Raw genomic sequence first — 52,316 nt, 5'->3', positions numbered from 1 at the left:
TGGACGAGGGTCTGCGCTTTGCCATTCGCGAGGGCGGCCACACCGTTGGTGCCGGGGTCGTCATCAAGGTCATCGAATAGGGTAAGCCCAAAAGAAGATAACGGTGGACGCATCACGCAAAGGTTCAGACGGCTGCTATCAGTATGACGAAGACGAACTCTTGGTTCCGTTCGCCATTTGACAGTCCGAGAGGCCGGCGTCGGTTTCGGAGAGAACGAATTGACGGGATTTAGGAGTGTAGCTCAACTGGTAGAGCACCGGTCTCCAAAACCGGGGGCTGGGGGTTCGAGTCCCTCCACTCCTGCCATGGGAGGGGCCTCTGTTTTTGCGGTAGTGCCACCATGGAAAGCAACCACGATGGAATTGGTGTAACGGATGGCAGAGAAGACAAACCCGGCACAGTTTATTCGCCAGGTCCGTCAGGAAGTCGCGAAGGTTACGTGGCCAACGCGAAGGGAGACGGGTGTTTCGACGGTGATGGTATTTATAATGGTGGTTTTGGCGGCGGTTTTCTTTTTCCTTGTGGATCAGGTTCTGTCGCTTGGGGTGCGTTTGATCTTTGGGTTTGGGGGTTAAGAATGGCGTCTCGATGGTACGTCGTGCACGTCTATTCCGGTTTTGAACGCAAGGTCGCGCAGTCCATTCGCGAGCAGGCGGTGCTAAAAGGCATGGATGACCTGATGGAGGAAGTCCTGGTGCCGATCGAGGAGGTGGTTGAGTTGCGGAAAGGCACAAAAGTGAGTGCCGAGCGCAAATTCTTTCCCGGCTACGTCCTTGTGAAAATGCAGTTGACGGACGAAACGTGGCACCTTGTGACGGATACCTTGAAGGTCACCGGATTTTTGGGGGCGAGAGGGAAGCCGGTTCCTCTTAGCGAAGAGGAAGTGAACCGGATTCTCCATCAAGTGAAGGAAGGAATTGAGCGGCCGAAACCGTCCGTAACCTTTGAGATTGGCGAGGAGGTTCGCGTCTGCGACGGTCCCTTCACGTCCTTTAGCGGCCTGGTTGAAGAGGTCGATGAGGAAAAAGCCAGAATCAAGGTCACGGTATCGATTTTTGGTCGGGGGACACCTGTCGAATTGGAATATTCGCAGGTGGAAAAGGTTTAATCGGCGTAGGGCCGTGGGGCCATTCGATTCATCGCGCGGGAGGCCAGCCATGGCCCAACCGCGCACCTTGAACAACTGAGGACGCAAATGGCAAAAGAGATTAGCGGTTACATCAAATTGCAAATTCCGGCAGGGAAGGCAAACCCATCCCCTCCGATTGGTCCGGCCTTGGGCCAACGAGGCGTCAACATCATGGAATTTTGCAAGGCTTTCAATGCCGAGACGAAAGAGCTTGAGTCCGGCATGCCGATACCAACAACGATCACGGTCTATGCCGATCGCAGTTTTACCTTTATCACCAAGTCACCGCCGGCCAGTTTTTTTCTGAAGAAGGCGGCAAAAATCAACAAAGGTGCGAAAACGACCGGTCGGGAAACGGTTGGCAAGGTAACGATGACCCAAATTCGCGAAATCGCCGAGAAGAAGATGGTGGATCTAAACGCGAATGATCTGGACGCGGCGGCACAGATGATTGTCGGTTCGGCCCGTTCGATGGGTCTTGAGGTGAAGGAGTAAAGCGATGGCGGGGAAAAATGGAAAGCGGATGCGCCAGGCGCTTGAGGGTGTCAATCGGGATGAATCCTATCCGATTTTGGAGGCGGTCAGGCTGATTCGCAAGGGCGCGACGGCGAAGTTTGATGAAACCATTGAAATTGCTTTAAACCTTGGTGTAGACCCGCGCCATTCGGATCAGATGGTGCGTGGCGTCGTTGATTTGCCGAACGGGACGGGGCGGACAATCCGCGTCGCCGTCTTCGCAAAAGGGGAACAAGCGGAAGAGGCGGAAGCCGCTGGTGCCGATCTTGTTGGAGCCGAAGAGCTTGCGAAAAAAGTTCAGGGTGGCGAGATCAACTTTGATCGCTGCATCGCCACGCCGCAGATGATGAGCATTGTTGGCAAGCTCGGAAAAGTTCTGGGGCCGCGCGGTCTGATGCCAAACCCGAAGGTGGGGACGGTAACGGATGAAATTGCAAAGGCAGTAAAGGCGGTAAAGGCGGGCCAGGTTGAATTTCGAACCGAAAAGAATGGGATTATCCATGCCGGCGTTGGCAAGGCCAGCTTTTCCGAGGATGCCCTGGTGCAGAATGTGCAGGCCTTTTTTGATGCGATTTTGCGCGCAAAACCAAGCGGCGCGAAAGGCAGCTATATAAAAAAGGTCACCCTGACGTCAACCATGGGGCCGGGGATTCGGTTGGATGTTTTAAGCCTGAGGCGGACATGATCCGTTCTGGGCGAAGCTATTTTTCGTATCCGGCGCGGCCGGGACGACGAATCGAAGGGGCGGCGGTGCCGTGCCTTCGTATCTGTCCAAGACTGCAGGCGCCGTCGCGGTTGGCGCGATGGTTTAAGGGGCAACCACCTGCACAGACAGAAGGTAAACCGATTTGGACGTCTTTTCGCGAAGGCGTTTTAAACGGCTTGAACTTCTGGGACAGGACGAGCGGATCTGTCGATTTTCGGCAGTTCCAGAAGCGTAGCGCGGACCGGCTGTTTTTTGGCCGTTCCGTTCAATGGTTGGAGGCGTAAGGTGAACCGATCAGAAAAAGAGCAGTTGGTTGCTTCGCTTCACGACGTCTTTAATGCGGCTGCACTCGTGGTTGTTGTGCATCAAAGCGGCATGACGGTGGCGGAATCCACCAGTTTGAGACGGCAAGTACGTGAGGTTGGGGCGAACTTCAAAGTGACGAAGAACCGGCTCACCCGCATCGCCCTCAAGGGCACCCCCTACGAAGCTCTGAATGATTACTTCAGCGGCCCTACTGCGATTGCTTATTCGGAAGACCCTGTGTCTGCCGCGAAGGTGGTCGTTAATTTTTCCAAGAAGAACGAGAAAATCGTTGTTCTTGGTGGTGGGTTCGGAACGGAAGTGTTGGATAAGGATGCTGTGAAGACGTTGGCTTCACTGCCGTCCCTCGATGAATCGCGCGCGAATATTGTCGGCATAGTGAGTGCGCCGGCAACGCGGATTGCGGGTGTGCTGCAAGCACCGGCAGGACAAGTTGCGCGAGTTATTGGCGCTTATGGGGCAAAGGATGCGGCTTAGCCCGCCCAGAAAAATACAGTTCAAGTCTAGGAGAAATTAAAATGGCGAATTTGGAAAAGATTGTTGACGACCTGTCGCAGCTCACCGTGATTGAGGCGGCGGAGCTGAGTAAACTTCTTGAGGAAAAATGGGGCGTTTCTGCGGCGGCACCGGTTGCGGTTGCAGCGGCCGGCGCGGCCGGCGGCGAAGCGGCAGCCGAAGAGCAGGACGCGTTCACGGTGGTTCTCGTGGCTTTCGGTGAGAAAAAAATCAATGTCATTAAGGAAGTCCGTACGATCACGGGCCTTGGCCTGAAAGAGGCGAAAGACTTGGTTGAATCCGCGCCGAAGCCGGTAAAAGAAGGCCTCAAGAAGGAAGAGGCAGAAGAGATGAAGAAGAAGCTCGAAGGTGCGGGCGCGACGGTTGAACTCAAGTAACAGTGGCTGTTTTGGCCATCTGTAAATGGAGACGGGGCGTTCTTGGTTTGCTGCCCCGTCTCGTTGTTGTGGAGACGCGACTCGGCCTGGCAGTCTCCAGGCTTGGTCGGCCCGGCAGTTCCATGTCGGGACGGCGTTCTCTTGCAACACGCGCTGGCCGCGCCGGCTGTTTCTGCCCGTTTGGAGAAGCGGGCGCTTCCATGCAACCTGCAAGGGTTTAAGAGGAAAGTATGGCTACGTCCTTTACTGTTCGGAAACGCATTCGCAAAAACTTTGGTCGGATTAAAACGGTTGCGGCATTGCCGAACCTGATTGAGGTGCAGCGAAGCTCCTACGAAAAATTTTTACAGGCGGAGATTCTGCCTCAGGACCGGGAAGACAACGGTCTGCAGGGTGTCTTTAAAATCGTTTTTCCGATTTCTGATTTTTCGGGGCACTCGACTCTCGAATTTGTCGCCTATGCGTTTGAGCCACCGAAATATGACGAGGAAGAATGCAGGCAACGCGGCATGACCTTTGCCGCGCCTCTTAAGGTGACGCTGCGGCTGATTGTGTGGGATATCGATGAAGAGACCGGGCTGCGGTCGATTCGCGACATTAAAGAGCAGGACGTTTACATGGGCGATATGCCGCTCATGACGGGTACGGGGACGTTTATTGTCAATGGAACGGAGCGCGTGATCGTTTCCCAGATGCACCGTTCTCCCGGTGTCTTCTTTGATCACGACAAGGGAAAAACCCATTCTTCTGGAAAATTCCTGTTTGCAGCTCGGATTATTCCCTATCGCGGTTCGTGGCTCGACTTTGAATTCGACGCAAAGGATATTGCTCATGTGCGCATAGACCGGCGCAGAAAGCTGCCGGTCACGACTCTTTTGCTGGCGTTGTCAGATCCGGAGAGTGAGGAAAAGAAGGACAGCAAGGACAGCAAGGGCAAGAAGGGCGCGGCCAAAGAGGTCAGCGGCATGACGGCCGGAGAGATCCTCAACTATTTCTACGACACCCAAATTTTCAAGCAGGCCAAACGGGGCTGGCGCACGGATTTCAATCCGGAGTGGACGCGTGGCGTCAAACTTACCCATGACCTTGTGAACGCAAAAACCGGCAAGGTGGCGGTCGAAGCGGGCGAGAAAATTACGCCACGGTTGATTAAGCGGCTTCGCGATGGCGGCCTGAAGGAACAGCTTGTCTCGCCGGAAGAGCTGATTGGACGTTACGTAGCCAGCGATCTTCTCAATGAGAAGACGGGTGAAATTTTTGCCGAAGCCTGTGACGAGATTACCGAAGAGACTCTGGAAGCATTTGAGGAAGCCGGCATCACGGAAATCCCCATTCTTGCGATCGATCATATAAATGTAGGGGCACATATCCGCAACACGCTGGCGATCGACAAAAACCGGACACGCGATGAGGCACTCGTCGACATCTACCGGGTTATGCGGCCGGGTGAACCGCCGACCATCGAAGCGGCAAAGACTCTGTTTCAGGGCCTTTTCTTTGATTCAGAGCGCTACGACCTTTCTGCTGTCGGTCGGGTCAAGATGAATTCCAGGCTTGGTTTCCAAACGGAAGACAATGTTCGCGTCCTGCGCAAGGAAGACATTCTGAAGGTTGTGAAAATTTTAGTCGACCTGAAGGATGGGAAGGGCGACATCGACGACATCGATCATCTTGGCAACCGGCGCGTCCGTTCCGTTGGCGAACTGATGGAAAACCAGTACCGGATGGGGCTGCTCAGGATGGAAAGGGCCGTTCGCGAGCGGATGAGCTCTGTCGAGATCGATACCGTCATGCCCCACGACCTGATCAATGCAAAACCGGTTGCGGCGACGGTTCGCGAGTTTTTTGGATCCTCTCAGCTTTCCCAATTCATGGACCAGACGAATCCTCTGTCGGAAGTTACGCATAAAAGGCGCCTGTCGGCATTGGGGCCGGGCGGGCTGACGCGTGAACGTGCGGGCTTCGAAGTGCGGGACGTGCATCCCACCCATTACGGTCGGATATGTCCCATTGAGACTCCGGAAGGGCCAAATATTGGCTTGATCAATTCTCTGGCAACTTACGCCAAGGTTAACAAATACGGCTTTATTGAAACGCCCTACCAGAAAGTCAGCAAAGGTAAAGTGACGGACGAGGTCGTGTACCTTTCGGCGATGGACGAGGCGGGCCATATTGTTGCCCAGGCGAATTCGCCGCTCGACAAACAGGGGCGCCTTGTTGAGGACTTCGTCAGTTGCCGGATGTCCGGCGAGTTCCACATGGCGTTGCCAGAAACCGTCGATCTGATGGATGTCTCACCAAAACAGCTTGTTTCGGTGGCTGCGTCTCTCATTCCTTTCCTTGAGAACGATGATGCAAACCGCGCGCTTATGGGCTCGAACATGCAGCGTCAGGCAGTTCCCCTCATTAAAACCGAGGCACCGCTTGTCGGCACTGGCATGGAAGGTATTGTTGCGCGGGATTCAGGGGTTGCTGTCTCCGCGCGTCGCTCGGGGATTGTTGACCAGGTCGATGCCACGCGCATCGTCGTGCGCGCCACGGAAGAAGCATCCTCCAGCGCGGTGGCTGCCGTCGACATCTATAATCTCATGAAATTCCAGAGGTCGAATCAGAACACCTGCATCAACCAGCGTCCGCTCGTAAAGGTGGGGGATGTCGTTGCCAAGGGCGATATCATTGCCGATGGGCCGTCTACAGATATCGGCGACCTGGCGCTTGGGCGTAACGTTCTCGTCGCGTTCATGCCGTGGAATGGCTACAACTTTGAGGATTCGATCCTCATCTCCGAGCGAATCGTACGCGATGATACGTTTACGTCGATCCATATCGATGAATTTGAAATGATGGCGCGTGATACCAAGCTTGGACAGGAAGACATCACGCGTGACATTCCAACCGTTGGTGAAGAAGCGCTTCGTCACCTTGATGAAGCCGGCATCGTTTATATTGGTGCCGAAGTGAAGGCTGGCGACATTCTTGTCGGCAAAGTGACGCCGAAGGGTGAGTCGCCGGTGACGCCGGAAGAAAAGCTGCTTCGGGCAATTTTCGGTGAAAAAGCTTCGGATGTTCGTGACACCTCTCTACGTGTTCCGCCGGGCGTTTCTGGAACTGTCGTCGAAGTGCGTGTCTTCTCGCGTCGTGGTGTCGATAAAGACGAACGTGTGTTGACGATCGAGCGGGAGGAAATCGAACGCCTCGCAAAAGACCGCGATGCTGAAAAGGCCATTCTTGAGCGCGGCTACTATGGCCGACTTAAGGAAATGCTGCTCAACAAGGTCGCAAGCCGTGGGCTTCGGAGTCTGAAGGAGGGCACGAAAATTACGGACGCGGTGCTTGAGGAGTTTACCCCGGGACAATGGCGTCAGATCAATCTGAAAAACGAGAGCGAGATGTCTAAGATCGAGGCGCTTGGCAAGCAATTCGACGAGAGCATTGCGCGTCTTGAAGCACGCTTTCAGAACAAGGTTGAAAAGCTGCAGCGGGGGGACGATCTTCAGCCGGGCGTAATGAAGATGGTGAAAGTCTTCGTCGCCGTGAAACGGAAATTACAGCCGGGTGACAAGATGGCCGGCCGACATGGCAACAAAGGCGTGATCTCACGAATTATGCCGATTGAGGACATGCCATCTCTGGAGGATGGGACGCCTGTGGACATCGTTCTTAATCCGTTGGGCGTGCCTTCGCGCATGAATGTCGGCCAGATTTTCGAGACCCATCTTGGTTGGGCTTCGGCAGGCCTGGGCAAGCAATTGGGAAAAATGCTGGACAGGGTTCGTCAGGATGGCAAGTACCAGGAACTTCGCAAAGAGCTTATCGATATCTATGGCGAGGATCAGAAGCAGGACATCACCGATCTTTCGGACAAGGAACTGGACGAGCTTGTCGAAAACTTGCGGCCAGGCGTTCCTATGGCGACGCCGGTGTTCGATGGCGCGCGCGAGGAAAATATCGTCGAGATGTTGGAGCGTGCGGGTCTAGGTGCATCGGGCCAGGTGACTTTGGTCGATGGGCGAACGGGCGAGGAATTCAAGCGCAAGGTAACCGTCGGCTATATCTATATGCTGAAGCTGCATCACTTGGTGGATGACAAAATCCATGCGCGCTCCATTGGGCCATACAGCCTGGTGACTCAGCAGCCGCTTGGCGGTAAGGCGCAATTCGGAGGCCAACGGTTTGGCGAGATGGAAGTGTGGGCCCTTGAGGCGTACGGGGCTGCCTATACGCTTCAGGAAATGCTGACCGTCAAGTCCGATGATGTGTCGGGCCGAACAAAAGTCTACGAGGCGATCGTCAGGGGCGACAATACGTTTGAAACGGGTATTCCCGAATCCTTCAACGTGCTTGTGAAAGAAATACGATCGCTTTGCTTGAACGTCGAGTTAATACGGAAAGATCATTGACCAGTCTGACCGGGAAATCGGGGACGTCTAGGAGACCCTTATGAATGAATTGATGAAAGTTTTTAGTCAGACGAGCAGCTCGGAGAGCTTCGATCAGATTCGAGTCTCGATCGCAAGCCCAGAGCGCATTCGCTCCTGGTCATATGGTGAAATTCGTAAGCCGGAAACCATCAACTACCGCACGTTTAAGCCAGAGCGGGATGGGTTGTTTTGCGCGCGTATCTTCGGACCCGTAAAGGACTACGAGTGCCTTTGTGGAAAATACCGGCGGATGAAATACCGCGGCATCATCTGTGAAAAATGTGGTGTCGAGGTGACCTTGCAGAAGGTTCGCCGCGAACGGATGGCACATATCGAGCTTGCGTCCCCGGTTGCCCACATCTGGTTTTTGAAATCCTTGCCGAGCCGGATTGGTCTTCTCCTTGATGTGATGCTCAAGCATATCGAGCGGGTCCTGTATTTCGAAAATTACGTCGTCATCGAACCGGGTTTAACACCGCTTAAATTGCATCAATTGCTGACGGATGAAGAATATCTTGAGGCGAAAGAGGAATATGGCCCGGACTCCTTTACGGCATCCATCGGGGCGGAAGCTATTCGCACGATGTTGGCGGCAATCGATCTTGCGGAAACGCGCGAGACGCTGAAAGTAGATCTTAAGGAGACAAATTCCGAGACCAAGCGGAAGAAATATGTGAAACGCCTCAAGCTCGTAGAGGCCTTCCTGGAATCGGGTTCGCGACCGGAGTGGATGATCCTTGAGGTGGTTCCCGTTATTCCACCGGAGCTTCGCCCCCTCGTGCCGCTTGATGGCGGACGCTTTGCGACGTCGGACCTCAACGATCTTTACCGTCGTGTGATCAACCGGAACAACCGCTTGAAACGGTTAATTGAATTGCGTGCCCCGGACATTATTGCGCGCAATGAAAAGCGGATGTTGCAGGAAGCTGTGGACGCGCTTTTTGACAATGGACGGCGCAGCCGCCCGCTTGCCGGGGCCAGCAAACGACCGTTGAAATCGCTCTCGGATATGCTGAAAGGCAAGCAGGGGCGCTTTCGCCAGAACCTGCTGGGCAAGCGTGTCGATTATTCCGGGCGTTCCGTCATCGTTGTTGGGCCGGAACTGTTGCTGCATCAATGCGGCCTGCCGAAGAAAATGGCGCTCGAACTGTTCAAGCCGTTTATTTATTCCAAACTTGAACTTTATGGCATGGCGACGACCATCAAGGCCGCAAAGCGAATGGTGGAAAAGGAACGTCCTGAAGTATGGGATATTCTGGAAGAGGTCATCCGCGAACATCCGGTGCTTTTGAACCGTGCGCCAACGCTGCATCGTCTTGGTGTGCAGGCATTTGAGCCGGTTCTCATCGAGGGAAAGGCGATCCAGCTTCACCCGCTCGTCTGTACAGCCTTTAACGCCGATTTCGACGGCGACCAGATGGCAGTGCATGTGCCGCTTTCCCTGGAAGCACAGATTGAAGCGCGCGTTTTGATGATGTCGACGAACAACATTCTTAGCCCTGCGAACGGCAAGCCGATCATCGTGCCGTCCCAAGACATTATCTTGGGGCTTTACTATCTGACGATGGAAGCCAAAGGCCAGCCGGGTGAAGGCATGATTTTCGCAAATACGGCCGAAATTCAACAGGCCCTGGATGCGGAAGCGATCACGCTGCACAGCCGCATTAAGTCGCGCTACAAAACTGTAGACAGCAATGGCGATTCGATTGCGATGATCGTTGATACGACGCCGGGTCGCATGCTGCTCTCGGAAATTCTTCCTCGCCACCCGGAAGTGAAATTCGATCTGATCAACCGTTTGCTGACGAAGCGCGAAGTAAGCCATGTCATCGACATGGTCTATCGGCATAGCGGGCAGAAGAAACTGGTTGTCTTTACCGATCGTCTTATGCAATTGGGCTTCAGCCATGCGTGTAAGGCAGGGATTTCCTTCGGAAAAGACGATCTTGTGATTCCAAAATCAAAAGAGCGGTTCGTTGAGGAGGCCAATGAAAAGGTCAAGGAGCACGAGCAGCAATATCTTGATGGCCTTATCACCCAGGGTGAGAAGTACAATAAGGTGATTGATGTTTGGTCCCGCTGCACGGACATGGTCTCGGATGCGATGATGCAGGGGATTGCCTCCAGCGCGAACAGCGTGTCGGTGAATTCCGTTTATATGATGGCCGATTCCGGCGCGCGTGGTTCTACGGCGCAGATGAAGCAGCTTGCTGGTATGCGTGGTTTGATGGCGAAGCCATCAGGGGAAATCATCGAAACGCCGATCATCTCGAACTTTAAGGAGGGGTTGACCGTTCTTGAATATTTCAACTCCACCCATGGTGCGCGGAAGGGGCTTGCGGATACGGCCTTGAAAACGGCAAATTCGGGTTATCTGACCCGGCGTTTGGTTGATGTTGCCCAGGATTGCATTATCGTTGATCAAGATTGCGGCTCGACGGATGGGCTGACCATACGCGCGGTCGTCGAAGGCGGAAATACGATTGTGTCGCTTGGTGACCGGGTTTTGGGCAGGGTTTCCGCAGAAGACGTGGTTGATCCGGTGAGCGGCAAAGTCGTTTATACGGCCAATGAAATAATCGATGAAGCCGCAGTCGAGGTGATCGACCGTGCCGGCGTCGAATCCATCAAAATTCGTTCCGTTTTGACATGCAGGTTTCATGGCGGGGTTTGTGTGAAGTGTTATGGGCGCGACCTTGCGCGGGGAACCACTGTTAATATCGGCGAGGCGGTTGGCGTCATTGCGGCGCAGTCGATTGGCGAGCCGGGAACGCAGTTGACGATGCGGACCTTTCATATTGGTGGTGCCGCGCAACGTGGTGCGGAAAAATCCTCTATCGAGATGGTCTATGACGGAACCGTTAAGATCAAGAACCAGAACGTCGTGATCGATAGTGGGGGGCTGCCGGTCGTCATGGGGCGTAACACGGAATTTCTTTTTCTTGATGCGGCAGGCGTAGAATTGGGAAGTTCGCGCGTGCCGTATGGTGCCAAGATTCTGGTAAAGGATGGGGCCAAGGCTAAAAAGGGTGCCAAGCTTGCGGAGTGGGATCCTTATACGATTCCGATTATTACGGAAAAGGAAGGGACCGTAACTTACGTCGACCTCGTCGAAGGAATTTCGATGCGCGAAGTGCTCGACGACGCGACCGGTATTGCCAGCACGGTGGTGACGGAATGGAAGCAGCAGCCGCGTGGCTCGGATTTGAAACCGCGGATCACGCTTCGCGATAAGAACGGCGATATCGTCACCTTGGCGAATGGCAAGGAGGCTCGTTACTTCATGTCCGTCGATGCAATTTTGAACGTCGAACATGGGGCGGAAGTGCATGCGGGTGATGTCCTGGCCAGGATTCCGCGGGAATCTGCAAAAACCCGCGACATCACCGGTGGGTTGCCACGGGTTGCCGAACTCTTCGAGGCGCGTAAGCCAAAGGAATACGCGATTATCGCTGGCATGGACGGCATCGTTGAGTTCGGAAAGGACTACAAATCGAAACGCCGGGTCATCATTGTGCCGGAGGATGGCGCCGGCGAGCCATCGGAATATCTGATCCCGAAGGGCAAGCACATTACCGTTCAGGAAGGGGATTACATACGAAGGGGCGATCCGTTGATGGATGGCAATCCTGTGCCCCATGATATTTTGAAGGTCATGGGTATGGAGGCATTGGCGGCCTATCTGGTGGACGAAATCCAAGAGGTTTACCGGCTGCAGGGGGTGCGGATTGATGACAAGCACATCGAAGTGATCGTTCGCCAGATGCTACAAAAGCTGGAAATCGAGGACGCCGGGGATACGACAATGCTGATCGGCGAACAAATTGATCGCGTGGAATTTGCCGACGAGAACGCCCGCATTGAGGCAGAAGGGGGCAAGCCCGCAAAGGCAAACCCGGTTCTTCAGGGAATCACGAAGGCGTCCCTGCAGACGAGCTCCTTCATTTCAGCGGCTTCCTTCCAGGAAACGACACGTGTGCTGACCGAGGCAGCCGTCTCAGGACGGGTTGACAATCTGTTGGGCCTTAAGGAGAACGTCATCGTTGGACGGCTGATTCCGGCGGGCACGGGCAGTGTGATTAATCGCATGAAGGCGCTGGCTTCCGAGCGTGACCTGGAAGTGACGGCGGCGGCGGCGGCGGCGGAAATAACGAAAGCTGCAGAAATAACGAAGGCTGCAGAAATGGCGGAAGCGGCGGAAAAGGAGGAGATTTCGGCCTCGCCGGAGGGTTAGAACGGCATTTTTCCAGCCCTGATTAATCAGGGCCGGGTCCTTTCCAGGGGCGCGCGCCGCAATGTGTGGAAAAGGGCGGAAAACTACGGAATTTCCCTTGACGTCAAGGGGCTTCCGCTCATAAACTGCGCGCTCTTTTGCGGCTGGTGGTAGGGTTTCCACCTTAGACGCAGTCGCGTGTGTGCTTAGGTTATAACGATCTCAGGCCGATCGGGTCGGCGAAAAGAACCCGGAGGGGGCAAAGCGCCTCGATTTGTTGCGCTTGTCCCCGTGTTTTCTTGTGCGCCCAAGGCGGCGAAAGAATAAGGATTTTGACGGATGCCTACGATTAACCAGTTGGTCCGCAAGTCGCGCGCGGCGGCAGTTGTCCGCAACAAAGTGCCGGCGCTGCAGGCGTGCCCGCAAAAACGTGGCGTTTGCACGCGCGTCTACACGACAACGCCAAAGAAGCCGAATTCCGCGCTTCGGAAGGTAGCTCGCGTGCGACTGACAAACGGTTTCGAGGTGACCACCTACATTCCTGGCGAGGGCCATAACCTTCAGGAGCATTCCGTTGTTCTGCTGCGCGGTGGGCGCGTGAAGGATTTGCCTGGTGTGCGCTACCACGTTATTCGCGGCACCCTTGATACCCAGGGCATAACGGATCGTCGTCAGCGCCGTTCGAAATACGGTGCCAAGCGTCCAAAATAGACCCGAAACAGACCCGAAACAGCAAGAGTAAGAGCGCCTCATGTCACGACGTCACGCCGCAGAACACCGCGAGATTTTACCAGACGCAAAATATGGCGATCAGGTGGTGATGAAATTCATCAATTCGCTCATGCGTGCGGGCAAAAAGTCCATTGCAGAAGCAATCGTTTATGGGGCCTTTGACCGTATTTCCGAGCGTGGTGGCAAGGACTCTCTTCAGACATTTCATGATGCGCTCAACAACGTGAAGCCGTCGCTTGAAGTGCGTTCCCGGCGAGTTGGCGGGGCCACCTATCAGGTGCCAGTCGAGGTGCGGGTGGAGCGCCGTCAGGCCCTGGCGATCCGTTGGCTGATCGAAGCTAGCCGCAAGCGCAACGAGACGACAATGATCGAACGGCTTTCAAGGGAGATCCTGGACGCTTCTGAAAATCGCGGGACGGCGATCAAGAAGCGGGAAGACGTGCATCGCATGGCTGAGGCAAACAAGGCCTTTGCGCATTACCGTTGGTAATGTTCAAAAGGATATCTTGAAATGGCACGTGCAACTCCTCTCGAACGCTACCGCAATATCGGCATCATGGCCCATATTGACGCCGGTAAGACGACAACGACTGAGCGGATCCTCTATTACACCGGGCGATCTTATAAGATCGGCGAGGTCCATGATGGAACGGCCGTTATGGACTGGATGGAGCAGGAGCAGGAGCGTGGCATTACGATCACCTCTGCGGCAACGACCTGCTTCTGGAAAGACCACCGCATCAACATTATCGACACGCCCGGCCACGTTGATTTCACGATTGAAGTTGAAAGAAGCTTGCGTGTTCTTGATGGAGCCGTCGCCGTTTTTGATAGCGTCGCCGGGGTCGAGCCGCAGTCCGAAACGGTCTGGCGGCAGGCAGATAAATATAAGGTTCCCCGGATTTGCTTTATCAACAAGATGGACCGTATCGGCGCTGATTTTTTCCGCTGCGTTGACATGATCGTCGATCGGCTTGGTGACGTGCCGTTGGTGGTGCAGCTTCCCTTTGGGGCGGAGGCGGAATATGTCGGGCTGATCGATCTGCTGACGATGAAGGCGCTGCGCTGGAAAGACGAAACCCTCGGTGCCGAATTCGTGGAAGAGGAAATCCCGGAAAATCTGATGGCCCAGGCGGAAGAATATCGCGCAAAACTCGTCGAAACCGTCCTTGAGCAGGACGATGCTGCCCTTGAGGCTTATCTTGATGGAACAGAGCCCAATATCGATACGCTGAAAAAATGCATCCGCAAGGGGACCATCAATCTTGATTTCGTGCCGGTATTTAACGGTTCTGCCTTTAAAAACAAGGGGGTGCAGAACCTTCTTGATGCGGTGATTGACTACCTGCCTGCGCCGACGGAAGTCGCGGCCATTAAAGGCCACAATCTGGATGGCGAGGAGGAAATCGAACGCCACAATTCGGATGACGAACCGTTTTCCGCTCTTGCCTTTAAGATCATGACCGACCCTTACGTCGGTACCCTCACCTATATCCGCGTTTATTCGGGCGTTCTTACGAACGGCACCCATGTTCTCAATAGCGTGAAGAGAAAGAAAGAGCGTATTGGGCGTATGCTTGAAATGCATGCAAACACCCGCGAGGATGTGCAGGAAGCAAGGGCCGGGGACATCGTTGCGCTTGTCGGCCTTAAGGATACGACAACAGGTGACACGCTCTGCTTCCCTGAGAATCCGATTGTCCTGGAGCGGATGGAATTCCCGGAGCCGGTTATCGAGGTGGCGGTCGAGCCAAAGACAAAGGCCGATCAAGAGAAAATGGGAACGGCTCTCGTCCGCCTCGCAGCGGAAGATCCGTCCTTTCGGGTCACGTCCGATGAGGAAAGCGGCCAGACGATCATCAAGGGGATGGGCGAACTTCATCTCGAAGTGCTCGTTGATCGCATGCGGCGTGAATTCAATGTGGACGCGAATGTTGGCGCGCCGCAGGTGGCGTATCGGGAAACTCTCACGAGGGCGGTCGATACGGATTACACTCACAAGAAGCAGACGGGCGGCTCCGGCCAGTTTGCCCGCGTCAAAATTCGTTTCGAGCCCCTTGAGGCAGGTTCCGGCTTTGTTTTTGAGAACGCCATCGTTCGCGGTTCTGTTCCAAGGGAATATGTGCCAGGCGTGAAGAAGGGGCTGGAAACGGCCATGCAGTCCGGTGTCGTGGCGGGGTACCCGTTCATTGATTTCAAGGCGACGTTGGTGGATGGCGCTTCCCATGACGTTGATTCAAGTGTGCTGGCTTTCGAGATTGCTGCTCGTGCTGCCTTTCGCGAAGGTATGCGGAGTGCTGCGCCGAAATTGCTGGAGCCGGTCATGCAAGTCGAAGTTGTGACGCCTGAAGAATATATGGGCGACGTTATCGGGGATTTGAGTGGACGCCGTGGACAGGTTAGTGGCATGGATGCCCGGGGTAACGCACGGGTGGTGTTGGCAACGGTTCCGCTCGCAAACATGTTTGGCTACGTGAACTCGTTGCGCTCGATGACGCAAGGTCGTGCGCAGTTCACAATGCATTTTGCTCACTACGAGCAAGTTCCGCAGACAATCTCAGATGAAATTCAGGCAAAAACGGCCTAGACGGTCCAAGGAAACCTAGACGATGGCGAAAGAAAAGTTTGAGCGGACGAAGCCGCATTGCAACGTAGGCACGATCGGTCACGTTGATCACGGGAAGACGTCGCTGACGGCGGCAATCACGAAGGTTCTTGCGGAATCTGGGGGCGCGGAGTTTACGGCGTATGACCAGATTGACAAGGCGCCTGAGGAACGGGCACGCGGGATCACGATTGCGACGGCGCATGTTGAGTATGAGACGGAGAAGCGTCACTACGCACATGTGGACTGTCCGGGTCATGCGGATTACGTGAAGAACATGATCACGGGCGCGGCGCAGATGGACGGGGCAATTTTGGTTGTTTCGGCGGCGGACGGTCCGATGCCGCAGACTCGGGAGCATATTTTGCTGGCGCGCCAGGTTGGTGTTCCGGCGATCGTGGTTTACCTGAACAAGGTTGACCAGGTGGACGATGCGGAGCTTTTGGAGCTGGTTGAGCTTGAGGTCCGGGAATTGCTTAGTTCCTATGACTATCCCGGCGACGACATCCCGATTGTGAAGGGTTCGGCGCTGTGCACGCTTGAAGGTAAGAACGATGCGATTGGGAAGGATTCGATTCTTGAGCTGATGGMGGCGGTTGACASYTAYATTCCGCAGCCGGAGCGTCCGAAAGAGAAGCCCTTTCTGATGCCGATTGAGGATGTGTTTTCGATTTCGGGCCGTGGCACGGTTGTGACGGGTCGGATTGAGCAGGGCATCGTGCACGTTGGGGACGAGATTGAGATTGTCGGTCTGAAGGATACGACGACGACGACGGTTACGGGCGTCGAGATGTTCCGGAAACTTCTGGACACGGGCGAGGCTGGCGACAATGTGGGCTGCCTTCTTCGCGGCACGAAGCGTGAGGACGTGGAGCGCGGCCAGGTTCTGGCGAAGCCAGGATCGATTACGCCACACACGAAGTTCACCTGCGAGGCCTATATCCTGACGAAGGAAGAAGGCGGTCGTCATACGCCATTTTTCTCGAATTACCGTCCGCAGTTTTACTTCCGTACGACGGATGTGACGGGCTCGATTGAGCTTCCGGAGGGGACGGAGATGGTGATGCCCGGGGATAATGTGACGATGACGGCGACGCTGATTGTGCCGATTGCCATGGACGAGGGTCTGCGCTTTGCCATTCGCGAGGGCGGCCACACCGTTGGTGCCGGGGTCGTCATCAAGGTCATCGAATAGGGTAAGCCCAAAAGAAGATTAGGAAACGGTAATGGATAGTCAAAACATACGCATCCGCCTGAAGGCGTTCGATCACMGGSTGYTSGAYCAGTCGRYSARKGARATCGTCRSYACRGCRMAGMGRACGGGRGCRMRSGTGCGTGGTCCRATTCCRTTGCCGACSMGWATYGARAARTTCACSGTWTTGCGTTCGCCSCATATCGAYAARAARTCKCGCGARCAGTTTGAAATYCGYACCCAYAAGCGRSTGYTGGACATYGTTGAWCCGACSMMRCAGACSGTMGAYGCGYTGATGAAGCTCGAYCTKSCGGCCGGCGTCGACGTKGARATCAAGMTYTARGGKSGRSAGGATGCGAACGGGCCTTCTTGCAGAAAAACTCGGCATGACCCGCCTTTTGACGGAAGGGGGTGAGCACATCCCTGTTACCGTTCTGAAGGTGGACAGGTGTGAGGTGATCGCCACAAAAACCAAGGAAAGGGACGGCTATTCAGCCGTGCAGATTGGGATTGGAAAGGCGAAGGTAAAGAACGTCACGAAGGCGGTTCGTGGACATTATGCGAAGGCGAAGGTTGAGCCGAAGCGTAAGCTTGCTGAATTTCGGGTAAGTGCGGATGCGCTTTTGGAAATTGGTGTCGAGATTACTGTTGATCATTTTGTCTCGGGGCAATATGTCGATGTTAGCGGCACGTCGATCGGTAAGGGATTCGCTGGCGCTATGAAACGTCATAATTTTAGTGGCCTCGAGGCCAGTCACGGCATTTCGGTTTCTCATCGTTCCCATGGTTCGACGGGCCAATGCCAAGACCCGGGGCGGGTTTTCAAGGGCAAGAAGATGGCGGGTCACATGGGTGCCGAGCGGGTGACGACGCAGAACCTAAGAATCGTATCGACGGATGTGGCGGCTGGCCTTCTTTTCGTGCGCGGTGCCGTGCCGGGGTCGCAAGGGGGGTACGTGATGATCCGCGATGCCGTGAAGAAGGCGCGCCCTGAGGCAGCACCTTTTCCGGCGGCTCTTCGCGGGGCAGGCAACGCCGAGGTGAGTGAAACGGACGTCGCAGCCGAGCCCGCGGGCGAGGATGTTTCGGAAGCGAGTAAATCCCCGGAAGAATCCGGGAAGAAGGAATAGCTTTGCAATGAAGTGCAAAATTATAAATTTGGATGCGAAAGATGTCGGCGAGATAGACCTTGCAGACGAAATATTTTCCATTCCGCCGCGACCGGATATTTTGCAGCGCATGGTTACCTGGCAGTTGGCAAAGCGCCGCGCTGGCACCCATAAGACAAAGGGCATCAGCGATGTTCGGGGGACGGGCCGCAAGCCTTGGGCGCAAAAAGGCGGCGGTCGGGCGCGGGCGGGTTCTCTCCGTTCGCCGCAGTTTCGTGGTGGTGCTGTGATTTTTGGCCCAACCCCGCGTTCCCACGCGTTTCAGCTGCCGAAAAAAGTACGCAGGCTTGCTCTGAAGGCGGCGCTTTCTGCAAAGCAGGCCGCAGGCAAGATTGTGATTCTCGATTCCACAAAATTAAGCAGCGTCAAGACACAAGAGCTGAAGGCGCGCTTTGGCAAGCTTGGCTGGTCCTCGGTGCTGGTCATCGATGGCCAGGAGGTGGATGCGAATTTCGGGCGGGCGGCACATAATTTGCCGGGTGTCGATGTTCTGCCTCAGCAAGGCACAAACGTTTACGACATTCTTCGTCGCGACCTGCTTGTCTTGACGAAAGACGCAATTGCGTACCTGGAGGCGCGTCTGAAATGAGAAAGCGCAGGGAAAATAAGGCGAAGGACTCCAAGAAGATTACCGAGGCGATGTACAACATCCTGCTTTCGCCGGTGATTACGGAGAAGGCAACCCTTGGTTCCGAGCACCGCCAGGTCACGTTCCGCGTGGCTCTGTCTGCGACGAAGCCGGAAATCAAGGAGGCGGTGGAAAAATTGTTTGATGTCAAAGTGTTGGCTGTAAACACCCTGCGTCAAAAAGGCAAAGTTAAACAGTTTAAGGGCCAGTTGGGACGGCGCGTTGATTATAAAAAAGCGATGGTGACCCTTGCCGAGGGCCACACGCTTGACGTTACGACGGGGATCTAAGGGATGGCGTTGAAAACATTCAGGCCGACGACGCCTTCTCAGCGGCAGCTCGTCATTACGGATCGCTCGAATTTGTGGAAGGGCAAGCCGGTCAAGAAGCTTACGGAAGGCCTTTCGGAGAAGGGCGGTCGTAACAATCATGGGCGGGTGACGTGCCGGCATCGGGGCGGTGGCCATAAGCAGCGCTACCGGATTATTGATTTCAAGCGCCGCAAATTTGATATGCCGGCGGTCATTGAGCGGATCGAATACGACCCGAACCGAAGTGCTTTTATTGCGCTTTTGCGTTACGAAGATGATGAATTGTCCTACATTATCGCGCCGCAGCGGGTGAAGGTTGGTGACAAGATTCTTGCCGGTGAAAACGTGGACATCGTGCCGGGAAACGCATTGCCTCTGAAGAACATTCCCGTGGGTACGATTATCCACAACATTGAAATGAAGCCGGGAAAGGGTGCGCAGATTGCGCGTGCGGCGGGCGCTTATGCGCAGCTTGTTGGCAAAGACGCAGGGAAGGCGTTGCTTCGCCTGGCCTCCGGCGAGGTGCGGATGGTTCGCGCCGAGGGCATGGCGACAATCGGCGCCGTTTCGAACCCGGATCAGAAAAACATCAAATACGGCAAGGCGGGCCGGAAACGCTGGTTAGGCAAGCGCCCGTCGGTTCGTGGTGTGGCGATGAACCCGATCGATCATCCCCATGGCGGCGGTGAGGGACGGACATCCGGTGGCCGACATCCCGTTACTCCTTGGGGAAAATCGACAAAGGGTATGAAGACGCGCAGCAACAAGTCGACGGATTCGATGATTCTTCGCCGCCGACACAAGAAGAAGTAAGGAGAGAGGTTTCTCGTGGCACGTTCAGTTTGGAAAGGCCCTTTCGTAGACGGGTATCTGCTGAAAAAGGCAGAAATCGCGCGTGCGTCCAGTCGCAATGACGTGATCAAGACGTGGTCGCGCCGTTCGACGATTCTGCCGCAGTTTGTGAGCCTGACCTTTGGCGTTTACAACGGTCATAAATTTATTCCGGTGTTGGTTACGGAAGATATGATCGGTCATAAATTTGGTGAATTTTCCCCGACGCGGACCTTCCGTGGTCACATCGCGGACAAGAAGGCAAAGCGAGTTTAGATATGGGCAAGAAAGCTGCTCCACGGGCATTGGCTGAAACCGAGGCGAAAGCGATCGCCCGGAAACTACGGACGAGTCCGCAGAAACTGAATCTTGTTGCGGCAACCATCCGCGGCAAAAGTGCGGCGTCTGCGCTGGCCATCCTTTCTTTCTCTAAACGGCGCATTGCGGGCGCTGTGCGCAAGGCGGTGCAGTCGGCGATTGCAAATGCTGAAAACAACCACCAGCTTGATGTTGACCGGCTGTACGTTGCAGAGGCGAGCGTCGGGAAGGGCATGGTCATGAAGCGCTGGCGCGCGCGTGCGCGCGGTCGCGCCGCAACTATCAAAAAGCCATTTAGCCACCTTACGATTATCGTACGTGAGCGCGGGGAGTAACAAATGGGGCAAAAAGTAAATCCGATCGGGTTTCGGCTCGGCATTAATCGGACATGGGATTCGCGCTGGTATGCCGAAAAGGGCTATGGTGATCTTCTTCATGAAGATCTGAAAATTCGCCGGTTCCTGGAAAAACGTCTATCCCAGGCGGGCCTCAGCAAGGTCGTGATTGAACGTCCGGCCAAGAAGGCGCGGATTTCGATCCATACGGCGCGGCCTGGCGTCGTGATCGGAAAGCGCGGTTCCGACATCGAAAAGTTGCAGGCGGATCTTGCAAAAATGACGAATGGCGAGGTTCACATCAACATTATCGAGATTCGCAAGCCGGAACTGGACGCGCAGCTTGTGGCCGACAACATTGCCCAGCAGTTGGAGCGCCGCGTTGCCTTTCGTCGGACAATGAAGCGGTCCGTGCAATCGGCCATGCGCTTGGGTGCGAAGGGGATTCGGATCAATTGCGCGGGTCGCCTTGGCGGTGCTGAGATCGCGCGCACGGAATGGTACCGAGAGGGACAGGTGCCATTGCATACGCTGCGCGCCGATGTGGATTATGCGACGTCGACCGCCTTTACGACCTATGGCACCTGTGGAATCAAGGTGTGGATTTACAAGGGTGAAATTCTGGAACGCGACCCCATGGCGCAGGACAAGCGTCTGGCGGAGCAACAGCCCGGCCACAAGCATTAATGGATTGTTGAACCCATGTTGAGCCCAAAACGCACAAAATACCGCAAGCAGCACAAAGGCCGGGTCCATGGCCTGGCAAAAGGCGGCACGGCTCTGAATTTCGGAGCGTTTGGCCTAAAGGCGGTTACGCCTGGGCGGGTCAACGCGCGCGAGATCGAGGCCGCCAGGCGTGCGGTCACGCGTCACATGAAGCGTGCCGGGCGTCTCTGGATTCGCATCTTTCCAGATGTGCCGGTTTCGAAAAAGCCGACGGAAGTACGGATGGGTAAGGGGAAGGGCACGCCGGAATATTGGATGGCCCGTGTTCATCCAGGGCGGATTATTTTTGAAGTGGACGGCGTCCCTGTGGAGATTGCCCGCCGGGCTCTTGAGCTTGGCGCGTCGAAGCTTTCCGTTCGCACCCGGTTTATTAGCCGGATCGAGGGAGTATAGGAATGAAGGCCGAGGACCTGCGCACAAAATCGCTTGATGAGCTGGGGGATACTCTCCTCTCCTTGCGGAAGGAGCTTTTAAACCTGCGCTTCCAACGGGCAAGCGGCCAGCTTGAGGGCACGGCGCGCGTCCGCCATGCACGACGCGACATTGCCCGAATCAAGACGATCTTAAGCGCTAAAAAGCAGGCGGCGGAGGAATTGAATGCCTAAGCGGACTCTTCAAGGAACGGTTGTGAGCGATGCGGCGGACAAGACTGTGGTTGTCAGCGTTGAGCGCCAGTTTCGCCATCCGCTCTATAAAAAGTTTATTCGGCGGTCAAAGAAATATGCCGTTCACGATGAAGAAAATCGCTGCAAAATAGGCGAGTCGGTACGAATTCAGGAATGCCGCCCAATTTCAAAGCGTAAGCGGTGGATTATTCTTTCGGAATCCGCTTAAAGCAAGGGCGAAGGGAAAGACGTAAAACATGATTCAGATGCAATCAAATCTGGAAGTCGCGGATAACTCCGGTGCCAAGCGCGTTCAGTGCATCAAGGTTCTTGGTGGCTCGAAGCGCAAGACGGCTAGCCTAGGTGACATTATTGTTGTCTCGGTGAAGGATGCGATTCCACGCGCAAAGGTGAAGAAAGGTGAAATTCACCGTGCGGTTATTGTGCGTACGGCACACGGAATTCGCCGCGCCGATGGTTCGACGATCCGCTTTGACAAGAACGCGGCCGTGTTGATTTCAAAACAGGGCGAGCCGATTGGTACGCGCATTTTTGGCCCAGTGACGCGGGAGCTGCGGTCAAAAAAGTTCATGAAGATTATTTCCCTAGCGCCTGAGGTTCTGTGATGGGTCGGCGTATGAAAATTCGCAAAGGTGACTCTGTTATCGTGTTGACCGGACGGGACAAGGGAAAGAAGGGCGAAATTATTCGTTCTTTGCCTGAGGAAAATCGTGTTGTCGTTCGGGGCATAAACGTCGTGAAACGTCATCAATCGCCGTCTGCGGACAGTCCCGGAGGGATTCAAGAGAAAGAGCTTCCCATCCATGCGTCAAATCTGGCTCTTATTGATCCAAAGAGCGGTGGCGCAACGCGGATTGGCTACAAGCATCTCGATGACGGCAGGAAGGTTCGTTTCGCCAAGAAGTCCGGCGAAATGATTGATAGTTAAGAGGTTTGGAAATGGCGCGGCTACAGGAAAAATATGAAACCGAGATCCGGCCGGGTCTGCAGTCGGAGTTTGCCTACGCAAACATCATGCAGGTTCCGAAGCTGGAAAAGATTATCGTCAATATGGGCGTTGGCGAAGCCGTTCAGGACAGCAAGAAAATTAGCTCAGCGCTGGCGGAGCTTACGGCCATTACCGGACAAAAGCCGGTCACGACGCGCGCCAAGAAGTCTATCGCCGCTTTCAAGCTTCGCGAGGGCATGCCAATTGGCTGCAAGGTAACGCTGCGGCGGCGACGTATGTACGAATTTATCGACAGGCTCGTTTCGATTGCGTTGCCGCGGGTTCGCGATTTCCGGGGTCTCTCGCAGAAAAGTTTTGATGGGCATGGTAATTTTTCAATCGGTTTGCGCGAGCAGATTGTCTTTCCGGAAATTGAATACGATAAGATCGACCAGGTTCGTGGAATGGATATTACGATTGTAACAACGGCCAAGACCGACGAGGAGGCGAAGGCGCTTCTCAAAGGTTTCAATGTGCCGTTTTCTAATTGACGGGTAGAGGAACGTATGGCAAAGAAAAGCGCCATCGCGCGCAACGAAAATCGTAAGAAAATCGTGGCTCGTTATGCGGAGAAACGCGCTAAGTTAAAGCTGTCCACCCGAGACCTGTCACTTTCGCCGGAAGAGCGGTTTAACGCGCAACTGAAACTTGCAGCTCTTCCAAAAAATTCTTCCGGGGTGCGTCTGCACAATCGCTGCCGTCTCACGGGTCGTTCGCATGGTGTGTACAGGAAGTTTAATTTGTCTCGCATCGCGCTTCGGGAGCTTGCCTTGAAAGGGCAAATTCCCGGCATGTTAAAATCAAGCTGGTAGAAGGGATACAAGGGCAACGTCATGTCGATTAGCGATCCTCTCAGCGATATGTTAACGCGTATCCGCAATGGCCAACGGGCGCATTTGGATATTGTCTCAAGTCCCGCGTCGAAACTATTGGCAAGCGTGCTGGATGTCCTTCAGGTGGAGGGCTTCATTCGCGGCTATAGTCGGCGCGAGGTGCGGACGGGCATTAGCGCAATTGAAATCGAACTTAAATATCACGAGGGTGACCCGGTTATTCGTGAAATCCGGCGCATCTCGAAACCGGGTTGTCGCGTTTATTCCGGCATCCAGGATCTCGCGAAAGTTTATGGGGGCCTTGGCATTTCGATCCTCTCCACCCCAAAGGGGGTTATGTCGGATCACCAGGCCCGTGTTGCCCATGTGGGTGGCGAAGTCTTGTGTAGGGTATTTTAGAGAAAAGCTATGTCACGTATCGGAAAAAACCCTGTAATTGTGCCAAGCGGCGTCGACGTGACGATCGATGGGCAGTGTGTGACGGTCAAAGGAAAACTCGGCCAGCTTGATGTAACGCTTGCGGATCTTGTTTTGCTTTCGAAAGAAGATGACAAGATATGGGTGCGCCCAAATGGCAAGACAAAAAGCGCGCGTCAGATGTGGGGGACGGCGAAAAGCCTGATCCAGAGTCTCGTGATCGGTGTTTCGGAAGGGTTCTTGGTGCGCCTTGAAATCAACGGCGTGGGCTATCGCGCGAAGATGGAGGGCAAGGATCTTGTGTTGCAGCTCGGCTATAGCCACGAAGTTCGCCACCCCATCGCGGAAGGCGTCACGGTAAAATGTAAGAAGCCAACCCTGATCGAGGTTTCTGGAACTGACAAACAGCGGGTCGGCCAGGTTGCATCGGAAATTCGCGCCTTTCGTCCGCCAGAACCCTACAAGGGCAAGGGCGTGAGATACGAAAATGAAATTATTGTTCGCAAAGAAGGCAAGAAGAAGTAAGGGCAGAACTGATGAAGCGCATGAAAAGCCTATTTTTACGCCGTCGTCGTGTGCGTGCAAAGCTCCGCAGCAAGAGCCGTGGACGCTTGCGGCTTTCGGTCTTTCGGTCGTCTCAGCATATTTATGCACAGGTTATCGATGACACGAAGGGCACCACCGTCGCTTCCGCGTCGAGCCTTGATAAAGAGCTTCAGGGAAAGCTCAAAACCGGTGCTGGAGTCGATGCTGCCCGTGAAGTGGGCAAGCTTCTTTCAGTTCGGGCAAAGGCTGCTGGCGTTTCGAATGTCTATTTTGATCGCGGTGGTTATCTCTATCATGGTCGTGTGAAAGCGCTGGCCGAAGCGGCTCGTGAAAGCGGGTTGTCTTTCTAACCTAGGTCGCGCGGAGAATTGAGAATGGCAACAGACGGCACATCGAAAACCATGACGAAGTCACGCGGGGGGGGGAACCAGCGGGGCAATCGTTCCAATCGGGCAGAATCAGACATCGTCGAACGCTTGGTGGCGATTAATCGTGTGGCCAAAGTCGTCAAGGGTGGCCGTCGCTTCGGATTTGCAGCTCTGGTTATCGCCGGCGACCAAAAAGGGCGTGTTGGGTTTGGGACTGGCAAGGCGCGCGAAGTGCCTGAGGCCATTCGCAAGGCAACGGAGCGGGCAAAACGGGCCTTGGTACAGGTGCCGCTTCGTGATGGGCGCACCCTTCACCACGACATTCAGGGACGCTATGGCGCCGGGTTGGTTGTGCTGCGTTCGGCACAGCCCGGTACCGGGATTATTGCCGGAGGCCCGATGCGGGCCGTGTTTGAAGCGCTTGGGATTCAGGACATCGTTGCAAAATCCATTGGTTCCTCGAATCCCCACAATATGATCCGAGCGACGTTCAATGCCCTTGGGAAAGAATCTTCCCCGCGCGGCGTTGCTAGCCGGCGCGGTAAAAAAGTGAATGAAATTGTTGGTCACCGGGACAACGCGTAAAAGAGAGAAGATTATGGCGGGGAATATAAAGAAACGCCTTCGCGTTACCCAGATCGCTAGTCCGATCGGGCGGCCGAAGGATCAACGCAGTACCTTGGTAGGCCTTGGCTTGAACCGGATCCGTCGTTCGCGCGATCTTGAGGATACGCCGGCGGTTCGAGGCATGATCCGGAAGGTTGCCCATCTGGTACGGGTTGACGAATCGTAACTCCTTGATAGTTGAGCGGATACTATGAAGCTGAATGAAATTTCCAATCGTCCCGGTGCCTGCCATGCGCGCAAGCGCGTTGGCAGGGGAATCGGGTCCGGCACCGGCAAAACGTCGGGGCGTGGCCATAAAGGCCAGAAGGCGCGTACCGGTGTGGCCTTGCATGCCTTTGAGGGTGGCCAAATGCCGATTTATCGGCGATTGCCTCGTCGGGGTTTCTGGAATCCAGGGCGCAAGCACTATCAACTTGTGAATTTGGGTCGGCTTCAGCAGGCGATCGATGCCGGCAAGCTGGATAGTAAAAAACCGATCACTGAGGCGGTCCTTTACGCGGCTGGCTTGGTTGGGCGTATCCAGGATGGGGTTCGTTTGCTCGCCAAAGGCGAGATCACCGCGCAGCTGACCATTGAGGTTACCGGAGCTTCGAAGGCGGCAATCACGGCCGTTGAAAAGACAGGCGGCAAGGTGATCGTGACGGCGGTTGTCGTTGACAGGCAGGCGAAGGCCAAAACCGGTAAAAAAGCCGTAGATTCTGGAGAGGGTTGATGGCCTCTGCTGCGGAGCAACTGGCCGCAAATCTGAATTTTAGTTCTTTTGCCAAGGCGACGGAGCTTCGTCAGCGTATTTGGTTTACGCTGGGTGCGCTGATCGTTTATCGGCTTGGGACCTACATCCCGCTTCCGGGGATTGACCCGACGATTCTTTCCGAACTTTTCCGCCAGAATGCAGGCGGTATTCTTGGCATGTTCGATATGTTTGCCGGCGGCGCATTAGGGCGCATGACCATCTTCGCGCTCAACATCATGCCCTACATTTCCGCGTCGATTATTATTCAGTTGATGACGGCGGTTTCGCCTTACTTCGCACAGTTGAAGAAAGAAGGGGAATCAGGGCGCAAGAAAATCAATCAGTACACGCGTTACGGCACCGTGCTGCTTGCCGCCGTCCAGGGATACGGGATTGCCGTCGGCCTTGAAGGAATGGCCGGCTCGCAAGGGTCCGCCGTGATTGATGCGGGCGTATTTTTCCGGGCGACAACGGTCATTACGTTGGTCGGTGGCACGATGTTCCTGATGTGGCTTGGCGAGCAGATTACGGCACGCGGGGTGGGGAACGGCATTTCCCTGATTATCTTCGCCGGCATTGTCGCCAATTTGCCGTCCGCCCTGGCGGGGACGATGGAACTTGGGCGTACAGGTGCGCTCTCGACCATCTTTATTCTCGTGCTTGCGGTGATGATCGTTGGCGTTATTGCCTTCATCATCTTTATGGAACGGGCGCAACGGCGCATCGTCATTCAATATCCGAAGCGGCAGGCGGGAAATAAGATGTATGGTGGCGAGGCCTCCCATATGCCTTTGAAATTGAACACTGCGGGCGTTATTCCGCCCATTTTCGCGAGTTCGCTTCTTTTGATGCCAGCCACGCTTGCTGGCTTCTCGGTAGGAGCAGATACCGGTGGCGGCGACTGGATGGCGATGATGGCCGCCTTTCTCGGGCGCGGGCAACCTCTCTATCTGCTGGTTTTTTCCTCGCTGGTTATTTTCTTTGCCTTCTTTTACACGGCCATTGTCTTCAACCCAGAGGATACGGCGGACAATCTAAAGAAATATGGTGGTTTTATTCCTGGCATTCGTCCTGGCAAGAACACGGCGGTTTATCTCGATTACGTGTTGACCCGTTTAACGGCGGTTGGGGCGCTCTATCTTGCAGCCGTCTGCATTCTGCCGGAGATATTAATCTCCAATTATTCCGTGCCGTTCTATTTTGGCGGCACAAGCCTTTTGATTGTTGTCACCGTTACCTTGGATACGGTTGGCCAAATTCAATCTCATTTGATTGCCCATCAATATGAAGGTTTGATCAAAAAGTCTCGGCTTAAGGGACGCAAACGATGAAATTAATTTTACTGGGACCACCAGGAGCCGGAAAGGGCACCCAGGCGAAGTCCATCGAAGCGAAACACGGGATTGTCCATCTTTCGACGGGCGACATGCTGCGTGCAGCGATTGCTTCCGGCTCGGATTTGGGCAAGCAGGTGAAGGACATCGTCGAGAAAGGTGCCTTGGTATCGGATGCGATCATCATTCAAATGATTGAGGAACGTATTGCGGCGCAAGATTGCAGCAATGGCTTTATCCTGGATGGATTTCCCCGGACCGTGGCCCAGGCGGAGGCCCTTGATGAGATGCTGGTGCGCAAGGAGATCAAGCTCGATCACGTGATCGAGCTTGGGGTCGAGGATGCCGCTTTGGTGAAGCGAATTTCCGGGCGGTTCAGCTGTGCAGACTGTGGTGCCGGGTACCACGACGAATTCAAACGGCCCGCAGTGGATGGCGTTTGTGATAGCTGTGGCGGTAAGGCGTTCAGTCGCCGCAAGGACGACAATCCGGAAACGGTGAAGGCCCGGCTTTTGGCTTACCATGAACAAACCGCACCTATACTACCATACTACCGCGAAAAGGGGGTCTTGACGACCGTTGACGGCATGAAAGATTTCGATGCGGTGACGGCGGCGATCGAAGTGGCCCTGAGATAGCAAAGAATGGGCAGGTTTGTTGACTTAAGGAACAGAATTCCTATAATCGCGCACCTTTCCAGATGATCTGTTGTTCTTGACTGCCATCGGTTTGGCGATGGTTTCCCTGTGGGGATGAAGGAGAATTAAGCTTGGCTCGAATTGCAGGGGTAAATATCCCCACAAACAAACGGGTGCCTATCGCGTTGACCTATATTCACGGCATTGGTCGATCGCAGGCTGTTAAAATTTGCCAGAAAGTACAGGTTCCGCTCACCGCGCGCATTAATCAGTTGTCGGAGGACGAGGTCGTCCGAATCCGCGAGGCGATTGATCGGGATCATCTGGTTGAAGGCGATTTGCGTCGGGAAATCAGCATGAATATCAAGCGGCTGATGGATCTTGGCTGTTATCGCGGTCTGCGGCATCGGAAGGGACTTCCGGTTCGTGGGCAGCGCACGCATACGAACGCCCGTACGAGGAAGGGTCCGGCAAAAGCAATCGCCGGCAGGAAAAAATAAGTAAGGACGAAAGCAAATATGGCTAAAGCCACAGTGCAGCGTCCACGTCGCCGCGAACGGAAGAACATTGCTTCCGGTGTTGCGCATGTGAGCGCCAGCTTTAATAACACAAAGATTACGATTACAGATGCTCAGGGCAATGCGATTGCCTGGGCGTCGGCAGGCAGCGAAGGATTTAAAGGGTCGCGGAAATCGACGCCCTTTGCCGCCCAGATGGCTGCAGAGGCCGCTGGCAAGCGCGCGAAAGAACATGGCATGCACACGCTTGAGATTGAGATAAAAGGCCCTGGGTCCGGGCGTGAATCGGCCCTGCGGGCCCTTCAGGCGGTTGGTTTCACGATCACAGCCATTCGGGATGTGACAGCAATTCCCCATAACGGTTGCCGTCCACGCAAGCGTCGGCGGGTTTAGCGGCGCGACAAGATTGCACGGGGTTCGAGGAACGTCCCCTTTGGCAATCATTGCTTTGATGACCAGATTTTTACGAAAAACGTTCCGTCGTTAGAGGTTCCGCACGTGATCCAGAAGAATTGGAAAGACCTAATCAAGCCGAGCAAGATCAACGTTCAGGAAGGCGCGGATGCCAAGGTGATGGCTTCGATCGTCGTCGAGCCGCTAGAGCGTGGATTTGGGCTTACCCTTGGAAATGCTCTGCGGCGCATTTTGCTGTCTTCCTTGCAAGGTGCGGCGGTAACGTCGATTCAGTTTGATGGCGTTCTCCATGAGTTCTCGTCGATCTCGGGGGTCCGCGAGGACGTGACGGACATTGTTCTGAACATCAAGTCGCTGGCTCTCAGCCTGCATGGCGAGGGGCCGAAGCGAATGGAGCTGAAAGCGACGGGTCCGGGCGAAGTCACGGCAGGGCAGATCGATGCAGGTCACGGGATCGAAATTATGAACCCGGACCTTGTCCTCTTCACCCTTGATAAGGACGCTTCCGTGAACATGGAGTTCACCGTTGATAGCGGCAAGGGCTACGTCCCGGCCGTGCAAAACCGGCCAGAGGACGCGCCGATTGGCCTTATTCCGGTGGATGCGTTGTACAGTCCCGTGCGGCAGGTCACCTTTAAGGTCGAAAATGCGCGTGTTGGTCAGATCACGGACTATGACAAGCTTACCCTTCATATCGAGACGGATGGTACCGTGAAGCCGGACGATGCGGTGGCCTTTGCCGCGCGTATTCTTCAGGACCAGCTTAATCCCTTTATCAATTTTGAAGATCCGGCTGAACAGCCATCGGTCGAGGAAGAGGAAGAGCCGGCGTTTAATCGCAGCCTTCTTCGCAAAGTGGATGAACTCGAACTTTCGGTTCGCTCCGCAAACTGTCTGAAGAACGACGACATCCTCTACATTGGGGATCTGGTTCGAAAAACGGAAGGCGAAATGTTGCGAACGCCGAATTTTGGCCGCAAATCGCTTAACGAGATCAAGGAAGTGCTTTCCCATATGGGGCTGCACCTTGGTATGGAAATCGAAGACTGGCCGCCGGAGAACATCGAAGAGCTGACAAAGCGTTTGGAGGAGCCGTACTAATCCCATGCGACATCGCTTAAAAGGACGGAAACTCAATCGTACCAGCAGCCATCGCAAGGCGATGTTTGCAAACATGGCGGTTGCACTTCTCAAGCACGAGCAGATCAAGACGACGCTTCCCAAAGCAAAGGACTTACGTCCTGTCGTCGAGAAATTGATCACGCTTGGAAAGCGCGGCGGCTTGCATGCCCGACGCCAGGTATTGGCGGTTCTCCAGGATGAGAAAATCACGAACAAGCTTTTCTCGACCTTTGCGGAACGCTATGCCTCGCGGCCAGGCGGCTATACGCGGGTTTTGCGGGCAGGCTTTCGTTATGGCGATGCCGCCGATATGGCCGTGATCGAGCTTGTCGATCGGGACCTGGAAGCAAAGGGGAAGGATTCTGGCCCCGTGCTGACAGTGCAGGAGGAAACGGAAAGCGCGGAAGCGTAAGCCTTCCTCCATGGAAGATGCTTAGAGGGGTGGTCGGATGGACTGCCCCTTTTTTCTTTTGGCCCGGCCCCATGCCTGGCATTGAAGGGCAGGGTTGTGGATAGGAGCGATGCAACGATGAAGAGGCAGTCTTTGCGGAATGTTTGCGGTGCTGGGCTGGCCGCCTTGCTTGTCGGGTTTTGTCTAAGCCCGGAGGTTTTGGCGCAAACGCGTACTTCGCCACAGTCTCAGGAACAAATTCAGCTTTCCTTCGCCCCGACTGTCAAGAAAGTGGTTCCCGCTGTTGTCAACATTAGCGGCAAGCACGCCGTCTCCAGGGAAAAAACCCCGTCGCTTTTTAACGACCCGTTTTTCAGGCGCTTCTTCGGCAAGGGATTTGGGCGCAAGCGGGAAGTCGAGAAGACTCCTCTCGGCTCGGGCGTCATCGTGCGGCCCGATGGGCTGATCGTGACCAACAATCATGTGATTGCCGGGGCCGAGGAAATCACTGTCGCGCTTGCCGATCGTCGGGAATTTCCCGTGGAAATTGTTCTGGCGGATAAACGGACGGACCTTGCCATTCTCAAAATCACAACTGGCGATGGCGCGTTTCCCTATCTGGAGATGGGGGATTCGGATGGTCTTGAGGTTGGTGACCTCGTGCTCGCCATCGGCAATCCCTTTGGTTTTGGCCAAACGGTGACAAGCGGCATCGTTTCGGCCCTTGCGCGTACCCGTGTCGGTGTAACGGATTTTCGTTTCTTCATCCAGACGGATGCGGCAATCAACCCGGGGAATTCCGGGGGGGCGCTGGTGACATTGGACGGGCGGCTGATCGGCATTAATTCCGCGATCTATTCGAAAGGGGGGGGCGGTTCGATCGGGATCGGCTTTGCCGTGCCGGCGAACATGGCGCGCACGGTCGTTCATGCGGCGGAGGGTGGCGGTCGCCTGATCCGGCCATGGCTTGGCGCGCAGGGCCAGGCGGTGACGGCTGAACTGGCGCCGTCTTTTGGCCTTTCCCGGCCTGGCGGCGTCGTGGTGAATGCAATCTATCCGGGCGGTCCGGCGGATCGGGCCGGCATTCAGGTCGGCGACGTCATTACCGGGATCGGCAGCCATGAGGTGAACGATCCAGACGCGCTGCAATACCGCGTGGCCACGCAGACGTTGAATGCACAGGCAAAGATTTCGATTGTTCGCAAAAACCAGACGCAAACGCTTCGGCTGGTGCTAACGCCGCCGCCAGAGGTGCCACTACGAAACAAGATGGATTTGAGCGGACCCCACCCCTTTAGCGGCGCGCAAATTGCCAACCTTTCACCGGCCCTTGGCGAGGAGCTTGGTGTCGGCAGCATGCGACCGGGGGTGATTGTTCTCGACATTGCACAGGGAAGCTCGGCGGATCGGGCCGGCTTTCGCACCGGGGACGTGCTTCTTCGGCTGAATTCCAGGGATATAATGCTTGTCAGGCATGTAACGGCGGAACTTTCCACGTCCGCCAGCGAGTGGAAAGTATCGATCCGGCGGGGAGAGCAAACCCTTACAACGGTGTTTCGCAGGTGACGACCCTTTTTGAATCCCAGGCCCCGCAGCCTCTGGCGGCGCGTCTTCGCCCCACACGACTTGAGGAAGTGGTCGGACAGGATCATCTGTTAGGCCCATCGGCGCCGCTTGGTCGTATGCTGGCTTCGGGCCATTTGATTTCTATGGTGCTTTGGGGGCCGCCTGGCTGTGGCAAGACGACGATTGCACGGCTTCTTGCGGATCATACGTCGCTGGCTTTCGTCGCCCTTTCTGCGGTTTTCTCCGGCGTGGCGGACCTTCGGCGCGTCTTTCAGGAAGCAAAAGAACGTCGCGCGATGGGGACGGGAACGCTTCTGTTTATCGATGAAATTCACCGATTTAACCGGGCGCAGCAGGACGGGTTTTTACCTTATGTCGAGGACGGCACGGTTACGCTTGTCGGCGCGACGACGGAGAACCCATCTTTTGAGCTAAACGCACCATTGCTTTCCCGCTGTCAGGTGCTTGTCTTAAAGCGCCTGGATGAGGCCGCGCTTCAAACCCTGCTCAAGCGCGCGGAGGCAGTAGAAGGCAAGATGCTTCCCATCGATGCGGAGGCGCGCATCACGCTGTTGGCGATGGCGGATGGCGATGGGCGTTATCTGCTTAACCTTGCCGAGGACCTCTTTCTTTTGCCGCCATCTCCCATTCTTGACACCGCAGGGCTTCTTGGCGCCATTGCCCGCCGTGCCCCAATTTATGACAAGGGCCAGGAAGGCCATTTCAACCTGATCAGCGCCCTTCATAAATCGCTTCGCGGATCCGACGCGGATGCGGCCCTTTATTGGCTGGCGCGGATGCTGGCGGGTGGTGAGGACCCTCTTTACATCGTTCGTCGCCTTGTTCGCTTTGCTGTCGAGGACATCGGCCTTGCTGCGCCAGCCGCCGTCCATCAGGCATTGGCGGCAAAGGATGCCTATGATTTTCTGGGTTCCCCGGAGGGAGAACTGGCCATTGCCCAGGCCGTCATTTATCTCGCAACCGCGCCGAAATCGAATGCTGCCTACAAGGCTTTTGGAGAGGCCACAGGCGCTGCAAAAGAAACCGGCTCCCTCATGCCACCCGCCCATATCCTGAACGCGTCCAGCCGTTTGATGAAGGATCTGGGTTATGGCAAGGGCTATGTCTATGATCACGACACGGTGGAAGGGCTTTCCGGGCAGAACTATTTTCCAGACGGCATGGAACGCAAGAATTTCTACCGCCCCTTTGATCGTGGCTATGAGGGCAAATTGCAAGAGCGCCTGGCGCAATGGCAGGCCCTGCGCGAGCGGGTGGCACGGGAAGGGAAATAGAGGAAAAGAAGATGCAGATGATCCTTTCCATCGGCCTTGGGGGCGCCGTCGGGGCAATTGGCCGTTATCTGGCCATGGGCGTCGTCACCCAATTTCTGGGCATGGGGTTTCCCTATGCGACGCTTTTCGTGAACGTGGTGGGCTCTTTTCTTCTTGGCCTGTTGATTGAGGGCATGGCCCTCGCCTGGCAGGTGGATGCAACGTTGCGCGCCTTTCTCGTCATTGGCGTGCTGGGCAGTTTCACGACCTTTTCGACCTTTTCCCTTGATGTCGTCTATTTGTTTGAACGTGGCCAGCTCTGGCTGGCGTTTCTTTATGCGGTGCTTTCCGTTGCGCTTGCCGTCCTCGCCTTTGGCGCGGGCATGTATCTGATGCGTCAGGTCGCATGAGCGAGGTTCGTTTCCTCATCGTAGAGGCGGACGAAAAGGCGCTTCGCCTTGATCGCTGGTTCCGGCGGTACTTTCCAGAGCTTTCGCACACGCTTTTGGAGAAGTTGCTTCGCAAGGGGCAGGTCCGCGTCGATGGGCAGCGTGCAAAAGCGGGATTGCGCCTGGAAGAAGGGCAAAAAATACGGGTGCCGCCTTTTCAGGTGAATGCCCATCGGCGACCCGTTCGAAAAACACTGCCGGTGTCGGCTGGTGATGCAAAACGGCTTCGTGAAAGCATCCTGTATCAGGACGAGGACGTGCTTGTCCTGAACAAGCCGGCGGGCCTCGCCGTTCATGGGGGGACGAAAACCCTGCGGCATCTTGATGGCATGCTGGAGGTGCTTCGCTTTGAAAAAGAAGACCGCCCGCGTCTCGTCCACCGGCTCGACCGGGATACCAGCGGCGTCCTCGTGCTTGCGCGGACGCCTGCCGCGGCCGCCTGGCTTACGAAGGCTTTTCGCGAAAAGACCGTCCGGAAGATTTACTGGGCGCTGGTTGGCGGTGTGCCAAGGCCGGAGACGGGGGAAATGACAATGGCCCTTGCGAAACGCCCCGTAGGCAAGGGCGAGCAGGTCGTGGCCGATGCCGCCGGGGGAAAGGCGGCCAAAACCCAATATGCGGTGCTGGATAAGGCCGGGCGCAAGGTGGCGTGGCTGGCCTTGATGCCGTTGACGGGCCGCACGCATCAATTGCGGGTGCATTGTGCCGCGAAGGAGGTGCCGATCCTGGGGGACTTCAAATATGGTGGGCCGGAGGCGAGGTTCGATGGCAAGGGCATTGCCGGGCGGTTGCACCTGCATGCCTACGAGATTGAATTCATGCACCCCCGAAAGGGAAAAATCCGGGTTGTTGCGCCTTTGCCGGAGGATTTGCGAGCGAGTTGGGAGGCCTTCGGTTTCGACCTAAAGGCCGGCAATCTGGATGCCTTTTAACCGGCGGTCTTTGTGATGGCCCATTCCGGAAGGATGCCGATTTCCACGCCAAGAAGCGGCCCCATTACGGTGTAGGAAAAAAGCGTCAACAGAACGATACCGATCAGATTAAGAAGAAAGCCGGTGCGTGCCATTTGCGGCACCGTCAACATGCCGCTTCCAAACACAATGGCATTCGGCGGGGTTGCGACCGGCATCATGAAGGCGCAGCTTGCCGCCACCGTGGCGGGAAAGGCAAGAAGAATGGGGTTTTCGCTAATACCGATGGCGAGGCCGGCAAGAACCGGCAGAAACGTCACCGTCGTTGCCGTGTTGCTGGTGAGCTCGGTTAGAAAAATTATAACGGTGACAACGCCAGCGATGACGAGAAGGGTGGGGAGTTTTTCGATCCCGGACATTGCCTCGCCGATGGCGGTGGCAAGGCCTGTGTGATTGATGGCGGCGGCAAGTGATAGCCCGCCACCGAACAGCAGCAATACGCCCCAGGGAATGCGTTTTACCCATGTGACATCAAGGACAAATTCGCTTTTTCGTAAATTGACGGGAAGAAGAAAAAGAAGAAGCGCGCCGAAAATCGCAATGCCGGCATCCGTCAGCGAAAGGGATGGCAGGTACGAATTGATGGCGGGGCGGAAAATCCAAAGCATCACGACGATCAGAAAAACGCCAGTGGTAAGCTTTTCCCCCCGGCTCATGGTGCCAAGGGATTGAATTTCCTCTCGGATTAGCCTATCCGCGCCGGCAATCGGGGTATCGCCGATGCGAAAGGCAACCCGCGTTAAAATTAGCCAGGTCAGGACCAGGAGGATCGTAGCCAGGGGGATGCCGACCGTCATCCAGGTCGCAAAACCAATTTCAACGCCATAGTTTTGCAACAAAAAGGCTGCAAAAATTGCGTTTGGTGCCGTTCCGATCAACGTGCCGAGGCCGCCGATATTGGCGCTATAGGCAATGCCAAGAAGAAGGGCGATAACAAAATGATCATCAAGGGTGTCGCCCTCGGCGGTTTCTTCGCGCAGCGTCGCAATGACGGAAAGGGTGATCGGCAGCATCATCGCTGTCGTCGCCGTGTTGCTGATCCACATGCTTAACGCCGCAGTCGTTGCCATAAAACCGCCGATCAAATAGGCGGGGCGTGTGCCGACAAGGTTAAGAATAGAAAGCGCGATCCGCCGGTGCAGATTCCATCGCTCCATTGCCAGGGCGATGATGAAACCGCCAAGAAGCAGGAAGAGAACCGGGTGTGCGTAAGGGGCTGTTGTTTCTGTGATGGAGGCGATCCCGAAAAACGGAAACAAGCAAATGGGCACAAGGGCCGTGGCGGAAAGAGGCAGCGCTTCCGTTGCCCACCAAATGGCCATCAACAGGGCGATGGCGACAACGCGCCACGCGTCGGACGAAAGGGCATCGGGCGGTGGCAGGGCAAGCAGGCCCGCAAAGGTGATGCCACCAAGGGCCAGTCCGATGAGACGTCGTCGCGAGGTGGTGTTCGAAGCGGCTTTATTCATCTTGTGTGCTGCGTGTGATAGGAGGGGGATAGAAAAAGACCGGTGCTTCGTTGTAAAGAAGCGGCATTCGCTATCATAGGAAATGTCGCAGGAAAAATAGATTTTCTGATTTTCCTATCAAGCAAAACATTAGAAATTGATTGTAAGAAATTGAAATAAATAGTGTTTTTAATTTATAGAGGGTTTTCTTTTGCGGCGTTTTTATAAGAAGGCCGGCACTGCCAAAAGCGATTCCGGCTTTGCTGTCACCCTGGACGGGAAGGTGGTTCGCACATTTGCCGGCACGGCCATGGCGCTTTCTTCGCGCGCGCTGGCTGAGGCGATTGCGCAGGAATGGCAGGCCCAGGGAGAGAAAGTCGATCTGCATGGGATGCCGCTTATGCGGCTTGCGGTGGCGGCCCTGGATTACGTCGCGCCGGAGCGCGATGCGGTTGTGGCGTCGATGCTGGAATATGCGAAGACGGATCTTCTTTGCTATCGCGTTGTGGAGCCCGCCGATCTGGCCGAACGCCAGGCTCTGGCGTGGCAGCCCCTTGTGGACTGGGCGGCAAGTCGCTTTGGGGCGCCCCTTGCCGTAACCGTGGAACTTGCCGCAACGCCCCAGCCGACGGCCTCCCTTGCCGCGCTTGAGGCGGCGATTTCCGATCTGGACGACCTCCGGTTAACGGGGTTGCGCGGTTGCACGGGCATATGCCGTTCCTTGATTCTTGGCCTGGCATTGACCGAGGGCAGGATCGACGCCGAGGCGGCGTGGAAGCTTTCCCAGCTTGATGAGGATTTTCAGATCGAAAGATGGGGCGAGGATGAAGAGGCAACGGAACAACGCGCCGCCTTGCGCGCAAGTTTGGATGCCGTGGAACGCTTCCTTTCGCTGCTTGGGTAGCACGCCGCCAGGCCATTTTAAGGCTTTGGCTTTTGTGTCTTGCTAGGCGGTTGACGGGTCGTTGCGCGTCAGGTATTTTTTTCACAACACCTTCAAATTATTCAATAATCGTGGAAACCACCCCGGCAAAGCCGGAATTATGGCCTTGCAGGCAGGAACGCGAACGTATGAAGGACATTCTTGAAGAACTTGAACGCAAACGCGTTGCGGCGCGTGCCGGCGGCGGTGAAAAGCGAGTCGCGGCCCAGCATCGGAAAGGAAAGCTGACCGCGCGTGAGCGTATTGAGCTTCTTCTCGATCCGAATTCCTTTGAAGAATACGACATGTTTGTCGAACATCGTTGCAACGATTTCGGCATGGACGCGCAGAAAGTACCCGGCGATGGTGTTGTCACGGGTCACGGCACCATCAATGGTCGGCTGGTTTTCGTGTTTAGCCAGGATTTCACGGTTTTCGGTGGCTCTCTCAGCGAGACCCATGCCGAAAAAATCTGCAAAATTATGGACCAGGCCACCAAGGTGGGCGCGCCGGTCATTGGTTTGAACGATTCGGGCGGGGCGCGCATTCAGGAAGGCGTCTCTTCCCTTGCCGCCTATGGCGAGGTTTTTCAGCGCAACGTCAACGCTTCGGGCGTTGTTCCGCAAATTTCACTCATTATGGGGCCTTGCGCCGGGGGTGCCGTTTATTCGCCGGCGATGACGGACTTCATCTTTATGGTGAAAGACGCTTCTTACATGTTCGTCACCGGGCCGAATGTCGTTAAAACGGTAACCCATGAAGAAGTAACCCACGAAGAGCTTGGTGGGGCGGTTACCCATACGACACGTTCGGGCGTTGCCGATCTGGCTTTCGAAAACGATGTCGAAGCCTTGCTGCAACTTCGCCGTTTTATGGATTTTCTGCCATCGTCGAACCGCGTTGCATCGCCGGTTTATCCGACATCGGATGTTTCGGACCGGATTGAGGAATCCCTGGACACGCTTGTGCCGGCCAATCCAAACAAGCCCTATGACATGAAGGAGCTGATCCTGAAGGTCGCCGACGAAGGCGATTTTTTTGAGATACAGCCGGAATATGCCAAGAACATCCTGATCGGATTTGGGCGTATTGATGGGGAAACCGTCGGTTTTGTTGCCAATCAGCCGCTGGTTCTGGCCGGCTGCCTGGACATTGATTCGTCCAAAAAGGCCGCCCGCTTTGTTCGCTTCTGCGATTGTTTTGGTATCCCGATTGTGACCTTTGTGGATGTGCCTGGCTTCCTGCCCGGAACCAGCCAGGAATATGGCGGCATTATCAAACATGGTGCAAAATTGCTTTTTGCGTTTGCTGAGGCGACGGTCCCGAAAGTGACGGTCATTACGCGCAAGGCCTATGGGGGGGCCTATGATGTCATGAGTTCAAGGCATCTTCGCGGCGACGTTAATTATGCGTGGCCGACAGCGGAAATTGCTGTCATGGGGCCGAAAGGGGCTGTCGAGATCATTTTCCGGGGGGATGTGGACGATCCGGAGAAGCTTGAAAAACGGACCGAGGAATACCGCAAGAAATTTGCCAATCCTTTTATCGCCGGCCATCGCGGTTTTATCGACGACGTCATCATGCCTCACAGTACGCGGCGGCGGATCAGCCGTTCTCTTGCGATGCTGAAGAACAAACAAGTTAAAGGCCTTTGGAGAAAGCATTCGAACATCCCGCTTTAGGGGTTGCGCCCACCCTGCCTGTCAGGAGAGCTCGCCGGGGGTGTGAAAAATACGCTGGGAAAACCGACTGAGATGATTAAAAAAATTCTGATTGCCAATCGCGGTGAGATTGCCTGCCGGATTATTCGTACGGCACGGAAGATGAACCTTCGCACCGTCGCCATCTATTCCGAGGCGGATCAGGATGCGCCCCATGTGCGGATGGCGGATGAGGCGGTTTTTCTTGGCCCCGCACCCGCGGCTGAGAGTTATCTGGACATCAAAAAAGTCGTGAAGGCCGCGAAGGATACGGGCGCGGACGCCGTCCATCCCGGCTATGGCTTTCTGTCTGAAAACGGTGCTTTTGCCAAGGCGCTGGCCAAGGAGAAAATCACCTTTATTGGGCCATCGGCAAGCGCAATCGCGGCCATGGGGGACAAGGTTGAATCGAAAAAGATTGCGAAGGCCGCAGGCGTAAGCGTGATTCCAGGGCATATCGGCATCCTGAAGGATGCCGACGCGGCGCTAAAAATCGCGAAGGAAATAGGCTACCCGGTCATGGTCAAAGCCTCGGCTGGCGGTGGCGGCAAGGGCATGCGGATTGCGCGGAACGATGCCGAAGTCCGCGACGGGTTTCGCTCGGCACAGAACGAGGCAAAATCCAGCTTTGGCGACGATCGGATTTTCCTCGAAAAATACATCGAAAACCCTCGCCATATCGAAATCCAGGTGTTGGCGGATTCTCACGGTAATATCATTCACCTTGGCGAACGGGAATGTTCGATCCAGCGACGCCATCAAAAAGTTATTGAGGAATCGCCAAGCCCGGCAATCGACACCAAGACCCGTGACGCCATGGGGGCAGAGGCCGTGGCCCTTGCAAAAAAAGTTGATTATTGTTCGGCTGGCACCGTCGAATTTGTTCTTGGTGCAAATGGCGACTTCTATTTTCTCGAGATGAACACGCGCCTTCAGGTCGAACATCCGGTGACAGAGCTTGTGACCGGCATCGATTTGGTCGAGCAGATGATTCGCGTGGCTGCCGGCGAAAAGCTTGGCATCCGCCAGGAAGACGTCACGTGGACGGGTTGGGCGATGGAGGCGCGTATTTACGCGGAAGATCCGTTGCGCAAGTTCCTTCCTTCCATCGGTCGTCTTGCCCGTTACCGCGAGCCGGTCGGCGAGGGCGTTCGTGTCGATAGTGGGGTGGTGGAAGGCAGCGAGATCAGCGTTTATTACGATCCGATGATTTCTAAATTATGCACCTATGGCGTCGATCGCGGCGAGGCCATCGCACGGATGCGCATGGCCCTGGACGCGTATTACATTCGTGGGATTGAGCAAAACATCGCCTTTCTCGCTGCCGTGATGGCAAAGCCCCGCTTTCTCGACGGCAGGTTGACGACGAATTTCATTGCCGAGGAATTTCCAGATGGGTTCAGCGGTGCGGACCTCCCAAAAGATGATGCCGCAGGGCTGATTGCTGTCGCGGCGATGCTTCACCAACGTTTCACCGAGCGTACGGCCAGCATCGATGGCCAGATGCCCCATCACGAGGCTGAAGCCGGGATGGAATGGGCTGTCCTTCTTGATGGTCAGTCCCATCCGGTCCAGATCAAGCCAGAGCTTGATGGCTTTGATGTGATGATTGGCAAGGCCACCTATGCCGTTCGCAGCCAATGGGCTCTTGGCTCGCCCATTTTTCATGGCACCGTTAACGCGCGTCCTATTACCGTTCAGATCGACCGTAACGGAATCGGCTTTCGCCTTACCCATGGTGGCGCCAAGCATAATGTACTGGTTGTGACAACGCGCGGGGCGGAGCTTGCGGCTTTGATGCTGGTTAAGATGCCGCCGGATCTTTCGCGTTTTCTGCTGTCGCCGATGCCGGGGCTGCTTGTTGCTGTGGCTGTTGCGGAGGGGCAGAGCGTACAGGCGGGGGAGGAACTGGCCGTCGTTGAGGCAATGAAGATGGAGAACGTTCTCCGGGCTGAACAGGATTGTACGGTTTCAAAGATTTTCGCAAAAGCAGGCGACAGTCTGGCGGTCGATCAGGTGATCATCGAATTTGAAGCATAATCGCTGCGGTGTAAAATGAGCCCGCGTTCTTTTTTAAAAAATTTTGCCTTTGCGTTTAGTGCCGGTGCCCTTGGTGGTCTGGCGAACGGTCTGGTTGTCTGGTTTCTGGGGGCAGTTGGCATTACGGCGGCGCTGGGCGTTGCCATCGCACCGGAGATAACGCCCGCCTGGCTTTATCCACGGCTGGTTTGGGGCGGCCTTTGGGGCGGGCTTCTGCTGTTGCCGCTGCTTTCCTGTGCTCCTTTGAAGCGAGGGCTTCTTTTCGGTCTTGGGCCTGCCTGCGTGCAGCTTTTGATCGTCTTTCCCTACAAGGCGGAAAAGGGGATGGCGGGGCTTGCCCTTGGCGAGATGACACCACTGGTCGTTGTTTTCGTCAATCTGGTTTGGGGCGTGGTTGCGGCGGTCGCCTATCACTTGATGTGGAAAAAAACAGCCTCATGAAAGCCCTGTTGCGCATCCATGGCCGTGTGCAGGGTGTGTGTTACCGGATCTGGACGATGGAGGAAGCCCGACGGCGGGGGCTCAAGGGCTGGGTCCGGAATCACCAGGACGGCACGGTCGAAGTCCTTCTTGCCGGTGCGAAGGACAAGGTTACCGATATGATCGCGGCATGCAGGCTTGGGCCGTCGGCGGCAAATGTCGTGGAAATTGAGGTGACGCTGGTCAACGCGGAAATCGGTGACGCTTTTGAAACGCGTCCTTCGGTGCAACACGCGCCTTAACGGGTTTCGCCGAAAACGTTCATGAATGCCACTTGCAGGGCGGCATCGACTTCCGCTGTCGTCGCCGATACGCCAAGATCGGCAAGGGATGTGACGCCGTAATTCGCGTTCGCGATCCCGCAGGGAACGATGCCCTGAAAATGTTCAAGACGTGGGTCGACGTTCAGGGAAATGCCGTGATAGGTGACCCAGCGTCGGATGCGTACGCCGGTCGCGGCGATTTTGTCTTCCCGACCGTTGCCGCGATCAACCCAGATGCCGATGCGTCCCTCCCTGCGTTCCCCGCGCACATCAAAGCGGGCAAGGGTGCGGATGGCCCATTCCTCAAGATTTCGAACATAGGCGCGCAGATCGGCGTCCCGCCGTTTCAGGTCGAGAAGCACATAACCAACCCGCTGTCCCGGCCCGTGATAGGTGTATTTGCCGCCACGACCCGTCTGGTGGACCGGAAATCGGTCTGGATCCAGCAGTTCTTCCTGCTTGGCACTGGTGCCGGCCGTATAAATCGGCGGGTGTTCCAAAAGCCACACCATTTCCGGTGCATTCTGGTCGTGGATGGCGGCAACGCGCGCTTCCATGACCTCAACGGCCTCGGAATAGGGGATGGGCGCATCGCTAAATCGCCATTCGATTTCTGTTTTTTGCAAAAACCAGCAGCCTTCAGGTTAGAGCGTCCTTGCGAAGAATTTTTTGATTTGGTATTCCCCCTGTGGGCGGATGGCAAGTGCCATGCGCGAATGTGCGGTCGTGGCGGAATGGTAGACGCGCAGCGTTGAGGTCGCTGTGGGGGAGACCCCGTGGAAGTTCGAGTCTTCTCGACCGCACCATTATCAATCGAAACACGTGCTCCCATTCACTGTGCAAATTCGGATTGCAAGGGGTAGCCATGGCCTCGGAAGAGCTGGAGAGAGAGGGACGGGAAGGTCATCCCAAGGAAGGCTATGGGCTGGCGCCTGACCTTGAGCGCGCCGTTGCTGCCACCCTGGAGGCAGAGGATGTGTCCGGCGTTCGTGCGTTGGTTGCCCCGCTGCATGTGGCCGATGTCGCCGATCTGCTCGAACATCTGACGGCAGATCACCGGAAATTCCTTTTCGAGATTTTGCGTCCGACCCTGGATGCCGAGCTGCTGGCGCAGCTTGACGAGACGGTCCGTGAAGAAATCATTGAATATCTCGGGCCGGAAGAGGTTGCTGCCGCCGTCGCCGAACTGGAAAGCGATGACGCGGTAGAGGTCATTCAGGAACTTGATCGCGAGGAACAGCAGGAAGTTCTTCAGGCCGTTCCACCACAAGAGCGCGCCATCCTTGAAGAGGGACTTACCTATCCGGAGGAAAGCGCTGGCCGTCTCATGCAACGGGAGATGGTCGTCGTGCCTGCCTATTGGACGGTTGGTGAGACAATCGACTTCATGCGCGAAACCGATTCTCTGCCAAAGGATTTCTACGACATTTTTGTCGTCGATCCATCCCATAAGCCGGTCGGAAAAATCCCTTTAAGCCGTCTCTTGCGGACGCGGCGACCGGTGCCCGTTGCGAAAATCATGCTTCAGGCACCGCGCCCCGTGTCGGCAACAACGGATCAGGAAGAGGTGGCGTATCTGTTTCGGCAATATGGCCTGGTTTCGGTGCCGGTCATTGATGCGGTCGGCCGGATTGTTGGCGTCATCACCGTGGATGATGTTGTCGATGTCATCGACGAAGAGGCAGAAGAAGACATCATGAAACTTGGTGGCGTTCAGGAAACGGATATTTACAGCGCCGTTCTTGACACGACGCGGTCGCGTTTTTCCTGGCTGTTCGTAAATTTGTTTACCGCCATTCTCGCATCCACCGTCATCGCCTTTTTTGATGCGGAAATCGACAAGCTTGTGGCGTTGGCGGTCCTCATGCCGATTGTTGCTTCGATGGGCGGCAATGCCGGGACCCAGACGCTGACCGTGGCCGTTCGTGCGTTGGCCATGCGTGAGCTTACCATAACGAATGCGTGGCGAATTATTGGCAAGGAAACGCTGGTTGGCGGTTTTAACGGCGTCCTTTTTGCCGCGCTTGCCGGAAGCGTCGCCTGGTTTTGGTTTGAAGACCCGCTTCTCGGTGCCGTGTTGGGGCTGGCGATGATTGTGAATCTCGTCATTGCGGGGGTCGCTGGCGCGATGATTCCTATCGGCTTGGCGCGGGCCGGGGTGGATCCGGCGGTCGCGTCGGGTGTTTTTCTGACTACCGTGACAGATGTCGTCGGATTCTTTTCCTTTCTTGGCCTGGCCAGCATCCTGCTTCTTTAGCGGGGGGGTGTGGCTAGCCATTGAAAAACAAAGATAATATCTTGCCTCGGAATCTTGTTGCAGAAATTGTGACGGCAAAGGCATATCTATTCGGATAGAACATTCGATGTTGGGGAAACAAAAGGAGATAAAGCGAAGATGTCTGGCGATCCAATCGTTATCGTAGGAGGGGCGCGAACCCCGATGGGCGGCTTTCAGGGCGAGTTGGGGAAGGTAACCTCTCCTGAACTCGGTGCCATTGCCATCAAGGGCGCGCTTGCGCGCGCGGGCATCTCGCCGGAGTGCGTCGAAGAAGTCATCATGGGCTGTGTATTGTCCGCCGGGTGTGGGCAAGTGCCGGCCAGGCAGGCTTCGCTGGGCGCGGGCATCTCCGAAGCGGCTGGCAGCACGACCATCAACAAGGCCTGCGGTTCCGGTATGAAGGCGGTCATGCTTGCGAACGATCTGCTTCGTGCAGGAACAAATGACGTGATGGTTGCCGGCGGCATGGAAAGCATGACGAATGCACCCTACCTTCTTATGAAGGGGCGAGGTGGCTATCGCATGGGGCATGGCGAAATTTATGACCACATGTTTTTGGATGGTCTTCAGGACCCCTTCAAGGGCGGTGATGATCTGATGGGCGTTTTTGCCGAGAATACGGCGGAAAAATATCAGTTTACCCGTGAGGCCCAGGACGCGTTTGCGATTGAATCGCTGAAACGCGCGAAGCGTGCTGCCGATGACGGAAGTTTTGATGGCGAGGTGGTGCCGGTAACGATTAAATCGCGCAAGGGCGAGACGGTCGTCACGCGCGATGAGCAGCCGCAGACGGCGAATCTGGACAAGATCCCAACCCTGAAGCCAGCTTTTCGCAAGAACGGAACGGTGACGCCCGCGAATTCAAGTTCGATCTCGGATGGGGCCGCCGCCGTTGTCATGATGCGGCTTTCCGAAGCCGAGAAGCGGGGGTTAAAGCCCGTGGCGAAAATTCTTGCGCATGTGACCCATTCCCAGGACCCGGCGTGGTTTACGACGGCGCCCGTCTTTGCCATCCAGAAACTGCTTGATAAGGTAAAGTGGGGTGCAAAGGACGTTGGCCTGTATGAGATCAACGAGGCTTTTGCTGTCGTGACGATGGCGGCCATGCGGGATCTCGACCTGCCGCAAGACAAAGTCAACGTGCATGGCGGGGCCTGTGCCATGGGGCATCCCATTGGCGCGTCGGGCTGTCGTATTCTCGTTACGTTGCTGGACGCACTTGAAAAGTACGATCTTAATCGTGGCGTGGCGTCGCTTTGCATCGGCGGTGGCGAGGCAACAGCGGTCGCGGTCGAACGGATGCAGTAATGAAAGCCGGTTCGATGGAACCGGTCTGGTTCTACTTCGATTTTGCTTCTCCTTACGGGTATCTGGCTGCCAAGCGCGTCGATGCGATCGCGGCCCGTCATGGGCGTGTTGTTGCGTGGCGGGCCTTTCTGGTTGGTGCGGCCGTGAAGGTGACCGGGTCGGCCTCGCTTTTTGAACAACCGCTGCGTGGTGATTACACGGTCCACGATATGCAGCGCTTTGCAAGGCTGCAGGAGGTGCCACTGCGGGTGCCGCCAAAATTGCCGGTCCATTCCCTAGTGGCAAGCCGGGCATATTATTGGTTGTTTGATCAGGATCCGGTCCTTGCGAAGGCTTTCGCCAACGCCGTTTTTGATGCTATATGGGGCGAGGGGCGGGACCTTTCTTCGGCGCAAGCGGTGGCAGAGGTGGCGGCGTCCGAGGGAATAGACAGCCCGGCGCTGCTGGCAGCGATTGCGACGGCCCCCGTTAAGGGCCGGCTCCGCGAGGAGGTGACAGCCGCTATCGCCAAGGGTGTCTTTGGTTCGCCCTTCTTTCTTGTCGATGGCGAGGGTTTTTGGGGCATGGATCGATTGGACCAGGTTGATCGTTGGCTGGAGACGGGTGGTTGGTGATACCGCTTCTCGACGTCTTCGGGTAAACTTGCCGGAGATGATGACGTAAGGGATAAGAAGCGTGGCGTTTCCAAAATCGGTTGAAATTCTGGAAGTTGGTGCGCGTGACGGGCTTCAGAATGAACCCGGGACGATTGCTACCGCCGTGAAGGTCGATTTCATCGACCGTCTTTCAAAAACAGGTCTGAAGCGGATCGAATTTGGCGCCTTCGTCTCTCCAAAGGTCATTCCCCAGATGGCCGACAGTGCCGAGGTTCTTACGGGCATTGCACAGACGCCGGGCGTGCAATACGAAGCCCTGGTGCCGAACTTGCGAGGATTTGAACGCGCCCTTGCCGCTGGCGTGAAGAATATCCTGATTTTCGGGGCGGCGTCCGAGAGTTTTTCGCAAAAGAATATCAACTGTTCGATTGCGGAAAGTTTTGATCGTTTCGAGCCGGTTTGCGAGGCTGCGAAAGCCAACAACATCCGTGTGCGTGGTGCCGTTTCCTGCGTTCTAGGCTGTCCGTATGAAGGGGAAATCTCCGTCGATGTCATCGCCGATGTTGCGGCAAAGCTCTACCAGATGGGCTGCTATGAAATTGCCCTTGGCGATACGATCGGCACCGGCACGCCGTTAAAGGCAAAAAGGATGGTTGAGGCGGTTGCCAGATATGTGCCGGTTGAAAATCTGGCGGCGCATTTTCACGACACCTACGGCCAGGCTCTTTCCAATCTCTACGCGGTCCTTGAAGAGGGGGTTGCGGTTGTTGACAGCTCCATTTCCGGCCTGGGCGGGTGCCCTTACGCAAAAGGGGCTACCGGTAACGTCGCCACCGAGGACGTTCTCTATATGCTGAACGGTCTTGGCATCGAAACCGGGATCGACCTGGATTGCCTTGTCGATGTCAGCAAGTTTATCTCCGACGCCCTTGGTCGTGACATCGGCTCCCGGGCAGGCCTTGCCATCCTGCGGAAGCGGAGTTGATTTGCCGCCGTTAACACGCTATAGTTGATTGAAGGCAGCATTTACTAAATATAAACGTGTGTTTTTTATCCTTTCTGTTGAGAACGTAAGGCTGGCCGGAAGTCGCTGGCAACGTCTGGACGGGGTGAAAAAGGATGAACGTCGATCTCGAGCGGCTGAATGTGCTGATTGTCGATGATAACAAGCACATGGTTAATCTGATCAAGACAATCTTGCATTCGCTTGGTGTGCGAAATACGCGCGAAGCCATGGACGGCGCAGACGCCTTCACGGAGCTTCGTAATTTTCCGGCAGATATTGTGTTTACGGATCTTGCCATGTCGCCGCTTGATGGGTTGGAGTTTACGCTCCTCGTCCGTAACGCCAAGGACAGTCCGAACCCTTACGTCCATATCATCATGTTGACCGGGCACACGGAATTTGGACGTTTACGCGCGGCGGTCAATGCCGGGGTCACGGATTTTCTGGCAAAACCGGTTTCGGCAAAAGCAATTTATCAACGCATTATGGGCGTTATTCACAATCCGCCGGCGTTTGTTCGTGAGAAAAGCTATTTCGGACCGGACCGTCAGCGATTCCAGATAGACCGCCTGAAAGGCAGCCTTCAAAGGGCGCAAATTATTACGGAGGCTTCAGACGATAATTTGTCTGAGGGTGATATCGATAAACTTCTAGCAGGATAAGGAAGGAGGGAGATTGGCATGGGGAGCAAATCTGAAGAGGTTGAGGTCATTCCGCCGTCAAACCATCTGCGCTCGAAACTTGGCTTGATTGGGAACATGCAGGCCGAAATGGATATGGAGGCGCTTCGCCGCGCGGAAGAGGCGGTTGCGCAACTTCAGGAATCCTACCCGGAATGGGTTGGCCCGGATGTGGATCGAATGGAAATGCTCTTGAAAGATGCCCAGGGTCTTTCTGGCAAGGCCGAGGCAAATGCCTTGCGAGAGCTTTTTGATATTGCGCACAACATTAAAGGCCAGGGCGTTAGTTTCAGCTATCCGCTGATGACCGACATTGGCCAGTCGCTTTGTGGTTTTTTGCGCGGGATGAAAGAAATGGACGATGCGGCTTTTTCCCTGATCAAAGCGCATATTCAGGCGATGCAGGTTGTGATACGGGATCGGCTTCAGGACGCAGAGGACCCGCTTGCCAAAAAGGTCCTATCGGAACTTTGCGCCATCGGCGTGCGCATCGGCTGATTTTTTTGGCCTGCTCCCTGTGACGGGCTTTCCCGCAGGTCTCCCCTATGGGCGCTGGCCTTCTCTGTTGGGTTTCCTCTAAAATACGGCCATGACCCTTCATCTTGTGAAGATGGCGGTCGGTGTGAAGAGCATCGACCACCTCGCCGCTGTTCAGAGCAGGCGCATGCCTGTAGATGGGAAGCCGCTTCATGTGCGTACGCGCAATATGCCACGGCGTGCCGATGCTATCCTTGATGGTGGCTCCATCTATTGGGTCATCAAAGGCTATATCCGCGCCCGCCAGCGCATTCTCGGCCTCGACCGGAAAACGGATGCGGAAGGGCGCAGCTATTGCGAAATTCGCCTTGACCGGGAACTGGTGAAGACCCAGCTTATTCCCAGAAAGCCGCAGCAGGGATGGCGCTACCTCGAAGAGGCGGGCGCGCCTGGAGACTTAAGCTCAGGTGATATGGACGCGAGCCTGCCGCCAGAGATGGCGGCAGAACTTCGCGAACTTGGACTGCTTTGAACCGGGTTTTGCCAAAAAACAGGAAAGGACTCCACTGGCCGTGCGCATGATTTCCCTCTTTGCGGTGCTGTTTTTTCTTCTGGGGGCCTGTGCGCCGACGACGCAACGCGTCGTGATCGACCCGGTTCTTGCTGCGAAGGAAGCGGAGAAGCAGCGCGAAATTGCGCTTACGGAATCCCGGAAAAACAATCGACGTTTGTTTGTGATTTCCTATCCCATTCTTGTTGGCGGGTTGTCCTTTTGTGGGGACAGGGTCACTCCCCTGGTCGGGGCAAGTGTTTCAAGCATTTATCACTTTCCGGAAGAGTTTCACAGCGCCGCCAAGACGGTCTTTGGCGATAGCGAGCAATTGCAGATTGCTTGGGTTGCTCCGGGGACGCCTGCCGATAAGGCCGGCCTTCGCGAGCACGATCTGCTGCTGCGGATCAATAACAAGCCGGTGCCGAAAGGCAAGGGCGCTCCCAAGGGTTTTGCCAAGCTTTATGGCGAAGCCGCAAAAGGGAAACAAAGCTTCACCCTTGATGTTCGTCGCGGCGAGGAAGAAATACGCCTGACGCTTATGCCGGAAATGGGATGCGATTACCCGGTCCTGCTGGCCAGTGATGATTCCCTAAATGCGTTTGCCGACGGAGAACGCATTGTCATCATGCGCGGCATGGTTCGGTTTGCGGAGAGCGACACCGAATTGGGAACGGTCATTGCCCATGAGCTTGCCCATAACGCGATGGAACATATTTCCGCAAAGCAGGGCAACGCGATGCTGGGACTCCTTGCGGATATTCTGGCATCGGTCGGTGGGGTCAACACGCAGGGAACCTTTTCCCGTCTGGCGGGGAGGATGCATAGCCAGGCCTTTGAGGCGGAGGCGGATTACGTTGGTCTCTACATCATGGCGTTGAGCGGGCTGGAAATTAAAGGGGCGGCGTATTTCTGGCGGCGGATGGCGGCGGCGCATCCGCAAGCCATTCGAGAGGGCGGTTTCCTGGCATCCCATCCCTCGACGCCGGAACGTTTCCTCGCGCTTGAAAAGACGGTTGAGGAAATCGAACAAAAACAGGCGGCGGGCAAACCACTGCGCCCGGAAATGAAGAAATAAGAAGAAGGAATGGGCGCTGGCGGCCTCTCACATATTCGAAGGCTTGTTTTCTTTGCTTTCCGTTACATATGCTGTAGAGCAATCCGTTCCCGATATTCCAGGTGGATATGAAAAAAATGAATGAAATGAGGCGGGTATGACCCGAGGCGCAAGGCGACTGGCTTGGATCGCCGCAAGTTTTTTGATCGTTTCCATTTTAACACGGGTCGGTCTTGCCTTCTTCACTGGCGAAGGGTTTGCCCCTTCCGAATGGGCGCGTTTTATGGGCGTTGGTCTTATTTTTGACCTCGCCGTTCTGCCGTGGTTTCTGTTTGCGTGGGCGGTGTATGACGCGTTTTTGCCCGAGTTTTCCGAGCATCACACATTTGGTAGGTGGGAAAATCGCTGGTCTGCCGTTTGGGGGACTCTGTTCCTAGCCCTCTTTATCGTCGTCGCCGCTGCCGAGTTCGCGTTTTGGGAAGAGTTCGGGGGCAGGTTTGACTTCATCGCAGTCGATTACCTCGTCTATACCCATGAGGTAATTGGAAATATACGCGAGAGTTATCCGATCGCGTTATGGATGGCGATCATCCTTGGCATTTGTTCGGTCGTTTCCTGGTTCAGTTGGCCGCGTGGCAGAAACGATGCCCGGTCAACCCGGATGGTTCGCTGGCGCCGTCCCGTTGTCGTGGGGGTTGCCATTGCGCTGGGCGTTGGCGTTGTGGATCAGGGGATTGCCGATACAAAATCAAACGCCTATGTCCAGCAGCTGTCGACGAATGGCCTTTACGCGTTTGCCCATGCCTACCGGAACAACCAGCTGGACTATGACAAATATTATCCGATGCTGAAGGCGGCCGATCTGAATTCAGAGATTCGCGCACTCGTCCATCAGCCGAGTTCAAACTTCACTGAGGCTCAAGGGATTGAACGAAACGTTCAGGCCCATAGTCCCGCAAAAAACGTAAACGTTGTTCTTGTTTTTGTTGAGAGCCTTTCGGCGGAATACCTTGGCATTTTTGGAAACAAACTTGGCCTCACGCCGGAACTGGACAAGCTGGCCGGTCAGGGGCTGTTGTTCACCAATCTGTATGCAACCGGCACCCGAACCGTTCGTGGATTGGAGGCCTTGTCTGTCGGGACGCCGCCGATTCCAGGCCAAAGCATTGTCCGGCGCCCGAAAAATGGAGGGCTGGCGACTCTTGGTTCGGAAATGAAAGAGGGTGGCTGGATACCCTACTGGATTTATGGCGGTTATGGCTTCTTTGACAACATGAATGCCTATTTTGGAGGCAATGGCTACACCGTTATTGACCGCACCGATGCGGAGAAGGAAGGCGTGACCATTCACGCCGAAAACATCTGGGGCATTGCCGACGAAGATCTTTTTTCACTGACCCTTGCCAAGCTGGATCGCGAACACGCGCAGGGCAATCGTTTCTTCGCCCACGTCATGACAACCTCCAACCATCGTCCCTATACGTTTCCGGAAAACCGTATCGACTTGCCGCAGGGAAATCGGGAAGGCGTCGTCAAATATACGGACTGGGCGATTGGTGATTTCATTCGACGTAGCGCCGAAAAGCCATGGTTCGACAACACCCTGTTCATTATTGTTGCCGATCATACGGCGAAGGCGGCGGGCAAGACCGACCTTCCACCATCGCGTTACCATATTCCCATGATCTGGTATGCGCCCGGGTTGATCGAACCCGGCGTGATGGGGCGGCTGATGAGCCAGATTGATATTGGGCCAACACTTTTGGGGTGGCTGGGGCTGAGTTATTCAAGCCGCTTTTTCGGATATGACATCTTTAGCCTAGAGACAGGCCGCGAACGGGCCTTTATCAGCACCTATCAAAAACTTGGTTATCTGAAAGACAGTCGATTGGTTGTGCTGGACGTCAACCGGGATCCGACCGTCACCGATGGTTTGCCCGCAAACCAGGGCGGCCCCGGTTCCCTGACGGACCCACAGTTAATCAAAGAGGCAATCTCCTGGTATCAATCCGCAAGCCTCTATTTCCATTCAGGCCAATTGAAGAAAGTTGACGATCCGGATGATCGCTAACGACCTTCGCTGACGGGATTCATGGTCAAGTCTCACCCCCTTGAAGGGCAGCGCCCAAAACGGATTCTGATTATCCACAATCCAACGGCAGGGCGGTGTTGCCGGGGCCGTTTTCTAAAGGTTAAGGGCGAATTGGAACGTCTGGGCTGTGAGCTTACCGTCAAGGCGACGACCCGGCGAGGCGATGCCGAGGCCTTTGCCCGGGAGGCCTCCCGGGACCTCTTGGATGCCGTTGTTGCCGCGGGTGGGGATGGCACCGTCAGTGAGGTCGTGAACGGGCTGCTTGGCCGAAACCTGCCCCTTGGCATCATTCCCCTTGGCACGGCAAATGTGCTGGCCGCTGAAATTCTTCTTCCTTTTCGCCCCCGGGCCATCGCCGCCGTCATCGCGGAAGGGGACAGGCTTCACTGCCATCTTGGCCTGGCGAATGGGCGTCTTTTTACGATGATGGCAGGGGTTGGGCTTGATGCCCATGTGGTGAAAAATATTTCCCCAAGGTTGAAAAAATGGATCGGCAAGGGGGCTTATGCTTGGGCGACTCTTCGAGAGCTGTTTTGTCACACCGCCAATCGCTA

At 55.6% G+C, this 52,316-nt stretch carries 61 protein-coding genes, 2 tRNA genes and 1 pseudogene (1 of these 64 running past the window's edge); 62 read left to right on the top strand and 2 right to left on the bottom strand.

Annotated elements, in window-relative coordinates; translation table 11 throughout:
* From COA65_05635 to COA65_05410, 46 genes and pseudogenes are all read left to right on the top strand, one after another.
* The coding region (locus tag COA65_05635; protein PCJ59916.1) for an elongation factor Tu at window positions 1-80 on the top strand (80 nt) is incomplete at its 5' end.
* A 151-nt stretch (window positions 81-231) separates the two neighbouring features.
* A tRNA-Trp gene (locus COA65_05630) sits at window positions 232-307 on the top strand.
* Window positions 308-375: 68 nt separating this feature from the next.
* Window positions 376-576, top strand: coding sequence for a preprotein translocase subunit SecE (locus tag COA65_05625; GenBank protein ID PCJ59915.1), 201 nt, complete (start codon window positions 376-378; stop codon window positions 574-576).
* 2 nt (window positions 577-578) lie between these two features.
* Entirely contained in the window at window positions 579-1,109 is a 531-nt protein-coding gene (locus COA65_05620; protein PCJ59914.1) for a transcription termination/antitermination protein NusG, read from the top strand.
* Between the two features lie 87 nt (window positions 1,110-1,196).
* Window positions 1,197-1,625, top strand: coding sequence for a 50S ribosomal protein L11 (gene rplK / locus COA65_05615; protein ID PCJ59913.1), 429 nt, complete (start codon window positions 1,197-1,199; stop codon window positions 1,623-1,625).
* Window positions 1,626-1,629: 4 nt separating this feature from the next.
* Window positions 1,630-2,331: a 50S ribosomal protein L1 gene (locus COA65_05610; GenBank protein ID PCJ59912.1), complete on the top strand. Its 702-nt coding sequence runs from the start codon at window positions 1,630-1,632 to the stop codon at window positions 2,329-2,331.
* Entirely contained in the window at window positions 2,328-2,636 is a 309-nt protein-coding gene (locus COA65_05605) for a hypothetical protein (GenBank protein PCJ59911.1), read from the top strand. Before COA65_05610 ends, COA65_05605 begins: the two co-directional genes overlap by 4 nt.
* A gap of 1 nt (window position 2,637) precedes the next feature.
* Complete coding sequence (locus COA65_05600) at window positions 2,638-3,153, top strand: 50S ribosomal protein L10 (protein PCJ59910.1); 516 nt, start codon at window positions 2,638-2,640, stop codon at window positions 3,151-3,153.
* Between the two features lie 41 nt (window positions 3,154-3,194).
* On the top strand, window positions 3,195-3,569 hold the full coding sequence (locus COA65_05595) for a 50S ribosomal protein L7/L12 (GenBank protein ID PCJ59909.1): 375 nt from the start codon (window positions 3,195-3,197) through the stop codon (window positions 3,567-3,569).
* Window positions 3,570-3,799: 230 nt separating this feature from the next.
* Window positions 3,800-7,969 (top strand): DNA-directed RNA polymerase subunit beta, encoded by a 4,170-nt coding sequence (gene rpoB, locus COA65_05590; protein PCJ59908.1) that lies wholly within the window; start codon window positions 3,800-3,802, stop codon window positions 7,967-7,969.
* A gap of 40 nt (window positions 7,970-8,009) precedes the next feature.
* Window positions 8,010-12,224, top strand: coding sequence for a DNA-directed RNA polymerase subunit beta' (gene rpoC / locus COA65_05585; GenBank protein ID PCJ59907.1), 4,215 nt, complete (start codon window positions 8,010-8,012; stop codon window positions 12,222-12,224).
* Window positions 12,225-12,542: 318 nt separating this feature from the next.
* Complete coding sequence (locus COA65_05580) at window positions 12,543-12,914, top strand: 30S ribosomal protein S12 (GenBank protein PCJ59906.1); 372 nt, start codon at window positions 12,543-12,545, stop codon at window positions 12,912-12,914.
* A gap of 40 nt (window positions 12,915-12,954) precedes the next feature.
* Window positions 12,955-13,425, top strand: a complete 471-nt coding sequence (locus COA65_05575; GenBank protein PCJ59905.1) for a 30S ribosomal protein S7 — start codon at window positions 12,955-12,957, stop codon at window positions 13,423-13,425.
* Window positions 13,426-13,446: 21 nt separating this feature from the next.
* Entirely contained in the window at window positions 13,447-15,522 is a 2,076-nt protein-coding gene (gene fusA / locus COA65_05570; protein ID PCJ59904.1) for an elongation factor G, read from the top strand.
* 22 nt (window positions 15,523-15,544) lie between these two features.
* On the top strand, window positions 15,545-16,735 hold the full coding sequence (gene tuf, locus COA65_05565) for an elongation factor Tu (GenBank protein ID PCJ59903.1): 1,191 nt from the start codon (window positions 15,545-15,547) through the stop codon (window positions 16,733-16,735).
* Window positions 16,736-16,766: 31 nt separating this feature from the next.
* A pseudogene (locus COA65_05560) lies at window positions 16,767-17,075 on the top strand (30S ribosomal protein S10).
* A 10-nt stretch (window positions 17,076-17,085) separates the two neighbouring features.
* Complete coding sequence (locus COA65_05555) at window positions 17,086-17,862, top strand: 50S ribosomal protein L3 (protein PCJ59902.1); 777 nt, start codon at window positions 17,086-17,088, stop codon at window positions 17,860-17,862.
* A 7-nt stretch (window positions 17,863-17,869) separates the two neighbouring features.
* Window positions 17,870-18,490, top strand: coding sequence for a 50S ribosomal protein L4 (locus COA65_05550; GenBank protein PCJ59901.1), 621 nt, complete (start codon window positions 17,870-17,872; stop codon window positions 18,488-18,490).
* Between the two features lie 50 nt (window positions 18,491-18,540).
* Complete coding sequence (locus tag COA65_05545) at window positions 18,541-18,819, top strand: 50S ribosomal protein L23 (protein ID PCJ59932.1); 279 nt, start codon at window positions 18,541-18,543, stop codon at window positions 18,817-18,819.
* A 3-nt stretch (window positions 18,820-18,822) separates the two neighbouring features.
* The gene (locus COA65_05540) at window positions 18,823-19,653 is read left to right on the top strand and encodes a 50S ribosomal protein L2 (GenBank protein PCJ59900.1); all 831 of its coding nucleotides are present in this window, start codon (window positions 18,823-18,825) and stop codon (window positions 19,651-19,653) included.
* Between the two features lie 15 nt (window positions 19,654-19,668).
* The gene (locus tag COA65_05535; GenBank protein PCJ59899.1) at window positions 19,669-19,947 is read left to right on the top strand and encodes a 30S ribosomal protein S19; all 279 of its coding nucleotides are present in this window, start codon (window positions 19,669-19,671) and stop codon (window positions 19,945-19,947) included.
* A gap of 2 nt (window positions 19,948-19,949) precedes the next feature.
* A complete protein-coding gene (locus tag COA65_05530) occupies window positions 19,950-20,324 on the top strand; it encodes a 50S ribosomal protein L22 (GenBank protein ID PCJ59898.1) in 375 nt (124 codons plus the stop codon).
* Between the two features lie 3 nt (window positions 20,325-20,327).
* A complete protein-coding gene (locus COA65_05525; GenBank protein PCJ59897.1) occupies window positions 20,328-21,011 on the top strand; it encodes a 30S ribosomal protein S3 in 684 nt (227 codons plus the stop codon).
* Window positions 21,012-21,026: 15 nt separating this feature from the next.
* Window positions 21,027-21,443 carry a 50S ribosomal protein L16 gene (locus COA65_05520; GenBank protein ID PCJ59896.1) on the top strand — a complete coding sequence of 139 codons (417 nt, stop codon included), beginning with the start codon at window positions 21,027-21,029 and terminating at the stop codon, window positions 21,441-21,443.
* Window positions 21,444-21,445: 2 nt separating this feature from the next.
* The gene (locus tag COA65_05515; GenBank protein ID PCJ59895.1) at window positions 21,446-21,655 is read left to right on the top strand and encodes a 50S ribosomal protein L29; all 210 of its coding nucleotides are present in this window, start codon (window positions 21,446-21,448) and stop codon (window positions 21,653-21,655) included.
* Window positions 21,648-21,884, top strand: a complete 237-nt coding sequence (rpsQ, locus tag COA65_05510) for a 30S ribosomal protein S17 (protein ID PCJ59894.1) — start codon at window positions 21,648-21,650, stop codon at window positions 21,882-21,884. The genes COA65_05515 and rpsQ overlap by 8 nt, the downstream gene beginning before the upstream one ends.
* Before the next feature lie 28 nt (window positions 21,885-21,912).
* Window positions 21,913-22,281 carry a 50S ribosomal protein L14 gene (locus COA65_05505; GenBank protein ID PCJ59893.1) on the top strand — a complete coding sequence of 123 codons (369 nt, stop codon included), beginning with the start codon at window positions 21,913-21,915 and terminating at the stop codon, window positions 22,279-22,281.
* Entirely contained in the window at window positions 22,281-22,604 is a 324-nt protein-coding gene (locus COA65_05500) for a 50S ribosomal protein L24 (GenBank protein PCJ59892.1), read from the top strand. Before COA65_05505 ends, COA65_05500 begins: the two co-directional genes overlap by 1 nt.
* A gap of 11 nt (window positions 22,605-22,615) precedes the next feature.
* Window positions 22,616-23,155 carry a 50S ribosomal protein L5 gene (locus COA65_05495; protein PCJ59891.1) on the top strand — a complete coding sequence of 180 codons (540 nt, stop codon included), beginning with the start codon at window positions 22,616-22,618 and terminating at the stop codon, window positions 23,153-23,155.
* A 15-nt stretch (window positions 23,156-23,170) separates the two neighbouring features.
* Entirely contained in the window at window positions 23,171-23,476 is a 306-nt protein-coding gene (locus COA65_05490; GenBank protein PCJ59890.1) for a 30S ribosomal protein S14, read from the top strand.
* Between the two features lie 21 nt (window positions 23,477-23,497).
* Window positions 23,498-23,896 carry a 30S ribosomal protein S8 gene (locus tag COA65_05485; GenBank protein PCJ59889.1) on the top strand — a complete coding sequence of 133 codons (399 nt, stop codon included), beginning with the start codon at window positions 23,498-23,500 and terminating at the stop codon, window positions 23,894-23,896.
* Window positions 23,897-23,905: 9 nt separating this feature from the next.
* A complete protein-coding gene (locus COA65_05480; protein PCJ59888.1) occupies window positions 23,906-24,439 on the top strand; it encodes a 50S ribosomal protein L6 in 534 nt (177 codons plus the stop codon).
* An 11-nt stretch (window positions 24,440-24,450) separates the two neighbouring features.
* The gene (locus tag COA65_05475) at window positions 24,451-24,810 is read left to right on the top strand and encodes a 50S ribosomal protein L18 (protein ID PCJ59887.1); all 360 of its coding nucleotides are present in this window, start codon (window positions 24,451-24,453) and stop codon (window positions 24,808-24,810) included.
* 51 nt (window positions 24,811-24,861) lie between these two features.
* Window positions 24,862-25,413 (top strand): 30S ribosomal protein S5, encoded by a 552-nt coding sequence (locus COA65_05470; protein ID PCJ59931.1) that lies wholly within the window; start codon window positions 24,862-24,864, stop codon window positions 25,411-25,413.
* A gap of 13 nt (window positions 25,414-25,426) precedes the next feature.
* Window positions 25,427-25,621: a 50S ribosomal protein L30 gene (locus COA65_05465; protein PCJ59886.1), complete on the top strand. Its 195-nt coding sequence runs from the start codon at window positions 25,427-25,429 to the stop codon at window positions 25,619-25,621.
* Between the two features lie 24 nt (window positions 25,622-25,645).
* Entirely contained in the window at window positions 25,646-26,167 is a 522-nt protein-coding gene (locus COA65_05460) for a 50S ribosomal protein L15 (GenBank protein ID PCJ59885.1), read from the top strand.
* Window positions 26,167-27,519: a preprotein translocase subunit SecY gene (locus tag COA65_05455; GenBank protein PCJ59884.1), complete on the top strand. Its 1,353-nt coding sequence runs from the start codon at window positions 26,167-26,169 to the stop codon at window positions 27,517-27,519. Before COA65_05460 ends, COA65_05455 begins: the two co-directional genes overlap by 1 nt.
* A complete protein-coding gene (locus COA65_05450; GenBank protein PCJ59883.1) occupies window positions 27,516-28,160 on the top strand; it encodes an adenylate kinase in 645 nt (214 codons plus the stop codon). The genes COA65_05455 and COA65_05450 overlap by 4 nt, the downstream gene beginning before the upstream one ends.
* Before the next feature lie 131 nt (window positions 28,161-28,291).
* A complete protein-coding gene (locus COA65_05445; GenBank protein ID PCJ59882.1) occupies window positions 28,292-28,660 on the top strand; it encodes a 30S ribosomal protein S13 in 369 nt (122 codons plus the stop codon).
* A gap of 18 nt (window positions 28,661-28,678) precedes the next feature.
* Complete coding sequence (locus COA65_05440; protein ID PCJ59881.1) at window positions 28,679-29,071, top strand: 30S ribosomal protein S11; 393 nt, start codon at window positions 28,679-28,681, stop codon at window positions 29,069-29,071.
* Between the two features lie 105 nt (window positions 29,072-29,176).
* Entirely contained in the window at window positions 29,177-30,193 is a 1,017-nt protein-coding gene (locus COA65_05435; protein PCJ59880.1) for a DNA-directed RNA polymerase subunit alpha, read from the top strand.
* Window positions 30,194-30,197: 4 nt separating this feature from the next.
* A complete protein-coding gene (locus COA65_05430) occupies window positions 30,198-30,626 on the top strand; it encodes a 50S ribosomal protein L17 (protein PCJ59879.1) in 429 nt (142 codons plus the stop codon).
* 117 nt (window positions 30,627-30,743) lie between these two features.
* Window positions 30,744-32,171 carry a serine protease gene (locus COA65_05425; protein PCJ59878.1) on the top strand — a complete coding sequence of 476 codons (1,428 nt, stop codon included), beginning with the start codon at window positions 30,744-30,746 and terminating at the stop codon, window positions 32,169-32,171.
* Window positions 32,168-33,466: an AAA family ATPase gene (locus COA65_05420; GenBank protein ID PCJ59877.1), complete on the top strand. Its 1,299-nt coding sequence runs from the start codon at window positions 32,168-32,170 to the stop codon at window positions 33,464-33,466. The genes COA65_05425 and COA65_05420 overlap by 4 nt, the downstream gene beginning before the upstream one ends.
* Before the next feature lie 11 nt (window positions 33,467-33,477).
* Window positions 33,478-33,855 carry a fluoride efflux transporter CrcB gene (gene crcB / locus COA65_05415; GenBank protein PCJ59930.1) on the top strand — a complete coding sequence of 126 codons (378 nt, stop codon included), beginning with the start codon at window positions 33,478-33,480 and terminating at the stop codon, window positions 33,853-33,855.
* Window positions 33,852-34,826, top strand: a complete 975-nt coding sequence (locus COA65_05410; protein ID PCJ59876.1) for an RNA pseudouridine synthase — start codon at window positions 33,852-33,854, stop codon at window positions 34,824-34,826. The genes crcB and COA65_05410 overlap by 4 nt, the downstream gene beginning before the upstream one ends.
* On the opposite strand, the gene COA65_05405 is transcribed toward COA65_05410, so the two are convergent.
* Window positions 34,823-36,334 carry an anion transporter gene (locus COA65_05405; GenBank protein ID PCJ59875.1) on the bottom strand — a complete coding sequence of 504 codons (1,512 nt, stop codon included), beginning with the start codon at window positions 36,332-36,334 and terminating at the stop codon, window positions 34,823-34,825. The genes COA65_05410 and COA65_05405 overlap by 4 nt on opposite strands.
* Window positions 36,335-36,524: 190 nt before the next feature.
* Between COA65_05405 and COA65_05400 the strand changes: the two genes are divergently transcribed.
* From COA65_05400 to COA65_05380, 5 genes are all read left to right on the top strand, one after another.
* On the top strand, window positions 36,525-37,217 hold the full coding sequence (locus COA65_05400; protein ID PCJ59874.1) for an ATPase: 693 nt from the start codon (window positions 36,525-36,527) through the stop codon (window positions 37,215-37,217).
* A gap of 167 nt (window positions 37,218-37,384) precedes the next feature.
* Window positions 37,385-38,917, top strand: coding sequence for a methylmalonyl-CoA carboxyltransferase (locus COA65_05395; protein PCJ59929.1), 1,533 nt, complete (start codon window positions 37,385-37,387; stop codon window positions 38,915-38,917).
* Window positions 38,918-38,989: 72 nt separating this feature from the next.
* Window positions 38,990-40,975, top strand: coding sequence for an acetyl-CoA carboxylase biotin carboxylase subunit (gene accC / locus COA65_05390; protein PCJ59928.1), 1,986 nt, complete (start codon window positions 38,990-38,992; stop codon window positions 40,973-40,975).
* A 15-nt stretch (window positions 40,976-40,990) separates the two neighbouring features.
* The gene (locus COA65_05385) at window positions 40,991-41,416 is read left to right on the top strand and encodes a hypothetical protein (GenBank protein ID PCJ59873.1); all 426 of its coding nucleotides are present in this window, start codon (window positions 40,991-40,993) and stop codon (window positions 41,414-41,416) included.
* Window positions 41,413-41,697 (top strand): acylphosphatase, encoded by a 285-nt coding sequence (locus tag COA65_05380; GenBank protein PCJ59872.1) that lies wholly within the window; start codon window positions 41,413-41,415, stop codon window positions 41,695-41,697. The genes COA65_05385 and COA65_05380 overlap by 4 nt, the downstream gene beginning before the upstream one ends.
* Here COA65_05380 and COA65_05375 read toward each other — a convergent pair.
* Entirely contained in the window at window positions 41,694-42,344 is a 651-nt protein-coding gene (locus COA65_05375) for a lipoate-protein ligase B (protein ID PCJ59871.1), read from the bottom strand. The two genes, COA65_05380 and COA65_05375, sit on opposite strands and share 4 nt — an antisense overlap.
* A gap of 94 nt (window positions 42,345-42,438) precedes the next feature.
* Here COA65_05375 and COA65_05370 point away from each other — a divergent pair.
* The 11 genes from COA65_05370 to COA65_05320 form a co-directional block, all read left to right on the top strand.
* Window positions 42,439-42,524, top strand: a tRNA-Leu gene (locus COA65_05370).
* Between the two features lie 59 nt (window positions 42,525-42,583).
* Window positions 42,584-43,975, top strand: coding sequence for a magnesium transporter (gene mgtE, locus COA65_05365; protein PCJ59870.1), 1,392 nt, complete (start codon window positions 42,584-42,586; stop codon window positions 43,973-43,975).
* Window positions 43,976-44,113: 138 nt separating this feature from the next.
* Complete coding sequence (locus COA65_05360) at window positions 44,114-45,304, top strand: acetyl-CoA C-acyltransferase (protein ID PCJ59869.1); 1,191 nt, start codon at window positions 44,114-44,116, stop codon at window positions 45,302-45,304.
* Between the two features lie 14 nt (window positions 45,305-45,318).
* Entirely contained in the window at window positions 45,319-45,918 is a 600-nt protein-coding gene (locus COA65_05355; GenBank protein PCJ59927.1) for a 2-hydroxychromene-2-carboxylate isomerase, read from the top strand.
* Between the two features lie 61 nt (window positions 45,919-45,979).
* On the top strand, window positions 45,980-46,885 hold the full coding sequence (locus COA65_05350; GenBank protein PCJ59868.1) for a hydroxymethylglutaryl-CoA lyase: 906 nt from the start codon (window positions 45,980-45,982) through the stop codon (window positions 46,883-46,885).
* 134 nt (window positions 46,886-47,019) lie between these two features.
* Window positions 47,020-47,568, top strand: coding sequence for a two-component system response regulator (locus COA65_05345; protein PCJ59867.1), 549 nt, complete (start codon window positions 47,020-47,022; stop codon window positions 47,566-47,568).
* Window positions 47,569-47,586: 18 nt separating this feature from the next.
* Window positions 47,587-48,084, top strand: coding sequence for a hypothetical protein (locus tag COA65_05340; GenBank protein ID PCJ59866.1), 498 nt, complete (start codon window positions 47,587-47,589; stop codon window positions 48,082-48,084).
* 91 nt (window positions 48,085-48,175) lie between these two features.
* The gene (locus COA65_05335) at window positions 48,176-48,595 is read left to right on the top strand and encodes a hypothetical protein (protein ID PCJ59865.1); all 420 of its coding nucleotides are present in this window, start codon (window positions 48,176-48,178) and stop codon (window positions 48,593-48,595) included.
* On the top strand, window positions 48,582-49,691 hold the full coding sequence (locus tag COA65_05330) for a peptidase M48 Ste24p (GenBank protein ID PCJ59864.1): 1,110 nt from the start codon (window positions 48,582-48,584) through the stop codon (window positions 49,689-49,691). The genes COA65_05335 and COA65_05330 overlap by 14 nt, the downstream gene beginning before the upstream one ends.
* Window positions 49,692-49,827: 136 nt before the next feature.
* Complete coding sequence (locus COA65_05325; protein PCJ59863.1) at window positions 49,828-51,741, top strand: sulfatase; 1,914 nt, start codon at window positions 49,828-49,830, stop codon at window positions 51,739-51,741.
* A gap of 21 nt (window positions 51,742-51,762) precedes the next feature.
* Window positions 51,763-52,316, top strand: partial view of a lipid kinase gene (locus COA65_05320; GenBank protein PCJ59862.1) — the 5' portion only. The gene runs 349 nt beyond the window's last position; the window shows 554 of its 903 coding nt (coding positions 1-554); its start codon is at window positions 51,763-51,765; its stop codon lies beyond the right edge, outside the window.

This window comes from Rhodospirillaceae bacterium (assembly GCA_002746255.1).
Taxonomy (GTDB): Bacteria; Pseudomonadota; Alphaproteobacteria.
This window is presented reverse-complemented; position numbering and strand designations above follow the sequence as displayed.

Bases quoted from the DNA above. Each gene is read 5' to 3' on its own strand.
- COA65_05625 (PCJ59915.1), top strand. From the start codon at position 376: ATGGCAGAGAAGACAAACCCGGCACAGTTTATTCGCCAGGTCCGTCAG.
- COA65_05620 (PCJ59914.1), top strand. From the start codon at position 579: ATGGCGTCTCGATGGTACGTCGTGCACGTCTATTCCGGTTTTGAACGC.
- rplK (PCJ59913.1), top strand. From the start codon at position 1,197: ATGGCAAAAGAGATTAGCGGTTACATCAAATTGCAAATTCCGGCAGGG.
- COA65_05610 (PCJ59912.1), top strand. From the start codon at position 1,630: ATGGCGGGGAAAAATGGAAAGCGGATGCGCCAGGCGCTTGAGGGTGTC.
- COA65_05605 (PCJ59911.1), top strand. From the start codon at position 2,328: ATGATCCGTTCTGGGCGAAGCTATTTTTCGTATCCGGCGCGGCCGGGA.
- COA65_05595 (PCJ59909.1), top strand. From the start codon at position 3,195: ATGGCGAATTTGGAAAAGATTGTTGACGACCTGTCGCAGCTCACCGTG.
- rpoB (PCJ59908.1), top strand. From the start codon at position 3,800: ATGGCTACGTCCTTTACTGTTCGGAAACGCATTCGCAAAAACTTTGGT.
- rpoC (PCJ59907.1), top strand. From the start codon at position 8,010: ATGAATGAATTGATGAAAGTTTTTAGTCAGACGAGCAGCTCGGAGAGC.
- COA65_05580 (PCJ59906.1), top strand. From the start codon at position 12,543: ATGCCTACGATTAACCAGTTGGTCCGCAAGTCGCGCGCGGCGGCAGTT.
- COA65_05575 (PCJ59905.1), top strand. From the start codon at position 12,955: ATGTCACGACGTCACGCCGCAGAACACCGCGAGATTTTACCAGACGCA.
- fusA (PCJ59904.1), top strand. From the start codon at position 13,447: ATGGCACGTGCAACTCCTCTCGAACGCTACCGCAATATCGGCATCATG.
- COA65_05555 (PCJ59902.1), top strand. From the start codon at position 17,086: ATGCGAACGGGCCTTCTTGCAGAAAAACTCGGCATGACCCGCCTTTTG.
- COA65_05550 (PCJ59901.1), top strand. From the start codon at position 17,870: ATGAAGTGCAAAATTATAAATTTGGATGCGAAAGATGTCGGCGAGATA.
- COA65_05545 (PCJ59932.1), top strand. From the start codon at position 18,541: ATGTACAACATCCTGCTTTCGCCGGTGATTACGGAGAAGGCAACCCTT.
- COA65_05540 (PCJ59900.1), top strand. From the start codon at position 18,823: ATGGCGTTGAAAACATTCAGGCCGACGACGCCTTCTCAGCGGCAGCTC.
- COA65_05530 (PCJ59898.1), top strand. From the start codon at position 19,950: ATGGGCAAGAAAGCTGCTCCACGGGCATTGGCTGAAACCGAGGCGAAA.
- COA65_05525 (PCJ59897.1), top strand. From the start codon at position 20,328: ATGGGGCAAAAAGTAAATCCGATCGGGTTTCGGCTCGGCATTAATCGG.
- COA65_05520 (PCJ59896.1), top strand. From the start codon at position 21,027: ATGTTGAGCCCAAAACGCACAAAATACCGCAAGCAGCACAAAGGCCGG.
- COA65_05515 (PCJ59895.1), top strand. From the start codon at position 21,446: ATGAAGGCCGAGGACCTGCGCACAAAATCGCTTGATGAGCTGGGGGAT.
- rpsQ (PCJ59894.1), top strand. From the start codon at position 21,648: ATGCCTAAGCGGACTCTTCAAGGAACGGTTGTGAGCGATGCGGCGGAC.
- COA65_05505 (PCJ59893.1), top strand. From the start codon at position 21,913: ATGATTCAGATGCAATCAAATCTGGAAGTCGCGGATAACTCCGGTGCC.
- COA65_05500 (PCJ59892.1), top strand. From the start codon at position 22,281: ATGGGTCGGCGTATGAAAATTCGCAAAGGTGACTCTGTTATCGTGTTG.
- COA65_05495 (PCJ59891.1), top strand. From the start codon at position 22,616: ATGGCGCGGCTACAGGAAAAATATGAAACCGAGATCCGGCCGGGTCTG.
- COA65_05490 (PCJ59890.1), top strand. From the start codon at position 23,171: ATGGCAAAGAAAAGCGCCATCGCGCGCAACGAAAATCGTAAGAAAATC.
- COA65_05485 (PCJ59889.1), top strand. From the start codon at position 23,498: ATGTCGATTAGCGATCCTCTCAGCGATATGTTAACGCGTATCCGCAAT.
- COA65_05480 (PCJ59888.1), top strand. From the start codon at position 23,906: ATGTCACGTATCGGAAAAAACCCTGTAATTGTGCCAAGCGGCGTCGAC.
- COA65_05475 (PCJ59887.1), top strand. From the start codon at position 24,451: ATGAAGCGCATGAAAAGCCTATTTTTACGCCGTCGTCGTGTGCGTGCA.
- COA65_05470 (PCJ59931.1), top strand. From the start codon at position 24,862: ATGACGAAGTCACGCGGGGGGGGGAACCAGCGGGGCAATCGTTCCAAT.
- COA65_05465 (PCJ59886.1), top strand. From the start codon at position 25,427: ATGGCGGGGAATATAAAGAAACGCCTTCGCGTTACCCAGATCGCTAGT.
- COA65_05460 (PCJ59885.1), top strand. From the start codon at position 25,646: ATGAAGCTGAATGAAATTTCCAATCGTCCCGGTGCCTGCCATGCGCGC.
- COA65_05455 (PCJ59884.1), top strand. From the start codon at position 26,167: ATGGCCTCTGCTGCGGAGCAACTGGCCGCAAATCTGAATTTTAGTTCT.
- COA65_05450 (PCJ59883.1), top strand. From the start codon at position 27,516: ATGAAATTAATTTTACTGGGACCACCAGGAGCCGGAAAGGGCACCCAG.
- COA65_05440 (PCJ59881.1), top strand. From the start codon at position 28,679: ATGGCTAAAGCCACAGTGCAGCGTCCACGTCGCCGCGAACGGAAGAAC.
- COA65_05430 (PCJ59879.1), top strand. From the start codon at position 30,198: ATGCGACATCGCTTAAAAGGACGGAAACTCAATCGTACCAGCAGCCAT.
- COA65_05425 (PCJ59878.1), top strand. From the start codon at position 30,744: ATGAAGAGGCAGTCTTTGCGGAATGTTTGCGGTGCTGGGCTGGCCGCC.
- crcB (PCJ59930.1), top strand. From the start codon at position 33,478: ATGCAGATGATCCTTTCCATCGGCCTTGGGGGCGCCGTCGGGGCAATT.
- COA65_05410 (PCJ59876.1), top strand. From the start codon at position 33,852: ATGAGCGAGGTTCGTTTCCTCATCGTAGAGGCGGACGAAAAGGCGCTT.
- COA65_05405 (PCJ59875.1), bottom strand. From the start codon at position 36,334: ATGAATAAAGCCGCTTCGAACACCACCTCGCGACGACGTCTCATCGGA.
- COA65_05395 (PCJ59929.1), top strand. From the start codon at position 37,385: ATGAAGGACATTCTTGAAGAACTTGAACGCAAACGCGTTGCGGCGCGT.
- accC (PCJ59928.1), top strand. From the start codon at position 38,990: ATGATTAAAAAAATTCTGATTGCCAATCGCGGTGAGATTGCCTGCCGG.
- COA65_05385 (PCJ59873.1), top strand. From the start codon at position 40,991: ATGAGCCCGCGTTCTTTTTTAAAAAATTTTGCCTTTGCGTTTAGTGCC.
- COA65_05380 (PCJ59872.1), top strand. From the start codon at position 41,413: ATGAAAGCCCTGTTGCGCATCCATGGCCGTGTGCAGGGTGTGTGTTAC.
- mgtE (PCJ59870.1), top strand. From the start codon at position 42,584: ATGGCCTCGGAAGAGCTGGAGAGAGAGGGACGGGAAGGTCATCCCAAG.
- COA65_05360 (PCJ59869.1), top strand. From the start codon at position 44,114: ATGTCTGGCGATCCAATCGTTATCGTAGGAGGGGCGCGAACCCCGATG.
- COA65_05355 (PCJ59927.1), top strand. From the start codon at position 45,319: ATGGAACCGGTCTGGTTCTACTTCGATTTTGCTTCTCCTTACGGGTAT.
- COA65_05345 (PCJ59867.1), top strand. From the start codon at position 47,020: ATGAACGTCGATCTCGAGCGGCTGAATGTGCTGATTGTCGATGATAAC.
- COA65_05340 (PCJ59866.1), top strand. From the start codon at position 47,587: ATGGGGAGCAAATCTGAAGAGGTTGAGGTCATTCCGCCGTCAAACCAT.
- COA65_05335 (PCJ59865.1), top strand. From the start codon at position 48,176: ATGACCCTTCATCTTGTGAAGATGGCGGTCGGTGTGAAGAGCATCGAC.
- COA65_05325 (PCJ59863.1), top strand. From the start codon at position 49,828: ATGACCCGAGGCGCAAGGCGACTGGCTTGGATCGCCGCAAGTTTTTTG.